This window comes from Rhodococcus sp. WY5, from assembly GCF_018588185.1.
Taxonomy (GTDB): Bacteria; Actinomycetota; Actinomycetes; order Mycobacteriales; family Mycobacteriaceae; genus Rhodococcus_F; species Rhodococcus_F qingshengii.
The window spans coordinates 114,599-170,002 of the sequence record NZ_JAAMPR010000004.1 but is presented as its reverse complement, the minus strand read 5'-3'; the positions used below and the strand labels follow the sequence as shown (position 1 = coordinate 170,002).

The window sequence follows — 55,404 nt, the reverse complement described above, 5'->3', positions numbered from 1 at the left end:
TGATCGACTCCGTTTTCGGTGACGTTATGGATCGTGACACCGCCACCCTTGCCGGCGCGCTGTCCCCGACTGATCGCGAGATGCTGGTCATCCTTCTGCGCAAGTTGCTGCTCTCGCTCGAACCTTCCGAGGCGGTCGACGAGATCTAAGTTCTGGACCCACTCTGAGAATGTCTTAGAACGAAATACTTGACTAGTAAGAGAATTCGTCTACAGTTCATGTTGTAACGCAGATCACTATTAAGCGAGGTACACATGAGCGGTCCTATGGAAGGCATTCGCATCCTGGACTTGTGCTCAATGATGTCGGGCCCGTGGGCAACGGACATCCTGGGCGATCAAGGGGCGGACGTCATCAAGATCGAGGTTCCTGGAAAGGGTGATCACGTCCGCGAGCTCTCGAACCAGTCGAATGGGATGTCGGCGATGTTCGTGAATGTCAACCGCTCCAAGCGGTCGATGACGTTGGACTTGAAGAATCCCGAAGGGGTCGAAGTTTTCCGCCGACTGGTGGCCACCGCTGACGTTGTCGTGCAAAATCAGCGTCCAGGGGTGGTCGAGCGTCTGGGGGTCGGTTACGACGACCTCGTCCAGTACAACCCGGGCTTGATCTACCTGTCCATCAGTGGTTTCGGAGAGCGGGGGCCTGCGTCGAAGCAGCGTGTCTACGATTCGCTGATCCAGGCGCTGAGCGGCCTTACCACCGTGCAGGCCGGGTCCGACAAGGAACGTCCCCGGCTCATTCGCACCATTCTCCCCGACAAGTTGACCGCTGTGGTCGGTGCACAAGCCATTTCGGCGGCGCTGTTCGCACGTACACGGAACGGCAAGGGTCAGCACATCCGTCTCTCGATGCTGGACGCGGTGCTGAACTTTCTCTGGGCATCCGACATGGGTGCGTACACGTTCGCGGACAAGGCAGTCCCCCTGGAAGAGGACGGTAGCTTTATCGACCTCATCTACAAGACCAAGGACGGCTACATCACCGTAGCGACCAACACCAACGGTGAATGGGTTGCGATGTGCAACGCGCTCGGGCACCCCGAGTGGACTGCAGACGAACGGTTCTCCACACCGTTCGGCCGCAAGGAGAACATCAACGCCCGTCTCGAACTCATCCAAAGCGTTCTGCACGACAAGACGTCCGCGGAATGGATGGAAGCGCTCAACGAACACGATGTGCCGTCTGCGCCGATCCTCACGCGCGGAGAGGTAATCGTTCACCCTCAGGTTGAGGCATCCGAAACCGTCATCGAATATCACCATGATGTCGCGGGCAAGATTCGACAGACGCGTGTTCCGGCACGATTCCTCGGAACCCCGCCCGAAACTCCCCGTGGCGCACCACGTCTGGGTGAGCACAATGCGGAGATTCTCGCCGAGGCAGGGTTTGACGCCGCGGAGATCAGTGCACTCGCCGACAAGAAAGTCATCGGATCCGAAAACGATCCGGTCCCGGCCTGACGCGCGTCCCGAAATGACAGAGCAGACAAGGAATTACACGACATGACAACCAAAGTGATCATCGGAGCCGACACAGGCATTGCACACGCGATCGCCATCGCCCTCCATGAGCGAGGGGATGAGGTTCTCGCGGCCACCCTCGGCGACGGCGCCGACCTCATAGCAAAAGGCATCGCGGTCGAACCGAACACCGACGTGACGTCCGACGACGCAGTCCATCGACTGGCGAAGCGGGCCGCGAACGACGATTTGCAGATCAGCTGGCTGGTCCACGTCGCGGGCGTGATGTTTCTCGACACCATCGACACGGTCGACTACGACGACGTACGTCGTCAGTTCGAGATCAACACGCTCGGGCCGCTGCGAACCATCCGCGCACTGCGCGACCGTCTGACGAGCGATGCCAAGGTGGGAATCTTCACCAGTCGCGTGGGATCGCTGAACGACAACACCAGCGGTGGCGACTACGCATACCGAATCTCGAAAGCGGCTGCGAACATGGTCGCACGCAACCTGTCCGTCGACCTCGGTAAACAGGGCGTTGCGGTCCAAGCACTGCACCCGGGACTGGTGAACACGAACCTCCTCGACGTCATGAACCCCGAGGACAAGGAGAAGGCCGCATCGGTGCTCGTCACCCCTGAATCCGCTGCAGCCGGCGTGATCTCGGTGCTCGACAACCTCACGGTGGAGACCGCAGGTCAGTTCCAGCATGGCAACGGCGACATCCTCCCCTGGTAACCGCCGCTTGCGTCCGAACTTCAGAGGACATCGACAACGCCGAACTGACAAGGAGCTTCAGACATGATCACTCTCTACCGCTTCATCCCGGCATGGGACCTCCCCTGCATCAGCCCGTTCGTCACAAAGATCGCCAACTACATGACGATGACGAACCAGAGTTACGAAATGGTCGAGCAGGACTTGACCACGCTGGGGCAGGACTCACCAACCGCAAAACTGCCGCGCATCATCGATTCCGATGGCACCGAGGTCAACGACTCCAGCCGTATCATCGGCTACCTGAAGGAGAAGTACGGTGACAAGCTGGACGAAAAACTGACCGCCGGCCAGCATGCCACGGGACTGGCATTCCAACGACTGGTCGAAGAGCACTTCTACTTCACCAACATCATTCAGTCCCGGTGGCGTTATAAAGAGGCGTTCCAGGAATACATCCCGATTCTCGTTCCAGGCGTCGACGTCACCCCCGAGCTTGCGGGGTTCCTCGAGAGCTACCGGCAGAAGATCGCCGCCGAGGGAGTGGGGCAGGGCATGAGCCTTTTGCCTGACGCGCAGGTTTTCGAGCGGTTCAAAGCCGACATCGACGCACTCGATGCACGCCTTGGTGAATATGACTTCATTCTCGGCGAGGAGCCGACGTCGTACGACGCCACGGTGTACGCCGCATTGAGACATACCACCGACGTCCACTGGGACTGGCAGGGCCGTAATTATGCCAGGACAAAGCAGAACATCGTCGCGTACAACGATCGCATGCGCGAGCGTTACAGCATCTGACAGCGAGAAACCAACCCATGATCGATCTCTACTATGACTTGACCCCCAACGGTCGTAAAGCACATATGGCGTTGGAGGAACTGGGTTTGCCTTACACGGTTCACTGGGTCGATGTGAAAAAGAGCCAACAGTTCACGCCGGAGTTCACCGCGATCAACCCCAATCAGAAGATTCCTGCGATCGTCGATCACGACGGTCCGGGAGGCCAGCCCGTGCGGTTGTTCGAGTCTGGCTCGATCCTGATGTACCTGGCGGAGAAGACAGGTCGGTTGCTGCCTTCAGACCCGCATGAACGATGGGAGGCGACTTGCTGGGTGTTCTGGCAAGTCGCAAACCAAGGGCCGGGCGCCGGCAACGCCGCTCACTTCGTGCAGTACGCGCCCTCGGCGGGAATCGTAGACGAATACGCAACCGCCCGATATGTCACCGAGGTCGAGCGTTGCTGTCGGGTCCTCGACACCCGACTCGAAGGCCGTGACTACCTGGTGGGGGACGATTTGTCCGTCGCGGACATCATGTGTTTTCCATGGACGCGTGTGCTACGTGGCCAGAACATCGACATTGGCCAGTTCCCCAATCTTGCGGCGTGGTCTGCTCGCATCTCGAAACGTCCCTCGGCGCAGGCCAAAGTTCCACAACCCGAACACGACACGAGTCCCCCGACAGACCTCGGTGCCACGGATTTCGCCGCGCTCTTCGGGGTCGACCCCCGCGCGGCATCTGCCGGCACCTCCGCCGAACCACTCTCAGAAGGCGAATCATGACTATCACCAGTGACAAGACCATCTCGACCCCTCAGCTGACGATCAACGGAGCCTCCCAAACCTCGGACGAAACTCTCTCGGTGATCGACCCGTCGACCGGTGCACCGTTCATCGAGGTCCCCAGCGCCAGTCTTGCGCAGCTCGATGAGGCAGTCGAAGCGGCAACTACCGCGTTCGCTACATGGAGCGCGACTCCGATCACCGAGCGCCAGGCCAAGATCCAGGAGATCGGTCAGGTGATCCGTGACAACATCGACGAGCTGGCTCTGCTGGTCATGCGTGAGCAGGGTAAGCCACTTCAGAACGCTCGCGGCGAGATCATGGCGTCATTGCGACAAGTAGAGGTCTTCGGTTCGATCGAATTCGCCCCCGAGGTTTTGAAAGATGACGAGACGGGCAAGGTGGTCCTGACGTACGACCCGATTGGAGTCGTCGGCGCCATCACGGTCTGGAATTACCCGTTCCTGGCAGCTATGTTCAAGTTGGTTCCTGGACTGGTTGCCGGTAACACCGTCATTATCAAGCCTTCGCCGTACACACCTCTGTCTACCCTGCGTCTCGGCGAACTGCTGCAAAGTGTGTTGCCAGCTGGCGTACTGCAGGTTCTTGCAGGCGGGGACGAATTGGGCCGTGCACTCGTCGAACACACTGGCATTCACAAGATCTCATTCACCGGCTCCGTCCCCACAGGTAAGGCCATCATGGCTTCCGCGGCAGCGACACTCAAGCGGGTGACCCTTGAACTCGGCGGTAACGACGCGGGGATCGTCCTCGACGACGCCGATCCCGACGTCGTCGGTGCTGACCTGTTCTGGGCGGCATTCTCGAACTCCGGTCAGGTTTGCGCGGCGCTCAAGCGCCTCTACGTCCCCGAGGACAAAGTGGATGTGTATGCCGCAGCGATCGCCCGCGAGGCCGCTAAGGTCGTCGTCGGCCCAGGTGACCAGGAGGGCGTAACCGCCGGACCGGTACAGAATGCTGCGCAACTCGCGCAGGTCAAGCGTCTGGCGCAAGCAGCCAAGGACGGTGGCGGCGAGATCGTCTTCGAAGGGGAAATCCCCGACGGGCCGGGATACTGGTTTCCCACCACGATCGTCAAGGGACTCAGCGAGGGCAACGCTCTTGTCGACGAGGAACCCTTTGGTCCCATCTTGCCGATCCTGACCTACCGCGACCTCGACGAGGCAATCGAACGAGCTAACTCGACGGTGTACGGGCTCGGCGCGTCAGTGTGGACCGCCAATCCGGACAGCACCGAGACGCTCGCCGTTGCCGAGCGGTTGGAGGCGGGATCCGTGTGGGTCAACCAGCATCCCGTGGTCACCGCCACTATTCCTTTCGGTGGCGTCAAGCAGTCCGGTATCGGGGTGGAGGGATCGATCCTGGGGCTCAGGGCCTATACCAACCCTCGTGTGCTCAACATCAAACGCTGAGCGCACGTACAGAACAGCCGGATGAGGCACCCGAACGGCTTCCGCTCAAAGCGGGTGTCTCATCCGGTATCCAGTGCTCCCGAGTCCATGAAACCGCTGGACAGTACGTCGTCCGACGGGAACGCTCAACCGACCGAGGGAACGTGCCACTGATGTCACTGTCTCTTACCGACGAGACCTTTACCGACGACCATCCCGGTATGGCCAGGCTTACGCGGCTGGCGGCTGTATCCGTACATGCTTCTGAGAACAAGGGTGATCTGTATGAGTACGTGAGCACTCACGTAGGGTCCATCGGACTCGGTGAGATCGCAGGAATTCCCGGCACCATCCTTCGTCGTGACGATTCGGGCCCGTGTTCGGGAATGGTGGAGTTGACGCTGCAAACATCAGGCCGATGCTACGTGCGCCAGGATGGACGCGAAGCCTCCCTCGTGCCGGGCGACTTCGCCGTCGTCGACACGCGACTGCCTTATCAACTGACCTTCGACACCAGATTCACGTGTCTGGTCGTTGCAGTGACCCCCCAGCTTCTACCTCTCAAACCGTGCGCACTGAAGTCAATGACCGCGCTTCGCGTCCCCGGACATGATGGGATCGGCCGGCTGGCGGCTCAGTTTCTGAAGAACATCGCTCAGCAGGCGACCGAACAAGACCTCAGGAACAACCATGAGTTGGCCAGTGCTGTCGTAAGCATCGTGACCGCGGCCTTGACGAACCAGCTCGACGAATGCTCCGGCGAGACTCCAGCCGCACACCGCGCGTCATTGCTTCCGCGAGTCAAGGCGTATGCGGAGGCGCGCCTCGACGATCCGCACCTCAATCCGGCTGACATCGCTCGCGCACAGCATATTTCGTTGAGATATTTGCAGAAATTGTTCGAAGCCGAAGGGACCACGGTCAGTGACTGGGTTCGTCGCCATCGCCTCGAACACTGCCGGGTTGATTTGGTCGACCCGAAGAACGACGCGATGTCCATCGCAGTGATCGCGGCTCGATGGGGTTTCCTCGACTCCTCGTACTTCTCTCGCATTTTCAAGTCGACGTACGGCTCGACACCGCGAGAATTCCGGATGGCGCGGTAACAGCACGTCCCACTTGGCCTCGTACTGAATAATTGACTACTGAGAAGAGCAGACCTGCATTTCGGCATGACAACGCGATACAGCTTTGCCCTGCCGCTTCGGTCCAGGGATCGCGCTTCGAGTGTTCCGGATGCCTGATCACATCACGAAAGGGACAAACCATGCGCGACCAACGCCCCCCACAGGATCAGCCAGATGCAGGTCTGGACATACTCTTGATCATTGATCCGCTCCCCACGCTGAACCCTGGACACGACACATCTGTTGCGATCATCGAGGCCGCCCAACGCCGCGGTCACGCAGTGTATGTCACTACGGCGGAATCGCTTTCGATCGACGGGGGTGTGGCTGTGTCGGTGTGTGAGCGAATTCGTGTTGAACCGGCCGTTTTGGACAAAGGACGATGGCTGAGTCGGCCGGACTGGTACAGAACGGACCCGGAAGCGAGTGTGCGCCTCGACTCGTTCGACGCTGTCTTCATGCGCACTGACCCGCCATTCGACGCCGCGTATCTCAGCGCGACCTACGTTCTGGACCTCGTTGATTCAACGAAAACTTTGATGCTCAACAACCCGGCAGGCCTGCGGAACGCAAACGAGAAACTTTTCGGGCTCCGTGTGCCGGAGGTAGGACCGCCGACGTTGGTGACCTCGGACATCGGCAGAATCGTCGACCAGGTCCGTGAGTGGGGCAAGGCAGTTCTCAAGCCCATTGACGCAATGGCCGGACGCGGCATCTTGATTCTCGAACCCAACGATGCGAATTTACGCTCGATTCTCGAGTCCTCCACCGAGCGGGGAGCGAAGCGAGTGGTCGTCCAAAAGTGGATTGACGAGGTAGTTTCGGGCGATCGCCGGGTGATCGTGATCGACGGAAAGCCCGTGGGAGCGGTACGACGCGTAGCGTGCGGTGACGACTTCCGCTGCAACATGGCTGCCGGCGCCGTCACAGTTGCCGACACCATCAACGACGATGACCGACGAATTTGCAGCGCACTCACGCCGCACCTCCGGGAACACGGGCTCATTTTCGCCGGGATCGACGTCATCGGAGGCCAGCTGACCGAAATCAATGTCACTAGTCCCACAGGAATTCGAGAGATCGACGCGCTGAGTGGCAGCGACCTCGGCGGCGAGTTACTCAGCTGGATCGAAGTTCACAGCGGCGTCGGAATTAGTTTAGGAGCGCAATGACAACCCCCGAAAAAATTCTCGTGATCGGTGCCGACGCGGCCGGAATGAGTGCAGCGCACCAGATCCTACGCGAGGCAGAAAAGCGGCAGCGTCACGTCCACGTGGCTGCTCTCGAGAAAATGCACTTCACCTCCTATTCTGCGTGCGGCATCCCATATTGGGTGGCGGGGGATGTCGACGAGGTTGACAGTCTCGTGGCCCGTACCCCAGAACGGCACAGAACCATGGGCGTAGACCTGCGGACCGGGCTCACTGCAGTCAAGCTCGATAGCGCCGCGCGAACGGTCACCGCGCGCACCTCGGGCGGTGACTACGAGGATGTGCAGTACGACCAGTTAATCATCGCGACCGGCGGCAAACCAGTGATGCCCGAGTGGGCTGGGCCCGGCGATGGGACCTTTCACGGCGGCGTGGCCGCAGTAAAGGACTTGAACGACGGACAGCAGTGGATCGACCATTTGTCCCGAGAGTTTCCGAACCGAAGCACTAGCCCTGCGAAGAGTTCGGACAGTACGGACAATCGGGGGACCGTCGTGGTGATCGGAGGCAGTTACATCGGTCTCGAAATGGCCGAAGCCGCGATGCGGCGAGGCTTTGCGGTAACCCTGCTGACGCGTTCGACAGTGATGAGTAGTCTCGACTCGGACATGAGTGCCCGAATCAGCAAAGGCCTGAATAATGCTGGGGTCCACGTCGTCGAGCAAGCCACCGTCGACGGGTTAGACATCGATGGCGACGGATGGGTAACGACGGTGCGCACTCGCGACGGTGCCGTCTTCCCCTGTGATCTGGCCGTGGTCGCCATGGGTGTGCGCCCGAGTGTCGACTTCGCCCGAGAAGCAGGATTGCCGATCGGTCGACATGGTGGTTTGATCCCCGATGCCACTGGGGCAGTCGCACCAAGGATTTGGGCGGCGGGCGATTGCTGCGAGTCGCTACACCGCATCAGTGAGCACCTCGTCTATTCCCCGCTCGGCACACATGCCAACAAGCAAGGGCGCATAGTCGGAACCAATGTCATGGGGGGACAAGCCCGTTTCGGAGGTGTCCTAGGGACATCGATAACAAGATTCGTGCACGAAAACGCCCATATCGAGGTCTCGCGAACCGGCCTCAGCACCACGGAAGCTGCTTCGGCAGGCATCGACGTGGTATCGAAAACTACCGAGGGTCGGACAGCGTCCGGTTACATGCCTGAATCCTCCCCGATCGCAGTGAAGATCCTGGCCGAGCGCGGCACCCGGAGACTCCTGGGAGGACAGATCGTCGGAGGTAGATCGTCGGCTAAACGTATCGATACGATCGCAGCTGCTTTGTGGAATACAGCGAGCGTCGATGACCTTGCAGCAGTTGACCTGTCGTATGCACCACCATTTGCCACGGTGTGGGAAATCGTTCAACTCGCCGCTCGCCGTCTTGCCGACAGTATGCCATGACCCCCAAGTGCGAAAATATCTGAATGCAACGGACCGAGATGGGTAGTCGTCTTTGTGATACTGAGGTAAAACTCTGTGTTAGAAGGCATTTCGTGCGCATTGCATGGTGAGCTCGATTCGTTGCGTCGCGCAACCGATTCGGCTTTGGCTCACAGTGTGTGTACATAGCTTGAACGCCTCATTCAATATCCACAGTCGTGATGGCGTTGTGTAATTGCGCATTCGCTTCCCTGTGTACCCGGCGAGCAACTTCACAGCTTATGGCGGGTGGTCTGGAAAATCCAAAGGTTCTGACTGCCAGCAGTTCCCGAGTGAAACATGGCGAAGTGTTTTATGTCGTGAAGGTCTCGGCACTGTGCGAAACGCAATCACTTCGCTTGTGTGAGTGGCACACCAATTCTTTCGCCGTAACAACCGGAATGTCGTCGTTGGGTCTGCTGCACGATCAGGTGACAGGTTGAGTCACGCAGCCTGAGTGGCTGGTGTGGTCATGATGGTCTCGTATTCTATGGGGGTCAATCGGCCGAGTCCGACTTGGCGGCGTCGGCGGTGGTAGGTCTTTTCGATCCAGGTGACGATCGCGATCCTGAGATCGTCACGGGTGCGCCAGGGGCGGCGGTCCAGGACGTTCTTTTGCAGTAGAGAGAAGAAGCTCTCCATGGCGGCATTGTCGCCGGCCGCAGCGACGCGGCCCATCGAGCCGACCATGTGATGGCGGCTCAGAGCGCGGACGAATTTTTTTGATTGAAATTGCGATCCTCTGTCGGTGTGGACCACGCAGCCTGCGACGAAATCTCGGCGGGCGACGGCGTTGTCGAGCGCATCGACCGCGAGCCGGGACTTCATCCGATCGCTGATGGAGTAGCCAACGATCCGGTTGGAGAATACGTCTTTGAACGCGCACATGTAGAGCTTGCCTTCGCTCGTCCAATGCTCTGTGATGTCGCCCAACCACAGCTGATTCGCAGCATCGGCGGTGAAGTTGCGTTGGACGTGGTCGTCGTGGACCGCAGGCCCCGGGCGCTTGGCTTTTCCGCGTTTCTTGCCGAACACACTCCACCAGCCGTTGTTCGAGCAGATCCGCCACGCTGTGCGCTCGGCCATCACCTGGCCGACGTCGCGAGCCTCGTAGAACAGGAACCGGTAGCCGAACTCCGGGTCGTCCTTATGGGCCCTGAACAGAGCGTTCGCCCGGTAGGCCTCCGCGAGGTCGGCATCGGTCACCGGGTCAGCCAGCCACCGGTAGTAGGGCTGGCGAGCGATCTCGAGTACCCGGCACGTCACCGTGACGGGAATGCCGTCCTCGGCCAGCTCACGAACGAGCGGGTACATCATTTTCCCGGCAGGTTCGCCTGGGAAAGATAGGCGGCAGCACGGCGCAAGACTTCGTTCTCCTGCTCGAGCAACCGGATTCGCTTGCGCAGTTCCCGGTTCTCGACCACGTCCTCACCGGTAGTTCCTGATTTGATTCCGTCCTCGATATCGGCCACTTTCAGCCAACCCGTCAGGCAGGATTCACTGATCCCGAAGTCGGCGGCGATCTGCTTCAACAGCATTCCGGGCTCGCGACTGCGGGCAACCCGAACAACGTCCTCACGGAACTCTCGGGGATAGGGCTTCGGCATGGTGCACATCCTTCCAGCGGCACCTCTCGGCACCACAGATCAGATGTCACCTATCCGTGCAGCAGACCCGTTAGGCTGTCGTGGCCGTGCAGGATATTGCGCGAGGCGCCTGACTCTTATTGTGGGTGCGGATTCGGTCAGAACCGTACTACTCTGCTTGGTAGGTGCGGAACAGCCACGGGGACAACAAATAGCGCTCGAAAACCCGCATTCACGTAGTGGATCTTTTTCAGGTGGTATGTGTCCGTAGTCTGTCGATCCAGCGAAAGCTGGCGCGTGCGTCTATTTCCCACTTTCGTGCGCGCTGGTGCATGTACTACCCCCACAAGGCGGAGTACAACTAGTGATGCGGATCACAAAAGCGTATTTGGATCTGTCTGGTCCTACCGACCCTCGGACGAGTTCCGAATATTCACGCTGTCAATACCTTTCACCTCACGACAGCGAGAGGAGAACAAACCCCATGGCTCCGACAACGGATTCGCTGCAGTTTCGCAGTTCGGTGGCACTGTTCGCCACCGGCATCGCAGTGGTCACCATGGATGACGGCAACGGCGGTGTGCACGGGGCGACGATCAACAGTTTCACCTCTATCAGCCTCGACCCGCCGACAGTAATGATTTCGTTGAAACTAGGTGCAGCTCACCGCTTGATATCCGAAAATGGATGGTTCGGCGTCAGTGTCCTGAGCGAAAGTCAGCGAAACCACTCGAGTTATTTCTCAGGTCGCCGCGAATCTGACTGGGCACCCGAATTCGTGAAAGGTGAGCGGGTTCCGACCTTGTCCGGCAGCCTGGCGCGATTCGAATGCAAGGTTTCCGAGACTGTCGAGGTACATGATCACACTCTGTTTCTCGCTCGCGTCACACGCTGTGAATCCGAGGTCGGGTCCCCGCTGATGTTCTACGCGAGCAACTATCACCAACCTGTTCTGGGCGACCACTGACGCTCGCCTTGAGCGGCCTTCCAAGCTTTCCCAGACACACATCCCGTGCATTCAGAGCGAATGCAATGTTCGGACAAAAATTGGTGCGCACGCGTGCACCGTCACCACAAGAAGGAGATCGATCATGGCGGACAATTTCAAGCTCTTTTCGCAGGAATGGTGCGACGCTGCAAAGGATGCAGCTAACTCCAATTCCGATGTGTTCAACGGTTTCAAAGACGCGAGCTCCTTCACCAACAAAATGGAGTTCGGAACCATTGGTCGTGACGATTTGGCCAGCCACATCGAGTGGGACAGCGGCCGGATCGTGTCCTGGACACCACGCAAGTTCGAGGACAACGACTTGTGGCTGATCATCAACGGCAGCCTCGAAACATGGCAGCGTGCCGCAGCCGGTGAACAGCCGGCCGGAAAGCTGCTGTTGGCAGGACAGATCAAGTTCGCCAAGGGGCCGATGACCGCTGCTATCGAGAATGCACCGGCTCTGAACGCGTTCCTGCTCTCTTGGGGGCAGGTCCCCACCGAGTGGGATCTCTGACCTCGTCAGCCACAACCCTGTGCAGGGTCCGCCCGACCCGGTAACGGCCCTGCACAGGGTGTATCCATGCATCGAAAGGCCGCACCATGGTTTCAGTCGAATCCAGCACATATCCCGTAACCTTGTACGACGGAGACGACGCAAACGGTGTCTCGAACATCGTTGCCATGCTCCTCGCGCAGAATTTCGAAAACTTTCCCGATCGAGTGAAGTTCGCTCGGAAAACCGCCCAGCCGATTGCCATTGTCAGTACCGACACCGACAGTGCGTGCACGATCATTTTCGGTGATTCCGATGCTGTGGTCTACAACGATATCGTGGGCACGCCAGTAGTGACGGTTATCGCTACGGTCGATCAGATCTTGGACGTGTCGCAATTGAAGATGAAAGCGGGAGGATTGCTTCCCGTCGGCTTCTTCACCGGCCGTGGTTTCAAGGTTCTCGGATCGATTCTTTCCCATAAACTTGTCGTCAAAGGTCTGCTGACGCACACGGTCACAGCGCTCCGCACCATCGCGCTTGTCTCGGTCGTCGAATCGTGACCTCCGTCGAGGACAACAGACGAAGCCGATTCGTAGACGACTACCCCACCGGGCCCATAATGCGTGCCTACGACGAACAGTCCTCTCATCGACGGCCGCCCGTCTCGACAGCGGTCAAGTGCACTCGTATTGCCTTGATCGTGGTGGTCGCTGTCATCGGCGCCCTCTACCTTTATCCGCGGATCTACAATTTGACCGCTACTCCCTACCGCCTGGATCAGGCGGTCGAGTCCGCGAACAACTACAACCCAGCTCTCGACCGAATCGTCGAACATGAAACCGTCACCCTGGCGGCCTTCGATGCTCTGGACAAGATGAATGCCGCACTCACCGATGTCCTGGCCACGGACACTGCTGTGTCGAGTGAACTGACAACCTTGATCGGGCAGATCAGCAACGATGTGCAGTTCACCCTGGACAGCGCCGGTGCCAACGTCACCGAGTTGATCGATTCGCTCGATGCGCTGACGACGCAGGTAGAAGCGCTTCAGCCGCCCGTCGCCGACGCCGCAGCCGCACTGACAGTAGACCGCGCGACCCTCGACAGCATTCTGGTCGATGCCAAGAACACCGCAGCTCTGGTTCACAGTGCACGGGTCTCGGCTCAGGAATCCGCCGACGACCTCTCCGGGAAGTAAGGAAAGAACGTGATCTTGTTTGGAAAACCCGGTGGCCCAGCTCGTCTAGTGTTCGCGTTAATCGCCGTCGGCGTCTTGGGGCTGTTGTCTTTTGTCGTATTCACTTTGAACGGCCGCCTCGACAATCAGCAGCAAGCGAATCTCACCAGCATCGCCGCCTCGCAGGGCATCGTCGATGTCAACGACCGACTCACAAATCAGCTCGCACGCCTCACCGAGATCACTGACACAGCGCGCACCGCACTCGACGCAACAGCGGCGTTGAACCCCCTGCTCGTGCAACTAGACGACGCCATCCGCCCTGCTGCCGACATGCTCGCGAGCAGCACATCTGGTGCCCAGGTGACCAACGAACAGTTGACCTCGATTCAGGCCGTGATGGGCGACGTGCAAGACGCGGTTATCCCGTTGGTCACCTCGGCGGAGGCTTTCGGCGGCCAGGGCGCCGATCTGTTGGCAGTCGTGCAAGGTCTCGTTGACGACCTTGCCGGCTCGGTAGAGGCTGCCATGACCATCAATCAGATGCTGCCGCTCCCTGGATAAAAGCGCGGGCAGCCCGCACACCAATTCGATCGATACGGACGTGATATGCAGCAGGACCACACATCTCCGAACCCAGGATATCGGGCGGGTGCACTGACCAGGTTTCAACGGACGAATGTCCCCGCATCGGCATTGCCCGCCATGCGAGGGCGGTTACGGCACCGCGTCGACGTGCCCGGAACGGCGTTGCCAACTACAGGCCCATTAGCGACGACAACTGAATGGCTGGGCCGGTTGGCGGCTATCTTGGCGATCGCTCTGTTCATCCTTGTCCTTATCTGCATTCACAAGGGCAAGCTCGTTCGCGACAGCGCCCATACCGTCGTGAGCAACTTCACCGTCACCAATGCGATGTTCGACCAACGAGCTGATCTCACCGCTCCCGCGACAGCACGTAAGCAACTCGACGAACTCGCAAGTATTCTCGCCAACTTGAATACGGCTACGACAGCCGACGTGGACAGCCTCGCGGGTCTGCTGCCGAATGCGCGCACATTGTTGGCGGCCGGACAGGGTGATGCAACTATTGCGGCTGCCTTGGAAGGTGTCGCCACGACTCTGCAAAGCTCCGCTGCTTCGTTGGCACGAATATCCACAGATGCTGATCAGACGGTGACCGATGTCGACAGCTCGTTGGTCACCGCAATCGATCTGGTCAACCAGCTCAACGCGGAATTGACGCGCACGACCAACAAACTCGCGCTGATTCCGGCGCAAGATGCGTTCATACCCGCACCAGGAGAGAACAAATGACGGTTACGGCGAAGTCATGGACCGCCATTGCGCTACTCATCGGGGGTGGGAGTGCAGTCGTACTGTGCGCAATCAATGGATTCGTCCCCGGTTTGCGCGATATCAGTGATCCACTCGGTCGCCCTTCCTCGCTGAGCGCGGAGCTGATCAATTCTGCAGGTCAATTCGACACGCTCACATCAGTTCTCGTTCCCAAACACGAACAGCTCGCAGGCGATATTCAAACCCTACGTCCGTTAGCTGACAACCTGGAGAGCCTCACAGACCGTGCGGGCGCTCTCACCGGCAGTGCACAGACGCTCAATGCGTCCACTGCGAACGTGAACGATATTGCAATGCCGCTGCCGAGCTTGATCACGGACGTCATCGGCCGCGCGAATAACGCGACCCCGACCGTTGCCGGTCTGTCCACTGCAGTGGGCTCCGTCGCCGGTGAACTTCAAAATATGCAGCAAGGGCTGGCCACCATCCAGACGTCGCTGGGTGCGCTGGGGCCCAAGGCGAGTGACATTGCAGCGACACTGGCCATCGTTCGTGAAGAAGCAGCGCATGTCCGTGTTTTCGGCCCACTCCTCGCGGTAATCGGTCCACCGATTAACGCCCTGAACCTTCCGCCCCTCTCAATCCCTGCTTCCATCCCATCCCCGTGACCACTTGCGGAGATTCGCACTCGTCTCGCGCAGGTGAAAGGCCCTCTACCATCATGCTACGCATTTCCTGGGCAGTAACTGTCGGTTTCACGCTCGCCGCACTCACCGGGATCCTCATTGTCACACGTGATCTCGCAACCTCGAACGACATTTTCAAGGATGGAGTCGTACAAGCACAAACTGTCGACGCCACCACAGACGAGGCACTTGCCGGAGCCGCAGAGTTGAGCCCCGCCAACGACGCCATCGATCGAGGGTTGCCCGAGGTAGTCGGGGTTCTCGATCAGTTGGTGCGCGCCAACGAAACCCTCGGGACGTTGGGCGAAAACCTCGGTGAGCTCGGAATCGCATTGTCCTCCGCCGACGCTCCACTTGCCGGCATCATCGACGCCGGCCAAGCGGCGTCCGGCCACGCCAATGCGGCAGCGGCTCCTGCTGCCAACATCGTTAACACGCTAAACAGCGCAAATGCCAAGGTTAACACCCTCGCCCCGCTGCTGGACAACACCCTTGCGCTGGGCCGAGAAGTGGATTCCAAACTTCGAATAGCGCTGCTGCTGCCGCTAATCGGGGAATGACTGCCTGCTCCCAGTCACGGACGCGACGAGGCCAAATTTGGCGGCGTCCGAATTCCGCACTGAAACCTGATCCGACGAAAGGCAAAATCGATGACCACACTGCGCGAACAGCCCTCGCAGTTATTGCCCGATGACACCGCGACTCGACTGTATATCGATGGCGAATGGCGCGATGCCTCCGACGGGGGGACGTTCACTGATGTGAATCCGACTACGGCGCAACCACTGTCCGAGATCGCATCGGCAACCGCAGCGGACGTCGATGCAGCCGTAAGCGCTGCGCGCACCCAACTCGGTGGTGAATGGGGCTCGACGCCCGGGGTCGTGCGCGGAAAGCTACTGAACCGTATCGCCGACCTCATCGAGCGAGACGGCGATCTACTTTCTCGCCTCGAAGCGCTGGATATCGGCAAACCCGTGGGTCAGCCGATCATGCTCGACATTCCCAACGCAGCAGCGACATTCCGACATTTCGCTGGTTGGGCGGACAAGATTCACGGTGCGACCATTCCGACCGCTGGGTATTTCGGGCGACCGACTCACTCCTACACCGTGCGCGAACCTGTCGGTGTCATCGGTGCGATCATCCCGTGGAACACGCCGCTAATGATCGCCGCATGGAAGTTGGCTCCCGCATTGGCCGCCGGCAATACACTTGTGGTGAAACCGCCAGAGGATGCCCCACTGTCAATTCTGCACCTCGCTCGGCTCATCGCCGAAGCCGGTGTACCCGCAGGCGTTGTCAATGTTCTTCCGGGCCTCGGCGAGGTGACCGGGGATGCCATAGTCGGACATCCCGGTATCAATAAAATTAGCTTTACCGGTAGCCCTCGCGTTGGTCGAATCATTGCAAAGAAGGCCGCCGACACCTTCAAGCGCATCACCCTCGAACTCGGTGGTAAGTCTCCCCAGATCATCCTCGCCGACGCTGACGTCGAGTCCGCGATCAATGGCACCGCGATGGGATTGTTTTTCAACCAAGGACAGGTGTGCGCGGCGGGAACCCGTGTACTCGTACATCGATCCCTGTACTCGCAGGTGGTCGACGGGTTGTCTGCCGCCGCATCTGCTCAGGTGCTCGGCGACCCGTTCGACCCACAGACCACCATGGGCGCGCTCATCAACGCGAAGCAGCGCGAGTCGGTACTGGGGTACATACAGGCGGGCCGCGACGGGGGAGCCCGCCTCACTGCAGGAGGCGGTCGGCCGGACGGAGACGGATTCTTCGTCGAACCGACGATCTTCGCCGACGCACACAACGGCATGGTCATCGCGCAGGAAGAAATTTTTGGTCCCGTAGGCACCGTGATTCCCTTCGACACTACCGACGAGGCGATCTCCATCGCCAACGGAACCGTTTACGGACTTGCGGCAAGTATCTGGACTCGGGATGTATCTCACGCACACGGACTCGCCGCGCAAGTCAGGTCTGGTGCTGTATGGGTGAATGGATGGGCCGCAATCGACCCCGCCCTTCCCTGGGGAGGGATGAAGTCCAGCGGAACCGGCCGTGAATTGGGCTGGGCCGGAATCGAAGCCAATACGGAGGAAAAAGTCGTCACGATCGTCTTGTAGGGTCGTCGGTCAATGCGACAGTCTCCAGGATCCGCTTAAAGTCGATCCGACAGGTCCTGGAGGCAGCGCAGAAAGCTTCCGAGCTCACGAAGGCAACCGCTTGTCGATCAAGCGACGGGCCTTCCCGATGGAACGTTCGAGCGCAGCAGGCTCCACGACTTCTACGTGGACGCTGACACCGATTCGATCCTTCACAAGCGCACGCAGCGTCGTAGCTGCAGTGTCACGAACATTGGACGCGACATCCGAACGGGTCTCGACAAGAACCCTCAACGAGTCCATACGGCCGGAGCGTTCAAGGACGCACTGGAACTGTGGGGCGAGGGTCGGAACGGTCAAAATCAGCTCTTCGATCTGAGTTGGGAACAGATTGACCCCACGCAGAATGATCATGTCGTCGGTGCGTCCGGTGACCTTTTGCATGCGCCGCATGGTGCGAGCCGTGCCGGGTAACAGACGCGTCAGGTCACGGGTACGGTAACGGATGATTGGCATCGCTTCCTTGGACAAGGACGTGAAGACTAACTCGCCTTCCTCGCCGTCGGGAAGAACCTCTCCGGTCACCGGATCGATGATCTCCGGGTAGAAATGATCCTCCCAGATGTGCAGTCCGTCCTTGGTTTCGACGCATTCCATCGCAACGCCCGGCCCCATGACCTCGGACAGACCGTAGATGTCGACGGCATTCATGTCGAGGGACTTCTCGATCTCCTTGCGCATCTCCTCGGTCCACGGCTCGGCGCCGAAAACTCCGGTCGTCAGTGAGGTCTTCGACGGGTCGATGCCCTTCTTGATCATGGCGTCGACGATCGTGAGCATGTACGACGGGGTGACGAGGATCGCGTCGGGTTCGAAGTCCTCGATGAGCTGGATCTGACGGTCAGTCATACCGCCTGACATGGGAATCACGGTGCAGCCCAAACGTTCTGCGCCGTAATGCGCGCCGAGGCCGCCGGTGAACAATCCGTAACCGTAGGCGACGTGGACTTTGTCCGAAGGCTTGACACCACCAGCTCTCAAACTTCGGGCGATGAGGTCGGCCCAGTTGCTGATGTCGTTCGCCGTGTACCCTACGACCGTCGGCCGACCCGTCGTTCCGGAAGACGCGTGGATTCTGGATACCTGGTCCTGCGGAACGGCGAACATGCCGAACGGGTAGTTCTCGCGTAGGTCCCGCTTTGAGGTGAACGGGAACTTGGCCAGATCGCTCAGTTCCTTCAAATCACTTGGATGCACTCCGGCGTCGTCGAATGCTTTCCGGTAATGCGGGACCTTGTCGTACGCGTGTTTTAGCGACCACTGCAGGCGTTCGAGTTGAAGAGTGGAGATGCGGTCACGCGAGGCGAACTCGATGTCGGGTGTATCGGAGGGGGCGGACAGCACACTGGTCATTGTGAAACCTTCGGTTCAGGCGTCGAAGTCGACGGTTACGGCGTCGCTGACGGGGAAGGTCTGGCAGGTGAGCACGAAGCCTGCAGCGATTTCGTTGTCCTCGAGCGCGTAGTTGCGGCGCATGTCCACATCGCCGAGGGTCACCTTGGCGCGGCAGGTTCCGCACACGCCGCCTTTGCATGCGAAGGGAAGGTCGGAGCGCAACTGCTCGGCGGAGTCGAGGATCGACTCATCCTGGGGAAGTGTTCCTGTCACGCTGCGCCCATCGAGGGTGATGGTGACCTCACTACTCGGACCGGTGACACCGGGTTCTCGGTGTTTCTCCTGAGGTGGGGGGACGTCGTCGACGTAAAAGAGTTCGTGGTGGATCTGGGAATTTTCGACGCCAAGGCCAGTGAGAACCTCCTGCGCGTCGTTCACCATTCCGAAGGGCCCGCACAACCAGAAGTGGTCGATGTCCGGTGTGGGAACCACGGTGTTGAGGATGTCTTTCAGTCGCTCGGCATCGAGCCTGCCGCTGAACAGTTCGACCTCACGAGGCTCACGTGAAAGCACGTGGATGATGTCGAACCTGGCACCGTACTGGTCTTTGAGGTCGGCGATCTCCTCGGCGAACATCACCGATCGGGTACGCCGGTTTCCGTATAGGAGAATGACTTCGGCATCGGGGTTGGCGAGCATCGACGCGGCGATCGAGAGCATCGGGGTGATGCCGGAGCCTGCAGCGATCAGCACGTGGCGACCGCCGGCTGCGGGGTCCGCGTGGAAGTTTCCACTCGGGCCCTGCACGTCGATCTTGTCGCCGGCCCTGACCTCGTGCACCAACCACGAGGAGAAGAGACCGTTTGTGACCTCACGGACGCCGACGCGTGGGCGGGTGCCCGCTGCCGCGCAGATCGAGTACGAACGACGATGTTCGACGCCATCCACTGTGCGGCTGAGCATCAACGATTGGCCTGGGAGGAAGTGGAATTCGTTCTGCAGGTCATCCGGGACGTCGAACGTGACGACGACGGCGTCGTCGCACAATGATTCGACGTCGGAGACGGTGAGCGTATGAAAAGCCCTGTTGCGATTTGATGTGACGACTGGTTGGTCGGTGACGGTCATCAGATTTCCTTCACGTGGTCGAAGGGTTCGAGGCAGTTGTCACAGCGGTACTGCGCCTTGCACAGTGTGGCGCCGAACTCCGAGGTGAGTCGTGTTCTGGTAGAACCACATTGCGGGCAGTCGATGACGCGTGGCTTGATTGACAGGGTCAGTGGTACCGGCCCGGATGTGCGGGCAGGCGCAGGTCCAGGCGTCGAGTACCCGGTCTCTCGAAGCTTGCGGAGACCGTCCTCGGAAATCCAGTCGGTGCTCCACGCCGGGCTCAGACTCGTGACGATCTCGACATCGGTATAGCCGCCGTCGAGAAGTTTGTGCTTGATATCGTCGCGCATGGTGGCCATCGCCGGGCATCCTGAGTAGGTCGGGGTGATGGTGACGCGGACGCGGCCGTTCTCGCGGACCTCGACCTCGCGCAGGACACCGAGGTCGTCGAGGGTGAGCAGGGGCATTTCGGGGTCCATGACGGTGGCTGCGATCTCGCGTGCTGACATGTGCATGGTGGTCACCAGACTCCCTCCGGGTGGGCACGGGCGACGGTTTGCATTTCGGCGATCAACGATCCGAACGCTTCCGTGTGGATACCGCGACGCCCGCCGCGTCCACCGATGGTGCCGACGGACTTGCCCTCCGGCGCAGCCAGTTCTGCAGCATGGAGAACCTGATCGATCACCGAGTCGAATTCTTCTCGCACGTCGCGGGGGTCGACGCCGACGCCGACCTTCGCGAGAGCGATCTCTTCGTCGGTGGGCAGGAACAGTTCGGAGACGTAGGGCCAGACGCGATCGAGGGCGTCCTTGACGCGTCGCTTGGATTCGTCCGTTCCGCAACCGAGAGTGACGATCCAGCGTGCCGAGTAGTCCCGGTGATAGGTGAGTTCTTTGATGCCCTTGTTGGCGACGGCGGCGAGGACCGGGTCGCGTGAAGTGCGCAAACGATCGAAGATCGCGAGGCGCCACGTCGACAGGATCAGCAGACGCACCTGCGACTTCGCGAAGTCGCCGTTATCGAGTTCGGCGAGCCTCACGTTGCGGAATTCGGAATCAGTGCGGAAGAAAGCTAAGGCATCTTCTGCAGGCGCGGGCGAGGTGTCGGAGATAACTGGCACCACCGAAGAGTCAGCTGCGGCGGCACGGGCGAGGAGCAAACGAGCCTGACCGAGTAGATCCAGTCCGACATTTGCCAGCGCGACTTCTTCTTCGAGCTCCGGTGCACGCGTGCTCCACTCGGCCAGGCGCTGTGCGCTGATCAGTGCGTCGTCACCGAGCATGAGGCAGTATGCGGCAAGGACTTCGAGGTCCACGTCGTTGGGCACGGTGGTATCGACACCGGCAAGCGGATCGTCGAAGCTGGTTCCGAAAGCCCACTGCCCATGTGTGTCTTCGTTGACCAAGCCTTCGTAAGCGCTGTCGTGATCAGTCATTTTGGAAGCCTTCACATGTGGGGAACATTGTCGGGGATCTCGTAGAACGTCGGGTGGCGGTACACCTTGTCGCCGTTGGGCGCGAAGAACGGGTCCTTCTCCGACGGCGAAGATGCGACGATCGAGTTGGACGGGACGACCCAGATGCTGATGCCCTCGTTGCGGCGGGTGTAGACGTCGCGAGCGTGCCGTAGAGCCATATGGTCGTCGGCGGCGTGGAGCGATCCGACGTGCACATGATTGAGTCCGCGCTTACCGCGCAGGAAAACCTCGTACAGGGGCCAATCAGCCTTGACGGTAGACTTTTTCGGCTCGACGGGCGCGTTTTCGGTGGGAAGGGCGCCGTGGCCGTCCTGTGCGGTGAATTCGGTCATGATGCGTTCCTCTCGGCAAAGGCGGTTGCTGCTTCGCGTACCCAGGCGCCGTCGTCATGGGCTGCGCGACGGTTGGCGATGCGCTCGATGTTCGACGCACCGTTGCCGTTGATGACCTGCATGAACTCGCTCCAGTCGGGCTCACCGAAGTCGTGGGACTTACGCTCTTCGTTCCACTTCAGGTCCGGGTCAGGGAAGGTGACTCCCAGAGCTTCGGCCTGCGGGATGGACATGTCGACGAAACGCTGGCGCAGTTCGTCGTTGGTGTGGCGCTTGATGCCCCACTTCATCGACTGCTCGGTGTTGGGGCTTTCGTCGTCCGGCGGGCCGAACATCATCAGTGCCGGCCACCACCAGCGGTTGACTGATTCCTGGACCATGGCACGCTGCTCATCGGTGCCGCGCATCATCGTCGCGAGCAGCTCGTAGCCCTGGCGCTGGTGGAAGGACTCTTCCTTGCAGACTCGGATCATCGCGCGCGCGTACGGTCCGAAGGAGCTGCGGCACAGCGGAACTTGGTTGCAGATGGCAGCGCCGTCGACAAGCCAGCCGATGGTACCGACGTCCGCGTACGTGAGGGTGGGGTAGTTGAAGATCGAGGAGTACTTCTGTTTGCCTTCGATGAGCTTGACTGTCAAGTCTTCGCGGTCGGCGCCGAGCGTCTCCGCAGCGGAGTACAGGTAGAGGCCGTGTCCGGCTTCGTCCTGAACCTTGGCCATGAGGATCGCTTTACGACGCAGCGACGGCGCGCGCGTGAGCCAGTTACCCTCGGGCTGCATGCCGATGATCTCGGAGTGCGCGTGCTGTGCGATCTGCCGGATGAGCGACTTGCGGTAGCCGTCGGGCATCCAGTCGCGGGGTTCGACACGCTGTTCGTGGGCGATAATCGCGTCGAAGTCTTCCTGCAGCGCGTCGGCGCTCAGGGCGTTTGACGAGGTCATAAGTCCTACTTTCATTACCGAATGATCGGTTGGCAACAAGTATGCACCGAAGTGACGTGGCGCACAGGCCGGGCTGTTGTTCGGGCGTCCGCCCAGTGGCACGGTCATGTCATCTACCCCAGCAGGTAGTTGTTCGTGCCACTGGGCAGAGCCTCACGACCCGCAAAAACCGGTTTCTCCTTGGCGAGGAAGGCGTCGACCGCCGCTTTGTGATCCGCGCTCTGGCCGAGGTGGGTCTGGGCAGCTGCCTCACGCACGAGGGCGTCGAACAGGCCCGACGCCGAAGCGCTGACGAGAGACTTGACCTGCCGGTACGCCTCGGTGGGCCCGGACGCGAGCCTCTGGGCCAGCTTCAACGCGGTCCCCTGAACCTCTTCGTCAGGGACCAGTCGATGGATGAGTCCCCAGTCGAGCGCCTGCTCGGCGGAGATCTTGTCGCCGAGAAGCAGAAGCGCCGATGCCCTGGAAGCTCCGAGCGATTCGACCAGCGAGTAACTCAACCCCGAATCGCTCGCCAGACCGATACCGGTAAAGGCCGTCCCGAAGGACGTGTTCGTGCCCGCAACGCGTACGTCGCCGGCCAGCGCGATGCCGAGCCCTGCGCCGACGCACGCACCGGGGATCGCCACGACGACCGGAACGGTGAGTTCCTTCAGCGATTTAATCAACGGGTTGTAGTGAATCCCGACGGTCTCCATCGCTGTCTCGGGATCGGCTTCGAGTGCGGCGACATGTTCACCGAGGTCCTGACCGACACAGAAGTTCTTGCCCTCGGCCGTCAGCAGGACCGCGCGCACGCTTGCATTGCTCGCTGCGCAATCGACCGCTTCCTTGAAGGCGACCTTGGTTTCGACGTTCAGCGAGGACCGCCCGAGGGCGATCGTGGCGAGAGCGCCCGAGATGTCGAGTCGTACCGTCATTTCTTCTCCCAATCGTAAAATCCATTGCGGGACTTGCGGCCGAGTTCTCCGCGAGCAACCTTGTCTCGGAGCAGCTGTGGCGGGGTGAATCGGTCGCCCAACGTCGACGCGAGGTGTTCGGCGATGGCCAACCTGACGTCGAGACCGACCAGATCCGTCGAGCGCAGCGGCCCCATCGGGTGCTTGTACCCGAGTTCCATGGCGCGGTCGATGGATTCGGCGTCGGCGACGCCTTCCTCGAGCATCCGGATCGCTTCGAGGCCGAGACAGACTCCGAGGCGGCTGGTGGCGAAGCCAGGGGAGTCGTTGACGAGAACTTCGCTCTTGCCGAGCAAGCCAACCCACGCGCGCACCTTCGCGACGACGTCGGACGAGGTTGCCGGTGCCCGCACGATCTCTACCAGTTCAGAGACCGGCACCGGATTGAAGAAGTGCATGCCGATGAACCGGGACGGATCGCTCAGCGCCGCGCCGAGTTCGGCGATCGAGATCGAGCTGGTGTTTGAGGCGATCACGGTCGACGCCGACACCGTCTTGTCGATCAGTGCGAGAACCTCGATCTTGAGTGACGGGATCTCCGGGACGGCCTCGATGACGAGGTCGAGGTCTGCCGGCAGCTCGTCTGGTCCTGCGACGGTGGACACCCGCGCCAGGATTTCCTCGGGCGTCCTGTCCAGCTTGCCGCGTTCATGTGCCCGCGCAAGACCGGTCGACACCCTATCTACGGCTGCCTTTTGATCGGCGGCCTCGGCGATGACCACCTGCGATCCGAGTTGGGCGAACACTTGGGCAATACCCGCGCCCATTCGCCCGCCACCGACGACACCGACATATGAGGGAACTGTCATTTCTTCTTCTCCAGAAATGCCGTCATGCGGCGTTGTTTGTCCTCGGTCTCGAACAGCACCGCTTGTGCGATGTCGTCCGCCCACGGTTGCGAGCCTGGTGCGTCGAGAATCTTCTTGGTCAGTTTCAGGGCCAGTGGAGCTTGCTTCGCGACGCGGTCGAGCAGTGAATGTGCCGCGTCTAGAGGATCTTCGACGATGTCCATGACGAGACCGGAGCACAGTGCGGTGTCCGCATCCAGTGTTCGGCCACCGAGGAGTATCTGCTTGGCCACCGAAACACCGACCAACGTCGGCAGTCGATAGCTCGCGCCCGCGGCCGCCATGATTCCGAGGCCAGGCTCGGGATTGCCGAATACTGCTGTCGGTGAGGCGATTCGGATGTCGCAGGCGTAGGACAGCTCGGCGCCGCCTCCGAGTGTGTAGCCGCGAATTGCGGCGACGGTCGGGAGCGGTAGCGCGGCGATGCGGTCGAACAGGTTTCGATTGATTCCGCGTAGAGCGTCGTCGCGGTTGCGGGCTCGGAGCTGATTTATATCCGCTCCGCCGGCGAAATGGTCGCCCTGGCCGGTGAGCAGGAGGAGCTTGGGATCCTCCTCGATCAGAGCGCAGACCTGGTGTAGCTCGGATATCATCTCGGCATCGATGGCATTGCGCTGCTTCTCCCGCGACAGCGTGACGACCACGCGATCCGAGAGATTCTCTACCACCAGCGTGTTCACGGCGCCTCGATCAACATCGACACACCCTGGCCGACGCCGACGCACAGCGTGGCGAGTCCGCGAGAGGCCTTCTCGCGTTCCATCCGGCCCAGGAGCGTCAGGAGTATTCGAGCACCGGAGGCACCGAGCGGGTGTCCCAGCGCGATGGCACCACCGTCGGCGTTGACGATTGCGTCGTCGAGTTTCAGCTGCCGGATGACGCCGAGCGACTGCGCAGCGAATGCCTCGTTGAGTTCGACCGCACCCAGATCGTCGACGCTCCAGCCTGCGCGAGTGAGTGCCTTCTGTGTCGACGGAACGGGTCCGAGTCCCATGACGTGAGGAGCGAGACCCGCGCTGGCGCTGGTCACGATCCGTCCCCGAACCTCGAGGTTGTACTTCTTCACAGCCTCTTCGCCGGCGACGACAAGGGCTGCGGCCCCGTCGGTGAACGGCGAAGAGGTTCCAGCGGTGACGATGCCGTCTTTTTTGAAGGCGGTCTTCAGTTTTCCTAGCTTCTCGAGTGTGGTGCCGCGGCGGGGGGTTTCGTCCCGGGTGACGTCGCCGTCCTTCGTTGAAACGGCGACGATCTCGTCGTTGAACCGTCCGGCGTCCTGCGCGGCGATCGCTCGATCCTGGCTTCGCAGCGCGAAGGCGTCGGACTCCTCGCGGGTGATGCCCTCCTGCGCCGCAACTTCCTCGGCGGTCTCACCCATGGAGAGCGTGTACTTGTCACCGCGGCCCGCGTCATGCTCGGTGAACTTGGGATTCGTGAACCGCCAGCCCAGCGATGTGTCGAAGATCTGGCCGGGCTTGGCCCACGGTGTACCCGGCTTCGCGATGACCCAAGGTGCCCTCGTCATCGATTCGACGCCGCCGGCAACGATCAGGTCGGCTTCGCCGCTGCGGATCGATGCGGCAGCGTTGGCTACGGCGGTCAGGCCGCTCGCGCACAGCCGGTTGACGGTGTAACCGGGGACGGATTCGGGCAAGCCTGCAAGCAATACGGCCATTCGAGCCACGTCACGATTGTCCTCGCCTGCCTGGTTCGCCGCGCCGAGAACGACCTCGTCGATCATGTCGGCCGGAACTCCTGCACGTCGAACTGCCTCGGCGACGACGATGCCTGCCAGATCGTCGGGACGAACGCTCGCGAGAGCGCCGCCATATCGGCCCTGCGGCGTTCTCGCGCCGGATACCAGAAAAACTTCGCCCACTATTCGCTCCTTCGCCGGGGTTACTCTCTATTAATAACCGAACATTCGGTCGTCGCGCAAGAGCGGCGAGCCGCCGATGCTGTGGAATCGCGACGAGCCTGGGAGAATGAACCACATGACAACCGCACGTGCCCCGCGCCGAACCGGGCTTCCCGGCCGTCCAGGTTATGATCTCGATTCGTTGCTCGCTGTCGCGGTCAAGGTCTTCAACGACAAGGGTTACGACGGCACTTCCATGGAGGTCCTCGCCGGTCGGCTCGGCATCACGAAGAGCTCGATCTATCACCACGTCTCCGGCAAAGCGGAACTTCTGGAGCTCGCGCTGTCGCGTGCGCTGAACGCGTTGTTCGCGGTCACCACAGAGGGGCAGGCCATCGAGGGGCGCTACATCGATCGGCTCGAATACTTGGTGAGGCGCAGTGTCGAGATCCTCGTCGCCGAGCTCCCCTACGTGACGCTTCTGCTTCGTGTGCGGGGAAATACCGAGGTCGAACGCCGTGCGCTCGCCCGACGCCGCGAGTTCGACGTCTTCGTCAGCGACCTCGTCGTCGAGGCAGCCAAGGAGGGGGACCTGCGGGCCGACATCGATCCCGCGTTGGCCTCGAGGTTGCTGTTCGGAACCGTAAATTCCCTGATCGAGTGGTACAAACCGCGAACCGGTGGATCGGCTAACGATCTCGCCGACGCCGTGGTCGCGCTGACGTTCGACGGGTTGCGCAGAGCTTGATGCACGGACGCGTGAACTAACCGAAGACGGTCGTCGACAGGACGATCACCGCCACTGCAAACAGGGCGGTGACAACCCACGCTTCCCTCGAGTACGGGCCGATTCCCCATCCGAATTTATTGGTGCTGAACCACTTTCGAGGTGGGTTGAAGTGCATGCGCACGAGACTTACGGGTTCAGTCGTTTGTTTGCAAGGGTAATGAAATGTAGTGCTTGACAAGCTGACGCCTCAGGGGTGATGGTAATTACCAACCGAACGTACGGGAAGACGGAGAAGCTGTGAGCAGATTGCTGGAGAGCTACGCCCAAGGACAATGGTTTGCCGCGAGCGACGAGGGAACGCCGTTGCTCAGTGCGATCGACGGAACCGAGGTCGCGCGTATCTCGTCGACCGGCCTCGACGTTGCAGGAATGATCGACTATGCCCGCAGGGTGGGCGGCCCGGCCCTCGCCGCGCTCACCTTCCACGAGCGCGCCGGACTGCTCAAGCAGCTCGGCCTGACTCTGATGGCAGGCAAGGACGAGTTCTACGAGATCTCGACCTTGACCGGCGCCACCACGCGCGATTCTGGCGTCGACATCGACGGCGGATTCGGCACCGTGCTGAGCTACGCGAGCAAGGCTCGACGTGAGCTGCCCAACGACACCGTCTACCTCGACGGGGCAATCGAGCATCTTGGTAAGAAGGGCACGTTCCTCGGCCAGCACATTTACACTTCGCGTCGCGGTGTGGCCGTGCAGATCAACGCCTTCAACTTCCCCGTCTGGGGCTTTCTGGAGAAGCTCGCGCCCGCGTTCATCGCAGGTGTCCCGTCGGTGATCAAGCCTGCGAGCCAGACTGCGTACCTTACCGAATTGGTGTTCCGACGCATCATTGAAAGCGGTCTCCTCCCCGAGGGGTCGGTTCAGCTGATCTGCGGTAGTGCACGCGGCATCATCGATCACCTCGGTGGTCAGGATTCGGTGGCCTTCACCGGATCTGCCGACACTGCAGCCTCACTGCGCTCGCACCAGAACGTCGTCGGTGAGGGCGTGCACTTCACCGCAGAGGCCGACTCGCTCAATGCATCGATCCTCGGTTCGGATGTCACGCCGGAGGATCCCGAGTTCGATCTGTTCGTCAAGGGTGTTTTCGCCGAGATGACCGTAAAGGCTGGCCAGAAGTGCACGGCTATCCGCCGCGTGCTGGTGCCGCAGCCTCTCGTCGACCCCGTCATCGACGCCCTGAAGACGCGCCTGGCTAAGGTTGTCGTCGGCGATCCTCGTACCGACGGTGTCACGATGGGAGCGCTCGCCAGCATCGAGCAGCGCGACGAGGTTCTCAAATCGATCAGGGGACTGACGAAGTCCGCCTCCGTGGTCTTCGGCGATCCCGATGCGGTAGATCAACGACCCGGTGCGTTCATGGCGCCGGTTCTGCTGAAGGCGGGTGACAAGACCGCTCCCGAGCCGCACGAGGTCGAGGCTTTCGGGCCGGTGTCGACGGTCATCGGATACGAGGACACCGCCGATCTGCTGGACCTGGTTGCCCGCGGTAAGGGTTCGCTAGTCGCCTCGCTGGTGACGAAGGATTCCTCGGTAGCACGCGAGATCGTTCTCGGATCCGCGCCGTACCACGGCCGAATCCTGGTCCTGAACAGTGAAGATGCCCGCGAGTCCACCGGCCATGGTTCGCCGCTGCCCGTTCTCGTGCACGGTGGCCCGGGCCGCGCAGGCGGTGGTGAGGAACTCGGCGGTATTCGCGGAGTGTTGCACCACATGCAGCGCACCGCAATTCAGGGAACACCGGATGTGCTGACCGCTGTCGGTAACAAATGGGTGACCGGATCCGCGCAGATCACCGGTGACGTCCACCCGTTCCGCAAGAACCTCGGTGAGCTGAAGCTCGGCGACACGATCGTGGGCGGTCCGCGTCAAGTGACGCTCGCGGACATCGATCACTTTGCCGAGTTCACCGGGGACACGTTCTACGCGCATACCGATCCCGAGGCCGCAGCAGCAAATCCACTGTTCGGTGGCATCGTCGCGCACGGTTACCTCGTGGTGTCTCTGGCTGCCGGATTGTTCGTCGACCCCGCGCCGGGCCCCGTGCTTGCGAACTTCGGCGTTGACAGTCTTCGATTCCTGACGCCGGTCAAGGCCGAGGACAGCCTGACGGTCACTCTCACCGCGAAGCTGATCACGCCGCGCCAGAGCGCCGATTACGGTGAAGTACGTTGGGATGCAGTAGTTGTCAATCAAGAGGGCGATCCCGTCGCCACATACGACGTGCTGACGCTGGTCGCCAAGCCGGAAGGTGAAAACTGATGAGCTTTCGAGTCGCTGTGTGTTACGGAAAGCCCGAGGATCCCGCCGCGTTCGACGAGCACTACACCTCAGTGCACATCCCCCTCGCGAAAATTATTCCGGGTCTTACCGAATTCACTTGGGGCAAAGTCAGTTCCATGGATAGATCGGATCCTCCGTACTACGCGGTTGCGAATCTGTACTTCGCGGACGAGGAGTCGCTGAAAGCAGCCCTCGTATCCCCAGAGATGATCGCGGCAGGCAAGGATCTTCGCAACTTCGCCTCGGGCGGGGTCACGATGTTCACGCAAGAAGAACTCAGCGTCGGCTGAAGAGACTAGGGCCATGGGACAGAACCAGATTGCGCTCGACATGTTCGAGTCTGACGCCGCATCAAGGAAACTTGGAATCGAGTTGGTCGAGCTGTCGGACGGTTCTGCAACGATGTCGATGGCCGTCACCGAGGACATGGTGAACGGTCACGGCATCACCCATGGCGGGTATGTCTTCATCCTCGCTGATACCACATTTGCGATGGCCTGCAACAGCCGCGACGATGCGGCTGTTGCAGCGCGATGCGACATTCGCTATCTGCGCCCGACGAAGGCTGGCGACGTTTTGGTTGCCCAAGCGGTCGAGCGCGCGCGATTCGGACGCAACGGAATCTACGACGTGGCAGTCTCATGCAGCAACAACGTCGTCGTTGAATTCAGAGGAGACAGCCGAACGATTCTGAACCCGAAATAGCCTCGGCCGGTGCTTGTTTTGGATTTTCGTGCCTCGGTTTTCGTGTATTCCTCAAGTAAAATATTGCTCCGAAATAGTTTTGCGAAACGGTCACTACTGGTGCGCATATTGTCTGCGGCGTCGTAAGCAGGATGGTAATCAGGGAAAGCCCTAGCTTCTCGAACATCACCAGGTGAGCCTCGTCAACTTAACTGGGCCGTCAGTCAGGGATGATTGTCGGATGAGTCGTGGAGACGAAACGCGGGTGGATTCGACGCGGTCGCCGTATAAACGGCACTGCTATCCCGCCGGAGATCATCGCGCACTGCGTGTGGTTTTACTGCAGGTTCACGTCGAGCTTGCGCGACGTCGAGGAGTTGATGCTCGCCCGCGGCATCGTTGTCTCGCACGAGACGATCCGCACGTGGTGCGCGAAGTTCGGACCCGAATATGCACGTGTCCTGCGCCGACGTGCTCCCCGAACCCGGCGACACATGGTTTCTGGACGAGGTGTTCGTCAAGATCGGCGGCATCCGGCGCTACCTATGGCGGTCGATCGGGACGGCAATGTCCTCGATGTTCTGGTCCAGTCTCGACGCAACGCTGAGGCTGCGAAACGTTTCTTCGGCAAGCTGATGCGCAAGCAGGCCCGGGTGCCGAGGGTGCTGGTGACCGACAAGCTCGCCAGTTACGTTGTGGCGCATCGAGAGTTGATGCCATCGGTCGAACATCGGCGCTCGAAGTATCTCAACAACCGGGCCGAGAGCTCCCACCAGGCAGCGCGAACGGGCGATGAGGTTCTTCCGCTTACCAGGCGTTGGGCCAGTTCCGCCCGGATCGCGTCATCGAAGTATGCGTCTTCCATGCAGCTAGGCATATCACTTGCGCTTGCGTTGGGTGGCTAGTCGGCGGCGGGCGCTCCTGAATTCGTCGATGCGTAACGTGGGTGGAGCTGGCGTGCAGCTTGTCGAAGGTGTTGCGGGCATTTCCGTCCGACGCGTGGGTCTACTGAGGCGTGTGTTTCCCAGAGGGTGAGGTGTGTCAAGGATCTTGGACAGGTCCTCGTCGGTTATGCAGCTGCTGCTGCCTGTCGGTATTCGTTGAATGCTTCGATCGGTGGTCGATAGCCGAGGGTTGAATGAAGTCGTTGCCGGTTGTAGAAGACCTCGATGTATTCGGCGACGGCGCACCGTGCCCGGCTCCGGGTCTGGAACGATTGCTGGTAGTACATTTCGTTCTTCAAAGTCGCGAACCAGGATTCCGCGGCGGCGTTGTCCCAGCACACACCGGTGCGACCGACACTGGTTCTGATCGCGTTCTTCCTCGCGAACTCGGCGAATCCTGTTGAGGTATATTGACTTCCGCGATCGGAATGGAATACTGCGTCCGGTGAGACGTAGCCGCCACGCATCGCCATCGTCAGGGCGTCGACGACCAGACTGGTGCGCATATGGTCGGCAGTCTGCCACCCGACCACCATCCGGGTAGCCAGATCGATCACGGTCGCCAGATACAACCAACCCTGCCCCGTGCGCAGGTAGGTGATGTCGCCGACGAAGCGCTGTCCGGGTTCGGGCGCGGTGAAGTCCCGCTCGATCAGGTCCGGACTGACCACAGGCCCGTCACCGGCGACGGTGGTGCGTTTGTAAGCACGGGGCTGAACCGCACGCAGGCCGAGCTCACGCATGATGTCCGCGACGGTACCGACGCTGACCTCGACATCGTCGCGGTTGAGCGCGGCGGTGATTCGCCGGCACCCATATGTCTTGCGGGAGTGAATGAATGCACGCCTGACGTGGTCGGCGAGGTCCCGACGACGCGCCGTCGCCGGTGTTTCGACCCGGCTGCGCCAGGCATAGAACGTCGAGCGTGGCACGCCCATCAACATGCACATCCAGCCGATTGCATAGGTGGCCTTCTCCACTTCGATCAACGCGCAGCGCTCGGCTACGGTTGAGTCCTCGCGAAGAAGGCCGCGGCTTTTTTCAGGAACTCGTTCTCCATCCGCAGCCGGCGGATCTCGGCTTGCATCTCTGCCACGTGGGCAGCCTCCACGGGTTCGGTTGCGGTCGCCGGGTCGGGATTCTTCTTACGCCAGGTATTGACCCAGTTCGCCAGCGTTCCGGCGTTTATCCCCAGATCACGAGCCACATCAGCGGTCGAACGATCCAGACTGACAACCATCTGCACAGCTTCAGCCTTGAACTGCGGACTGAACTGGCGGCGAGTCTCGGACACAAACAGATCCTCTCTCAAAACGAGAGTCACTGTCCAAGATTATTGGTACACCCCACCTCCACGGCTGCGCTCTACGAAGAACTTCGCACGCGTGGATATCGAGGCAGCTACAGAACGGTCCACGACTACTTGAGACCTCTGCGCATCCTCGGCGCCGCGCCGGCCAGGAGACAAATTCCGAAGGTTCGGCGAATCACCTCGTGGATGTTGCGTCATCGAAGATAAACTCACTGCCGACGAGCAGATCGGACTCAAACAGGTCCTCGCCAGCTGTCGACATCTCAAGGCCACTGCAGGGCATGTCACATCGTTCGCGGAGATGCTCACCGAACGCCTTGGGAAACAATTGAACTCGTGGATGTCAGCGGTCTCGGCAGATGACCTGCCACACTTGCGTCGCTTCGTTCGAGGGCTCGAAACCGACCACGCTGCGGTTCTTAATGGACTGACTCTGCCGTACAGTTCGGGCGCTGTCGAAGGGCATGTCAATCGGATCAAGATGCCCAAACGTCAGATGTACGGACGTGCTGGATTCGACTTGCTCCGCAAACGAATACTCCTCAGCGACTGATGCTTTCAAAATCAATCACGGAAACTGGGCCAGAACCAAAATTCAGATGCCGTTGACAGCTTGGCCGGGTCTGTCCAGAAAACGGTGTAATTGATTGGTTTCTAACTACTTTCGTCCGGCAGACAGCCGTCCGTCGAACGTTATCTCGAAGGCATTCAGTGCTGCCTTCCATCGGTTGGACCAGCGCCTGCGGGCGGTGCCTTTGGGATCGAGGCTCATGATGGCCAGATACACGCATTTCAAGGCCGCGGCCTCGGTCGGAAAGTGTCCACGGGCCTTGACAGCCCTGCGGATTCGAGCGTTGACACTCTCGATGGCGTTGGTCGTGTAAATGACCTGCCGGATGGCGTTGTCGAATTGTAGGAACGGCACGAACTCAGCCCAGGCGTTAGTCCAGAGCCTGATGATCGCGGGATAGCGTTTCTCCCATTTGTCACTGAACTCTGCGAATCGGTCGAGCGCGGCCTGCTCCGACGGAGCCGTGTAGACGGGTTTGAGGTCCTTGGCGATCTCGGACCAGTCCTTGCGGGAGGCATAGGCGTAGGTGTTACGGAGAAGATGGACCACACAAGTCTGCACGATGGTCTGTGGCCACACTTGCTCGATCGAGTCGGGTAGATGCTTGAGACCATCGCACACGACGATCAGAACATCCTGCACACCACGGTTTTTCAGCTCGGACAACACCCGAAGCCAGTACTTCGCCCCTTCCCCGTCGCCGTGCTCACCGACCCACAATCCGAGGATGTCGCGGGTGCCGTCGACAGTCACCCCCATCGCGACGTAGATCGGCCGGTTAGCGACGTTGCCCTCGCGGATCTTGACGTGGATGCAGTCGATGAACAGCACCGGGTACACAGGATCCAACGGCCGGTTCTGCCACTCGGCCATGCCTTCCATCACCCGCTCGGTGATCGTCGAGATCGTCTGCTTGGACACATCAGCTCCGTACACCTCGGCCAGGTGTGCAGCGATCTCACCGGTCGTCAAACCCTTGGCCGACAATGAGATCACCATGTCCTCCACGCCTGAGAGCCGACGCTGCCGCTTGGCCACGATCTTCGGCTCGAAGGAGGAATCCCGGTCACGGGGCACCTCGAGTTCGACCGGGCCGGCCTCGGTCAACACGTTCTTGGCTCGTCTGCCGTTGCGGGAGTTGCCGCTGCCCCTCCCTGCCGGGTCGCTCTTGCCGTATCCGAGGTGGTCGTCCATCTCGCCTTCGAGCGCGGACTCCACGACTAGCTTGGTCAGCTTCGACAGCAATCCACCATCTCCGGTCAACTGCAGCCCTTCGGCTCGCGCCTGCTCGACCAGCTCTTTGAGCCGCGCATCGCTGATACCCGGCTGAGCCGAGTTCGTCTCTGTCTCACGTTCAATCACGTCAGTCATAGTGGCGTATCTCCTTTCAGAGTTACACCGTTGTTCTTACAGTCCCACGGGATCGACGAACGGTGGATCAGTGGCACTATGACGAACTCGGAAACAGGGTTGGTGGTGTACGCGCGGCTCTGCCTGAGATTTGAGGAGCGGATCCGTGGCGCAGTTCCTGTCACCATCATTGCTCCGGAGCCAGAGACCATGACAGTAGGGGCAACTGGCGGAGTTCTGGTGAATCCGGGAGTTGACAATTGACGATGTCGATCACCGTGAACTGTGATGCGTGTGGAACTACTCGAGAAGTTCCGGCGAACTACTTGTCATCGTGCAGTGTCGTGAGATCCGCGATCGAGCCAGGGTGGACACATTCCGTCGACGAGAACTACTGCTCGAATTGCGCTGCAGTGAGGGCGCAGACGTGGCCTCGAGAATCCGAGGGAGGGACTCCATGAGCATCACTGAAATTCGGCCACTAGGTGCCGTTGATGGGGTGAAGGCTCCTGTGTCTCACTCGATTCATGCGATTCCCGGTAACACCACGCTCGACGAACTCACGGAATTCGCGTGGAAGGATCTCTCGACTCCCGACAAGGCGATTGGTGCATACCGTTTGGTGTCTCTCGCCGATGACCCTGATGTGTGGGAGCAACTCGGCTCTCTCACTTACGCGCGATTCGTCGACGTCGGTGCCTTCGCTGCCGTCTATTCCGAGGGGCGCTGGATACCGCTTTCGTGTGGGCAATGGCTGGTGCGCACACACGACGATGACCTCATCGTTGTCTCCGATGAGGACCTCAGGCTCGGGTACGAGTTACTCGGGTGAAAGAAAAAGAGCCGTCGGAGCGCTCGCCAAGGAGGGACGTTGACCTGGTCTTTTGTGCGTCGATTGCTTGCAGGCACCTGAGCTGTCCAGGTCCGTCTCTACTGTCCGGATCGCACTGAAAGTCCCCGCGGTCATCGAGACAGTTGTTCCCCTCGGCCGCACCAACATCCGGCAAAGGAAGACATCATGGACATCGCATCACTCATCGTCGGCGTCGCAGTAGCCGGCGCATCGGCAGCGCAGGGAGCTGGCGTAGAGCCAGTCATCACCGACACCATCACCTCGGTAGTCGAGGAACAGGCACCGGCTGCATCCCAGTTCATTCCAGATCCGCAGCCGTACCTGGACCAGGCAACAACCGCCCTGACGCAGCTGCAGGAGCAGATTCCTCCTGCGTGGCAGTCCGAGGTGGAAAGTGCGCTACCCCCGGAACTGAAAGACGCTGCGGCGCAGATACAAGAGATCCTCCCGCCGCAGGCACAGGCTCTGATCCCCGACGTCACCCTTCCTGCTCCCGGACCGGACTCGGTTCCGCCGGCCGGCTCGGCGCCGAACGGATCCGCTGTCGAAGACGCATCGGCGAATGACACGACACCTGCCGGAGGGCCTGCGCTTCTGCCCTCCGTGTTCAGCGCACAACCATCTAACGCTGCCGGGATACCCTCGCTCACAGGCCTGTTCGCACCGTCGGCGGTGCCGGATCTGAAGTTCGATCCCAACCTTCCTCGCAATGTTGAGTTCGCTCGCGCTGTCATCGAAGCTGCGATGCGGGAACTCGGACTTCCCTACCAGTGGGGCGGCGGTTTGTTGACCGGTCCGTCGATGGGTGATGGAACGGGCGGCCCGATCGCCGGTTACGACTGCTCCGGACTGAGCCGCTTCGCGTACTTCATCGGAAGCGGCGGAACCAAGGTGCTGCCTCGGACGTCGCAGGAGCAGTTCCGCGCCGGACACCAGATTCCGATGAGCCAGGCACAGCCGGGTGATCTGCTGTTCGGGAATTGGCAGGCTGACGGCGCCAATCATGTCGCGATCTATCTCGGCGAGGGCAAGATGATCGAGGCACCTCAGACCGGTCAATTGGTGCAGATCAGCGCAGTCCGTTCGGACATGATCCCGGCCAGGTTCCTCTGATGGCGGACCTATTTTCCACTGTGAGTAACTGCGGGGCCGAGCGGCCAGGTCGCAGTGTTTCGACGCTGAGTGGTGTCGGGGCCGCCGCCCTGATCCCGGCGGCGCTGACGACGCCTATTGATTCAGTGGGGGCCTGCAGCGGCGTCTGCGCTCACTCACAGTGGGAGGGGATGACAGTGGCGGACGGCGCACCCGACAGCACAGCCGCAGGCCATTACGATTTGCGTAGCGACAGCGGAGAACCTCAACAGAGCACCGCTGAGATGGATGCGAGCACAACCTCGAGTGAAGGAGATACCACTGCCATGACCGCGACGACGCCGTCAAGCCACAAGAAGGTGCTGGAGACAGCACGTAAGGCCGCAGAATCGTTGGCGCAGGAGGCGATTGCAACGAGGGTCGCTCTCGTCGGTGCGATAGGCGAGGCGGAAGCTGAGCTTGCTGCCATCGAAGCGGCACGGGTTGAGGCGGAGGACACGATCCGCGTCGCCCATGAACGTGCGATCGCGGGCGGGTGGACTGTCAAGGAACTCGCCGCTATGGGATACAGCGCACCGAAAAAGAAGAAGGCCGCAGCGTCGAGTAAGCGATCCTCGTCGGCGCCGGCAGAAAACACGGTCGCCGCGAATGCACCCCAGTCGTCCGAACAGAATTCCGCGCACGACAGCTCGGCCTAAAACGCAGACCACGTGCACCCCGGTCCGTCTACATCGGGACTCGTCGCTGCGCCGCAAGAGCGAAGGAAACAGTCTGCCGGCGCCCCCTTTCTGATCGATGTGTCGTAGCCCTCGGCTAATCTCGAATGTGCGACGAGCAACAGGTCGCCACACCGACCTAGACCGCAGCACCATCGGCGGTCCTGATCTTGTGAGGGAAGATTCCCCACGAGATTGGTCGAGGTGGCGACCTGCTGTGTTTTTGTCGCCGTAGTGAGAGGGCAACGCCTAGTTGCAAACTGGGGTCGCGGACGGCTGCACATGTGTGAAAGGTTGAGCGGGCAAGACGAACCCACCAATTTTTAGGAGCTCAATCGCATGGCTACAGTTAAGGATCCGACGACCTGGGCTATCAGTGCTTTGCACTATGTCGAACAATCGGTTCACGCGAATGAGGTCGACGATGACGTGGATCGCGCGAGTGTTTTTGCGGCGCAAGCATTGGTTTATGCGACGCTGGCGGCCTCCGGTGTCGAGGTCCATTTCAACGAAATCGCTGAGGGAACCGTGGAGCTTCCGTCTCGACAGGTGAAAACTGTTTGAGCACAGCCCAATAATGTTGAAGGCATGCCGGTCTTCGAGCGTATGCGGTTCGAGGTCAGACGAATTCGCGGATGCGGGGGAGGACTCGGGCGAGTTCTTCGAAGAGTGCAGGCCATCCGCGTCTGAGTCTGGTGATGCGGCCGCGTTCGAGGAACGCTCCGTCGAGGATGTGTGAGACCCGTAGATGCTGCTCGGGCGTGCCGAGACGGCGGAGCTTGTCGTAGACGGGATTGACGGGAAGGTCGTGCGCGGCGATGTGCGTCCAGATGTCTTCGCTGCTCCAGTTCCAGACCGGCCCGAAAACGTGTGTGCCGTCGGCTCGGTCGAGGGCACCGCCATGTGTTTGGCGCTGCTGCGCTGCTGTGGTGCAGCAGTCGACGCAATCTTCGGTGACTCGGCTGCTGAGAGCGTTGTAGTACATCGACCAGCGTCCGGTTCCCTTCGCTGATTCGTCGGCACGTACACCCCAGATCTCTCCGGGTCCGTGAGTCTGATGTGCCGCGCGTGAGGGTGCTCCGATGAGAATGTCGCGGAGCGCTCGCGTTGTCGCCCGCGTGGGCAGGTGGTGATCCCATTCGCCGGAGTCCGCGAGGACGGTCAGAAGGGGCGGGTCGGCTCGGTGTACTTCGAGATTGAGGTTCCATGCGTCGGCGAGGTCGGCGATGTACTCGTAGGTCTGTGGGTATTCGAGCCCTGAATCGAAGAAGACGACAGGGATGTTCGGCTCGACCGCTGTGGTCAGGTGCAGGGCGACGAGTGAATCTTTGCCGCCGGAGAAGGCGAGATATCCGTCGTGGTTGTCGAGGTGTTCCTCGATGCGCTCTTTGATCGCGGCCAGGTTGGGACGTGGGCGACGAAGTGCGCGCAGTGTGGTCAGATCGAGGCCGTCCGCGCGAGGGGTGCCACTCATATCTCTGCCGCTTCCTGGGTGCTCGATGGGTATTTCTGGCGTAGTTGTCACACGCGACCCTTGGGGCGGATCTTCCTGTGTATGTAAGGCCTCGAAGCCGATCCAATTCGGGGCACCTGCACAGGAGGAGGAGCGTGATGAAAGAAAAACTACAGGAGGTGACCTCGTGCGTAGAGGTCGTAGAGGCGGCGTTCGCATCGACGAGTGCATCGACGAATCGTTCATCTGAGAAGGGTTCTGTGCAGCTGGGGCGGTGTGCGCGCTGCGCGAAGGCCGACACACCGATCGAGCCCGCGCATTCGGCGATCTCGCGAACCTTCACCGCATTCGACTCGTGGAAGGCTCCGACCGAGAAGGGGCTCTGCGCACCGTGCCGGTGGGCGTATCAGACGCCGGAGCTGCGAACCCGAATGCATCTGATCACCAACGCGCCGGCGATGACCGAACTGACGCAGTCGCGCCTCGCCCGGACCTTGTCGGCGCCGTTGACGTCGGAGATCGCGCTGGTGGTGCCGTTGCGTCGCCCGGCCCGCAAACACATCCTGGCGCACGCCCGGTGGGGTGCCGTTGCCGTCGAAGACACCTGCTTGCCGTGGTCGGATCGCGATGTCGCAGCAGCTGCCGCGATGCGCCGGCTGCGCTCTCATGGCTTCGGCGAACGCATGCTCGGCGAGAGTGCAGCCCCGTATGCAGTGCTTCGCACAGTGCCGGCGCGTCGGTGGCCGGCGATCTTCGAGGACTGGGATCACCTGTCCCCGTACCGCCACGTCGACCGATGGTGGGCGTTGGCGCTGTTGGCCACCAAACCGCCTCGCAATAAGGCGCACGCATGACGACGCCGACAGACCGCTGGCTCGCTGCCGCCCCCGCAGGCCTCCCACAACTGCAGGGTGCGGAGAGTGTGGCCGAGCGGCTGCTGTTGCTGTTGCACTACGGCGTGGACTGGGATTCGTGGGTGGGCCGGCGCCGGGCGACGTACTGGACGCAGCATTTGCCGAACCGAGTCCGCGTCGCGACGTATGTCGGAGGAGCCGACCTCGATCGTTGGTGGTCAGTGGTCTCACGCTCGCTCGAATCCGAGCCGCGAACTACCGACGAACGGCTGGAGTTGGCCGCTCTTCTGCGGACTGACTCGGAGGCGGTCCTGACACTGTTGCGGGAGCGTCCCACGGCGTATGTCCTGCGCACCCGCATCGTGGCCGAATCAGTTGCCGCTGCCCGCGCCGCGAGGAAGGTCAGCTGATGCGTTCGACCGTGAGATGGGATGTCGAACTGACTGCCCTGTCGTCGATCTCGCAGAAAGGCGAGGAGTCGGAAACGACGACGACACTGTTTCGCCGTGAACCGATCCTGCAGCCGGACGGGAGGAAAGTGTTGGTACCGGTCGTGTCGGGGAACTCGCTGCGGGGAGCATTGCGACGCACCGCCGAGGAGTTGTTCCGCGATGTGATCGGTTACGAAGGACAGATACCTCTCTCCGCGGCGCACGCACTGCGCAATGGCGGCAACCTGAGCAAAGTCGCCGGCGACTCACTGACCGGCCGCCGGCGTCAGCGGCTGCGCGAGTTGGTCCCGCCGATCAGTTTGTTCGGGGGAAACGGAGGTGGTGCGCCGCCGATCGACGGATGTCTCAAAGTCGGCAAAGTCGTTCCCCGAGTGAAGGAAACAGAATCGATCATGAGCAGGCCTTACCCCGGAGTGCTGATGTCGCAATTCGAGCTCATGTCCCTGGAAAGTTACAGCCGCTTCGACGACGCCGGCACCAAGTCCTTCCCTGCGCCCTTCGATGCCGACACCGTGCCCGGTTCGGGGACTTCGGCGCACCAGACGTCGATGTTGATGCGCTTCGAGGTCGAGACATTGCCCGCAGGAACACATTTCGAAACATTCCTGAGGCTGGACCGGGCAACCGACCGCGACATCGCCTTCTTCAGTGACGTGTGGGAACGATTCTCGCGAGACGGCTTCCTGGGTGGGCGTAGCGCGATCGGGCACGGGCGAGTTCGCGCCGAGTCGGAGCTGACCGTGTTGACGGGCCCGGGACCGCAGGTGGCGGACTGGCGAGCGGAACTGGAACCGCTACGAGAAGACGTGATCGAGGCGTTGGGGTGGCTGACATGAACGCAGGAACCGCCTTCGCTCCCTTCCTGGTCAGGGCGCATCTCTCGTCCGGGTTGGCACATGCGAGCCCCTGGGGGATCGCGTTGGACGGCATCCTCGCTGCGGAGCTGTGGGCCGATCACAAAGCGGGCGCCCTCGACCGCGGTGAATACGTGCCGGCGCTCTCGCCGGAGGAGACCCCGCCGGATCTCGAATTGCCTCTTGCGCGTTGCACTCTGGCGGGTGCGGACTGGCATTGGTGCGCGACGTGTTCGTTCCCCGAAGACCCGGCGGGGGATCCGGTGGTGCGGCACTGGGCGAGCAGAACTGATCACCGAGGGCTCGAGGAACTCGCGGCGAGCGTGCCGGCAGTGATCTCGGATCGGCAGGGCCGCTACCGGGCGAGGTACATGCCGTTGATGATCACCAATTCACGAACTGTCACTTGGCGCGGTGTGGGTGACCTGACGGCTGTCGCGGCGATATTGTCCGGTCTCGATGTGATCGGGAAGAAGCGCGCACACGGTGAGGGTCGCGTTCTGCGGTGGGAGTTCGAGAACCGCACAGGGGAGGATCCGTGGGAGTTTTCGCACGAGCACGCCGACGGGACGCTGGGACGCACGACACCGGCCGCATGTGTGGCCTCGCGAGATACGCCGGTCACCTCGGGGTTCGGGTTGGCGGGTGTTCGCCCGCCCTACATGCACCCGACGCGGATGTGCGAACTCCACCTGCCGCTATGACGCGCAGGTGACACCCCACCAAAACGCGGGATCAGGGACTGGTCTGGTGTGATATCCCCATGACATTTCTCCGAGAACTGATCGCAGCAGCTTCAGGAGCTACCCCTGTGCCCGAGCTGCTACGAAAGGTGAAGGTGCTCGGCTCCTTCACTGGCGCGGTTGAACTCGAGAAGTGGGCAAATTTGGAGACTTACGGATACAAGCCGGTGGATGATCTGCCGACCTATCGTGGCCCATTCCCAGCAATGGCCCTTGGCGACTTCATAACCAACCGGGGAGATCAGGCCAAGAATGTTGCAATTCCCGAGATCACCTTTCCGAAGGAAAACCGCGGCGGTCCGTTGTTCACGCTCACTTTCGATCAAGGCGCTGCCCAGATTCAAAACTGGGCAGCAAAGCCGGATGGCATTTCATTTCGGTGGCATCAGGATGCGGTTGTCGCCTACAACATGATGGTGCGAGAAAAGACCGTCAACGCAATCATGGAGCCAGGTTGGGGCCTTCTGGCAGTCAAGTTACACGCTGGTCAGAGCCAGTTCGAGGGAATTCTTGACGCAATCCGGAACACTGCACTCGACCTCGCCCTCGAGCTGCAGAAGCAAGCTCCAGATGCCGGAGAACCAGATGCGGATCCGAGCACGAATGAGCGCGCCGTAAGTGTGGTCAACAATTTCTACCTGGAACACGCGAATCTCTCGGGCTCGAACAACGTCCTCGGAGGCTCGGAATTCAGTCAGAAGATTGCCCAGGACCCCGAGCCCGCCGGGGAGTGAATGGCCCGCGGAGTTGTCTAGGGCTCAGCTCACTGGCAGCCCGTGATACAGCAAGATGGCATTGGTGATAGCGGTCGCGATAGCCGGCAGCACGCCGGCGGTTTGCTCGTCCAACCACTGCTTGACGCGAGATCCGTATCCTTGCCCCGGCTCGGTGGCGTCATCGTCTGCGATGGCCTGAAAAAGCTCTTCCAAGCTCTCGGCTGATACGCCGGCACCGATCAGCGCTTGTTTGAGGGTTTCGCGATCGCCCTTCGCGGGGGTTCCGATGCTTTGAGTGAAGTCCGAACTGCCGATGGCGTTGTTCGATCCGGACAGATCGGCGTTGGAAAGATCGAATTTCTTGGAAATGACAGTCTCCTTTGAGAGCCACATCTGAGTGGTTGTGCCTGAATATGCACCTCGGGAATCGTACGACTTTCGCTTCAATGACGACGTCGACTCAGGCTGTCCAGGTCCGCGGCTACCGTTCGCCCATCAATCCGAGAGGCCGATGTGTAGAGGAGTCGTGGTTGCTATGACCATCACCGAGATTCACCCGGGCGATACTGCTGGGAATGTCGAGTGGCAGGAGCGGGCAGTGTGCCAACGCACTGATCCCGAAGCATTCTTTCCTGAACCGGGAGAAGCTGTCCGGCCGGCGAAGCGGGTCTGCGCAGGATGCGAGGTTCGTGTCGACTGCTTGGCATTCGCATTGGCGAACGACGAGCGTTTCGGTGTCTGGGGTGGGTTGACCGCCTCGGAGCGGCGTCGTCGCTATCCGCGGGTGCAACAGTGACCACCCACGTGGACTTCACCCATACCTCGTACGAGGAGGCCGCGAGGTATGCCGATTCCATCAAACTCGCTCGGTATATCTGGGATCGAGGGATTTGCGGCACAGAGCTCCTCAGTCTCAGTGGAGCTACCTGCCGAGCGCTCGCCAAAGCGGCTGTTGTGAATCCGCCTTGTACCTCGGAAACGTGGGCGACGGTGGCGGATCTTGTGGCCGAACAATCAGCGTGGGCGGACGCTCACCCGGATGATCCGGGTTCTGTTCCGCTGCACGCAGACGAGCATGAGGCGTGGATTTCGTGGATCCGTCCGGCAAGCGAAATCGGTACCTCGCGTGGGTGATCTTCTGTTCATGGCAGGTGCCTCGATGACATGCCTGTTGGGCGTTGCCGGCCTCATGGTTGCCCTTCGAGGGGCAAAGGATGCGACTGACGAAGACGAAGTGCTCGGGCCTGGAGCAGAGTTGATCCAGGAAATGCGATGAACGACTCGCAGCTCACGCTTTTCGACATTGAACTGGGCGATGTTGTTGCTGTTCGCGAGTGGACAGAGCGCATGATCCCGGCGATGTGGACTGCACCGTGGGATTGCGCAGGCGGGATACAGAAGGGCGCAGTACTGAGCGGATGGCAGTGTCCGGCCTGCCGAGTCGTCGAGCCCAACGCGTATCTGCTTGACAACAATCACGGGATAGACCCTGAGCGGCCGGGACGAGAAGATCGGCTGACTCGGTGCCTGCGTATGGAGCTACGTGAAAGTACGGCTGATGATCGGAGGGCTCAGTAAATGTCGAGCGGTCTCTCCCGCAAACCGCGCGAAATCAGAACGATCGCACGCAGAGTGGAGACATAAGTCCCGCTATGGGAGAGCGGTAGCGACTGGCCAACCCGCTGAGACAAATGGTGTGATCTACCGCAGGCTCGCCGCCTCGCCGAAACCGAGGTGGTCACCAGAGCCGGTCCAAGACAACGGCGGCCCGCTACCCAGCCTGTCCAAGGCAAAAGGGGTCCGGTGCGGGCCCACTGCACACGCCTACGTGGAGGCTGGACGCTCCGGCATCTTCATCATGATCAGCTCCGCACCGTCCTTGTAGCGGTACGCCCACTGACCGTCCTTCGTCATCACCGTGCCGGCCTGGCCCTCGTCCGGGGCCGGGCTCCACCCCTGAGTCTCATCCGGTTCTGCAGTCTCGCTCATTTCACTATTGTCTCAACCTCCGAAAACCGGCCGAAACCAGTACAAACCAGCGCACAGTGGACGGTATGAGCGCCACCGCCGGAAAGCCAGCGCCGCCGATGCTCGCCACTCTCGGGCAGCCCCCGACAGGGGAGCGCTGGCGTATTAACTGAACTAAAGAATTGCATCATTGCAGGTCAGGGGCTGTGCTGATACTTTCCTCAGTATGTGCAGCGAGATGCGCCGGGCTGATCTTGCAGGGCTGGTCGTTCCCGACGTGGGGCGGCTGATTTCGACAGGTTCCGAAGCAGAGCCCTACAGGTTGCTCGATGCGTCGGGTGAGGTAATCGGCACTGCGACACTATTTTTCGAGGAACTTCACGCGTGTGACCGATCGTCGGCGACGATCCGATCGTACGGGCATGACTTGTTGCGGTGGTGGAGATTTCTCGCAGCGGTCGACGTGGGATGGGAGAGAGCCACTCCCGCGGAGGGCCGTGATTTTGCGCGTTGGATGAAGATTGCGGATAAACCCAGGCGTGAACATTGGCGGAGGCGGGGCGAAAAAGTCTCCGGCACAACACCTGTAGGGGGCAATGCGGCCAAGAGTGGTCATTGGGTGGTCAACGAGGTCACCGGCAAGCCGCGGCAGGGACAGAAATTCTCCCCGGCCACTCGAGCGCACGCGGAAACGGTGTTGCGGGCGTTCTACGATTTTCAGATGAGCATCGGTGCCGGGCCGGTCGTCAATCCGTTCCCGGTGGATCGCTCGCCCCGCGCTTTTCGGTCGAACGCGCATCACGATCCGCAGGATCCGTTTCGTAACGAGCGGAAGGGGCGATACAGACCCAAGGTTCCGAAACGGATACCCAAGCGCATTCCCGACGACCGTTTCAACGAACTATTCGCGGCGTTGTCGTCTAACCGAGATCGGGCAATGTTGGCCTTCTGGGTTTCGACCGGCGCCCGCGCCGACGAGCTCCTGTCGATGTCCCAGAAGAGTGCGGACCCGGGCCAGCAATTGATCACCGTAATAAGGAAGGGGACCCGGGAGGTCCAACAGTTGCCGGCGTCGCCAGATGCATTCGTGTGGTTGCGGATCTATCAAGAAGAGGCCTGGGGAAAGGATGCCCCTCACGGCTGCGATCATCCCTTGTGGATGACGTTGCGCAGGCCGTGGCGGCAGCTGTCGTATTCGGGAGCGCGCGCGATGTTCTCACGGGCGCAGTCGATGTTGGGATCCAATTGGACCATTCACGACCTGCGCCACACCGCAGCCTTTCGGATGACGAGCGATCCTGACATGCCGTTGTCCGATGTGCAATGGATCCTGGGCCACGCGCACCTGACAACCACTCAGCTGTATCTGACCCCGAGCCGCGACGAAGTTTTCGCGCACGTACGAGCCCACCATGCTCGATACACCGGCAACACCCAATCGCTGCACGCACCGCCAGCGCCGGGCTACAACCCGGCAGTGTTGGACGTACTTTTCGGAGGTCGACGCTGATGGTTTCTGCACGTGTCTCCAAAGCGCCTGCCAGTTGGAGCCTGAACGTCGATGCCCGCGAAGGTGCGAATCGCAGTGTCATCGACACACTCCTCGATCGGTATCCACCGCGTGTGGTGCCATCGTCGTGGAAGACGACTGAACTCGGCCGAGCGGCCGCACTGAAGCGGGTGGAAGCACTCATGATCCGGGCTCCGGGTAGCGAGAACTTTCAGCGCGATGCTGTCCGAGGTGCGGGGATGCTTCTGCGGTGGCTGAATTCGTTTCCAGGAAAGAGCTGGCAAGACCGCTGGAACGGCAGTTGCGTCGCCGAACACGGTCTCGGATGGGTTTCGATACCGGAAACGTGGATGGACGAACAGGGAGTGCAATCGGTTCGGCCCACAGTCCTGACGCATGCCCTGATCGGATTGTTCGTCGCGGATCTGATTCGCCCCGATTTACGTTTCGTGGTCCAACTGCACCGGTCGCACTACTGGCGCGACTGGGCGGCAATCAGCCGAGATCCGAAAGGATTCGAACGACTGGAGGCCGCGGCAGGTGCGGAGACTGCCCAAGCAATGCAAGGTCGAACTGCACGATGGCAGATCTCCATGTTGATCCTGTCCAAAGGCGGCGGCCTATCCGACATCACCGTCGGCGACTGCGTCGAACTTCGCCAGGCGGAGCTCGCCGTATGTTCGAGAGGTAAAACGCGCTACCTCTTCTACAAACTTCTCCACGACATCGGGATCTTCCCACCAGACGCGCCACCGACTTTACGATTCGTCACGGTGTATCGAGGACAGAGCACCGTCGCAGAACTCGTCGATCGCTTCGACATCGCAAACGCCGACGTCCGGAATCTCCTCGTGGACTATCTGTCCGAACGTCACCCTTCGCTGGATTACACGACGCTCGACAATCTCTCACGACATTTGGCGCTGCATTTCTGGAAAAACCTGGAGACCACCCATCCCGGAATCAACTCGCTGCAACTCGACCGCGGCGTAGCCCAGGCATGGAAAGAACGCATGCATTGGAAGGTCAGCCGCCGCCGACTCCCCGACGGAACGTACGCCGAGACCCGTAGTCCACGAATGAACTACACCGACATGCTGACAGCTGTGCGCGCGTTCTATCTCGACCTGGCGGCGTGGGCAGCACTGGACCCCGCACGGTGGGCGAGGTGGGTAGTGCCGTGTCCGATCGGCCCAGGAGAGACGAGCGCGAAGAAGATCGGACGCCGACGCAAAGCACGCATGGATCAGCGCACACGAGAGCGACTACCTCGACTGCCTGAACTGGTGCGTATCGCAGAACAACGAGCCCATGACGCCAAGATGCTCCTCGAGGCCGCTGTCGCGGCATCGCCGGGCTCCAAATTCACCGTCCTCGGCAAGACCTACACCAAGTCGGACCCATGGTTGAAAGCAAGCGCTGACGGCGTTCCGGTGATCTACGACTTCGAGGGACGAGCTATCCGGCTTCGGGAAGCCGAGAACCGGGCATTCTGGGCTCTGGCAACTGTGGAAGTCCTGCGACACACAGGCGTTCGGATAGAAGAGATGCTTGAAATCAGCCATCACAGCATTACCCAATATCGATTACCCTCCACCGGAGAGCTCATCCCGCTACTGCAGATAGCACCCTCGAAGACAGACGAGGAACGCCTACTTGTGGTCAGCCCGGACCTCGCCGACATGCTGTCGACAATCGTGTCCCGAATACGCGGCGCGGACGGAGGGGTTCCTCTTGTGCCTCTCTACGACCGGAACGAACGCATCTGGGTGGCACCCGCCCCACTCTTGTTCCAATGGAAATGCGGTGGTCACCACCGTGCGGTATCCGCAGGTTTGATCCGCAATGCACTGACCGAACTCATTGATGCGGCAGGAGTGAAGGACGCAGCAGGCGAACCACTGTACTTCCAGCCCCACGATCTGCGCCGAATTTTCGCCACCGACGCCATCATGAACGGCATGCCTCCGCATATCGCTCAAGTTCTGTTGGGGCACAAGGACATCAACACGACCATGGGATACAAAGCCATCTACCCGGAGGAAGCGATCACCGGTCACCGCGCCTTCATCTCGCGCCGACGTGCCCTCCGCCCGAGCGAGGAGTACCGCACCCCGACAGATGCCGAATGGGATGAGTTTCTCGGACACTTCGAGCGCCGCAAACTCGCCCTCGGCGAATGCGGCCGCGCCTACGGCACCAGCTGCCAGCATGAACACAGTTGCATCCGGTGCCCCGTATTGCGTGTGGATCCCGCACAGCGTTTCCGGCTCATTGAGATACGCGACAACCTTGCTGCCCGAATTGCCGAGGCGGACAGCGAAGGCTGGATCGGTGAAGCAGAAGGTCTCCGCGTAAGCCTCGTGGCTACCGAGGAAAAGCTCGATCAGATCGATCGACGGGCCCGTCGTGCCGTTCAACTCAACATGCCCAGCTTCCCGGACATCGTCGCGCACATCGTCCAACCTCCTGCATGACGAGCATGAACCTGATTGGGATGAGCGTGCCGGATCGGGAACCTTCCGTGCCGGGTGCAGCAGCCGGTAGACGGATGGCAGGTGGTAGCGACCGAGAATTTCCAGTAGGCACTCTACTCTCTTGTGAGGGTAGAGTGCCTCTGTGTTTGTGCGCTGCCGAGCGCGGTGGTGTGCACAGGTAAATCCGATTCGTAGGCGCTTGCAGCCTCGAAAATTACGTATTGATTCCGCGCTCGAACGTGGGCGGAATCGGATGGAGCAATGTGATGGCCCAGAACACGGGCGGTACGGCCCCGCAGGTGCGAGAGGCGGGGGAGGCTGGTACGTCTGTGCGTGCGGCGTTGCGTTCACCTCGCCGGCTCAAGATCGAGGTCCTTGCCGGACTGGTCGTCGCGCTCGCGTTGATCCCCGAGGCAATTTCTTTTTCCATCATCGCCGGGGTCGATCCGCGGATCGGGCTGTTCGCCTCGTTCACGATGGCGGTCACCATCTCGATCGTCGGGGGCCGCCCGGCGATGATTTCCGCTGCTACCGGTGCGATAGCGCTTGTCATAGCGCCGGTCGCACGTGAGTACGGGATGGATTACTTCATAGCCACTGTCATCCTGGCCGGCATTTTCCAAGTGGTGCTCAGCGTTCTCGGCGTCGCCAAGTTGATGCGTTTCATCCCGCGCAGCGTGATGGTCGGGTTCGTCAACGCGCTCGCGATCTTGATCTTCACTTCGCAGCTGCCGCATCTGATCGGTGTTCCGGCTTTGGTGTATCCGATGGTCGGAGTCGGCTTGTTGGTGATGATCTTCCTGCCGCGGTTGACCTCGGTGGTGCCGGCGCCGCTGGTGGCGATCGTGCTGCTGACTGCGGCGACGGTGGTGTTCGCGTTGAACGTTCCCGACGTCGGGGACGAGGGCGAATTGCCGTCGAGCTTGCCGTCGCTGTTCTTTCCTGATGTGCCGTGGAACATGGAGACGCTGACGATCATTGCGCCGTATGCGCTGGCGATGGCGCTGGTCGGCCTCCTCGAATCGTTGATGACGGCGAAGTTGGTCGACGACATCACCGACACGCACTCGAACAAGACCCGCGAAGGGTGGGGGCAGGGTGTGGCGAACCTGGTCACCGGGTTCTTCGGTGGCATGGGCGGTTGCGCGATGATCGGGCAGACGATGATCAACGTGAAGGTCTCCGGTGCCCGCACGCGCATCTCGACATTCCTGGCCGGTGTGTTCTTGTTGATTCTCGTCGTCGGGCTCGGTGACGTCGTCGCGTTGATCCCGATGGGCGCTCTGGTTGCGGTGATGATCATGGTGTCCGTCGGAACCATGGATTGGCACAGTATCGATCCGCGCACTCTGAAGCTGATGCCCAAGAGTGAGACGTTGGTGATGGTGGTGACGGTCGCTGCGACTGTGGGTACTCACAATTTGGCGATCGGCGTGATCTTGGGTGTGTTGACGGCGATGGTGATGTTCGCCCGCCGCGTCGCGCATCTGACGAATGTGGAGAAGGTGTCCGAAGCGGACACCAACGAGGACGGCCTGGTCGATACCCGCGTCTATCGGGTGACCGGGGAGCTGTTCTTCGCTTCGAGCAACGATCTGGTCTATCAGTTCGACTACGTCGACGATCCGGCGAACGTGATCATCGATCTCACCGGTGCCGACATCTGGGATGCCTCGACGGTCGCCACTCTCGATGCCATTCAGCACAAGTACGAAGCGAAGGGAAAGCACGTCGAGATCATCGGCCTCGACGGCGCCAGCCTCGAGCGGTTGGATCGGCTCTCCGGCAAGCTCGGCGGCGGTCACTGACGCCAGCCCATCCTCACCGAAGGGGCCGTTTCTTCACCTGCTCACACGGGAGAAGGAACGGCTTCTTCCACATCCTGACGGGATACGGATGCGGGAGCAGGGGCTGCATCGGAGCCGGTGCGGTCCCGGGTCGCAGCGACACGCACCGCGCACACGAAGAGGACGAGCGCAGTCAGGAGTTGGGCGTTTCCGATCACCTGCTGCACAAGTTCACCAGCCCATCCCCCCGGGAACGTCCATCTCAGGACGAAATAGGGGCCGATGGCGAAAATTGTGACGGCAACGGCGATGAGGGGCCTCCACGATCGGTACTGCGGTGCCACCCCGAGGGGGATCAGCATGATGACGTACACCCAGTGGTGAGTGACCGCGATCGGTGCCGCGAGCAGCGACGCCAGCGCGACGACCCCGAGGGCGAGGACAGGTTCCCCGCTGCGCGTGAAGCGGTGCCCTGCGTAGGCTGCGGCGGCGATGATCATGGCGACGATCAGCAGCCAGATAGCATCTTTGAGCATGCCCTGGGCGCCGAGTCGGGCCAACAGTCCGGTGACGGCTTGGTTGCGGAAGAACTCGTGCGCACCGCCGCGGTCACTGCGGAAGAATTCCGTCGCCCAGAACCACACTGAATCCTTGGGCAGACACACGAAACCGATACCGACGGTGACCAAGAACGCGCCGAGGGCGCGGGCGATCGAGGGTAGGTCTCGCCGCACGAGCAGGACGAGCCCGAAGGCAGCGGGAGTGATCTTGATGGCCGCGGCAATTCCGATGCCGATTCCTCTGAATCTGCGGGGCAGAGCGCCGCAGCAATCGGCGACGACCAACGCCATCAACGCGATGTTGACCTGCCCGAACCCGAGGTTCGAGCGCACCGGCTCGAGGACCAGCGCCACACCAGTCAGCGCCGCAGCCACAAGAGATGGCCGCGGTATCGACAATTGGCGCAGGACGACTTTCAGGATCCACCACACCAGCGCGATATTGATCGATGTCCATATCACCTGCAGGACAACGGGATCACTCCACGCCATCGGCGCGAAAATTATCGCCGCGAACGGCGAGTAGATGAACCGGAACCCGGACGAGCTCGGAAAATCTTCCGAATACAGCGGCAACCCTGATGTGAAAGCCAGTCCTGCGTCACGGAAAACGGACAGATCCATCAAATATCCGTTGACTGCGATGATCGAGTACGCGGCGACCACCGCAATCGAGAATGCGGTACCCATGGCAATGGTGACAGGTGCCCAGCGGGGTGACGTCAGCGATGGAACAGGCAACGAACTATCTCCTCGGGTTTTCGCCGATCAACTCAGGACGGCAACTCTACCCGTACGTTACAGTAGAGTTTGGTGGCTCGCACCTCGCGTTCCGTCCGGCAGGTCTGGTCCGATGCGGGTGCTCGCTAGAGTGGTCACCGAGCGCGGGCGCAAACATCTGCCCGTCATTCAGGGCCGGGTAGATGGATGTGGAGGTGCACCGATGGGTGACGACGACGGCATGCATATGCAGATCGGACAGGTCGCGCACCGCACCGAGTTGTCCATCCGCACCGTGCGGCATTACGACGACGTCGGATTGGTCGTTCCCTCGGAGAGAAGCGTCGGCGGTTTCCGTCTCTACACCGAAGCCGATGTCGAACGCCTACTGGTTATTCGGCGTATGAAGCCACTCGGATTCACCCTCGCCGAAATGAAAGGCCTACTCGATGCGCTCGACGTCGTCAACGACGACTCGGCTACCGAGAAAGAGCGCTCCGAGGCGGAGGACTTCATCAACGAATGCCACGGCAAGGCCTCGGAGAGCTGCACCACGCTTCGGCGGCAATTGGCGTACGCCGAGGAACTGACCGAACTTCTCGCAGCGCGAAGCACGACCTCGGGTTCATCGTCGCCGGCATCTCTCTGATCCGGGAGCGCGCCGACGGAGTAGGCCCCGCACCAGGGCGGGTCGAGACTCTCCGCCCAGATATCCGGATGGCCTCCGGTCTGTGAACTATTATTGCGCACTTGATATTCCGGCGATTCGACACGGCTGAATTGCGGTGACAGGCGAGCGCTAGGCGCCGGTAGCTCCTGCCGAACCGTGGGGAACGCTCCAGAATCTCGCCTCGTCGATGGTGACCTCGATCAGCGCCGCCCCGGTGGTTCCGCGGGGGAGCCACGGGGCAAGCATGCTGTGCCAGTGCTCGGCCACACTGTTGTAATGGGTGGTGAAATCCGCAGTACCAGTGAGGGATACGGAACTGTTCGCCGATGTGAACGATATGTTGACCGCCGATCTCGCGGCGATGTGGGAGATGATGCGCGAGTTCGTCGGAGCAAGGAAGAACAAAGTTCCGCCGAAATCGCCCACCCGCAAGGCCATCGGCCTGCTGATCAACCGGTTCTGATCGTCGACCGTCGTGACCATCACCGTCTCCAGCGCACGTAGCAGTGCATGAAGCTTCTCCACATTCTCCGCCGCCATCGTTGTCCCCTTCGGTCACGGTCATGCGCAGCAGCTGCGCCCAGTACTGCGAGAACGTGGATGCGGGTTACTCACATGCCCCGATCTTCTTCACGGCACGGTGGGGCGGGTCACACTATTTTGCCTATCCGGCAACGAAACTCTACCATTCCGTAAGAGTAGGGTTCGCCGTTCTCGGTCAACCCCGTCGCCTGTCCAGGCGGCCGCGGCCAGGTGATTCCCAGGTTTGCCGCACGCATCCCCGGCGCACGGACGCGCCACCCCAGCCGAGTAGGAACTCTCCTGCTCACACGTGAACGGAGCATCGTGGCAGCACATGCCTCACCACCCTCGACCATTCGGGACGCACAGATGACCGCACCGACGGTCATGAGCGCCTTGCGATCACCGCGACTACTCAAAACCGAGGTCCTCGCCGGATTGGTCGTTGCCCTCGCCTTGATTCCCGAGGCGATCGCGTTCTCCATCATCGCCGGCGTAGACCCCCGTGTGGGGCTGTTCGCATCCTTCGTCATGGCCGTCTCCATCGCATTCCTCGGAGGCCGCCCGGCGATGATCTCCGCCGCTACCGGTGCGATAGCCCTGGTCATTGCGCCGGTCGCACGTGAATACGGACTGGATTACTTCATCGCCACCGTCATCCTGGCCGGCATCTTTCAGATCGCCTTCGGTGTCCTCGGTGTTGCCAAGTTGATGCGTTTCATCCCGCGCAGCGTGATGATCGGGTTCGTCAACGCACTGGCGATCTTGATCTTCACCTCCCAATTTCCACACCTGATCGGTGTCCCCGCCATGGTGTATCCGATGGTCGGAGTCGGATTGCTGGTGATGATCCTGCTCCCCAAACTCACCACCGCAGTACCGGCACCACTGGTGGCGATCGTGCTGTTGACCGCGGCGACGGTGGTCTTCGCGTTGAACGTCCCCGACGTCGGGGACGAGGGCGAATTGCCGTCGAGCCTGCCGTCGCTGTTCTTTCCTGATGTGCCGCTCACCGTCGACACCTTCACCATCATCGCTCCCTACGCGCTGGCGATGGCGCTGGTCGGCCTCCTCGAATCGCTGATGACGGCGAAGTTGGTCGACGACATCACCGACACGCACTCGAACAAGACCCGCGAAGGGTGGGCGCAGGGAGTATCGAACGTCCTGACCGGATTCTTCGGCGGCATGGGCGGCTGCGCGATGGTCGGCCAGACCATGATCAACGTCAAAGCATCCGGCGCCCGCACCCGCATCTCGACGTTCCTGGCCGGAGTGTTCTTGCTGATCCTCGTCGTCGGACTCGGTGACGTTGTCGCCTTGATCCCGATGGCCGCACTCGCAGCGGTGATGATCATGGTCTCCGTCGGAACCATGGACTGGCACAGTGTGCACCCGAAGACCCTGCGCCGCATGCCGCGTAGCGAAACCCTCGTCATGGCCGCCACCGTGATCGTCACCGTCACCACACACAACCTCGCCTACGGCGTGATCGTCGGTGTGTTGACGGCGATGGTGATGTTCGCCCGCCGCGTCGCGCATCTGACGAATGTGGAGAAGGTGTCCGAAGCGGACACCAACGAGGACGGCCTGGTCGATACCCGCGTCTATCGGGTGACCGGGGAGCTGTTCTTCGCTTCGAGCAACGATCTGGTCTATCAGTTCGACTACGTCGACGATCCGGCGAACGTGATCATCGATCTCACCGGTGCCGATATCTGGGATGCCTCGACGGTCGCCACTCTCGATGCCATTCAGCACAAGTACGAAGCGAAGGGAAAGCACGTCGAGATCATCGGCCTCGACGGCGCCAGCCTCGAGCGTCACCGAGGGCTCAGCGGAACCCTCACTTCATCGCATTGAGATGGGTGGACGCCGTCTGCGCTCGGTTACCGCCTAATTGTGCTGTAGCGCAACGAATATGGCGGTACTTCACGTCCGGGGCTCGCCGTGTGGTCGAGAAACCGGAACTCGCCACCCGGCGGCCCCCGTTCTCGGCGGTCGGCGAAATGGCACCAGGACGCTCCGGACGCTCGGTAAACCTACTATAACGTAAGAGTAAAGTTGTGGCGGGTGTTCGACCGCCGCCAAGTACATGAGAGTCACGTCCGCACAACACCATCGAGGAGAAAGATCCGGTGCACCGAATCAACGACGGAACCATCGAACCGAAATCGGGCGATACGGCAGCGCACACAGGGCGGGTGGACTGGGTCGACCTGGCGAAAGGGATCAGCATCGCGTTGGTCGTCCTCCTGCACAGCACCAACTTTCTCGTCACCCGCGGGTTGGCCGCAGGGATCTGGAACGACATCAACGCTGTTGCGGAACCGATTCGGATGCCCTTGTTCTTCCTCACCGCCGGACTCTTCGCACACAAAGTGACATCACTGCCGTGGGCAACGGTGATCCGGCGGCGAGTCCTGCCTCTGGCATACCTCTACCTCATGTGGACGGTTCTGCGCTTCGTGTTCTTCAGCGCCTTTCCGGCCACCGCAGGAACCGACGAAACCTCGAGCCCACTGAACTTGATCACTGCGCTGGTCGTACCGACCAGCGGGTTGTGGTTCCTCTACGCACTCGCGGTGTACACGGTGCTCACGAAAGCACTCGGCGGAATCGACTATCGAGTCCAACTGCTCGGTGCGATCGTGTTGGCCTTCACCGCTCCCAGCATCGGAGGCGTCGACTGGACCTGGGGAAACATGATGGAACTCTTCCTCTTCTTCCTCGCCGGTACGCACCTGCAACAGATGATCCGCGCCGCCGCCGCATCGACGACGGTGACACGTCTCGCGCTCTCCGGCACCGCTTTCGCGCTCGCGTACGCCCTGCACATCAATGGGTACATCACCTCGGTCGGCGCCGCGACGATCACCCTGAGCGCCTTGGGTCTGCTCGTAGGCATCACTCTCACATCGCAACTGCAGGCACTGCGGATATTCGCCCCCTTCAGAAAGCTCGGAACACTCACCTTGCCGGTGTACCTCATGCACGAAGTACTTCTCGGCATCATCGTGGTCGCCGCTGTTCACGCCGGCTTCGATTTCACCCGTAACGCGCTGTTGGTGTTCGGCCCCCTCCTGGTAGCCGGCGTTGCAGTCGGTGGATCCCTGGCGATTCACGCAGCGCTGACCTCCGCCGGACAACGATGGCTCTTCGTCATGCCGCGCCGGGGCACCTCATGACACCTTCGTCGTACATGTTCCCCCAGCCCCCACGCCGGAAAGCGCAAGCGTGAACTCGGCACTGACCATCCTCTCTCAGGCCCTCGTGTGCGCCCTGCCGCAGCGCCGGATCGCGAGGCTTCTGCGTTACCCCGAAGCCGTGAAATTCCT

61 protein-coding genes and 1 pseudogene (2 of these 62 only partly in view) are annotated in these 55,404 nt (G+C 60.9%); 43 read left to right on the top strand and 19 right to left on the bottom strand.

Features of this window, described 5'->3' with window-relative positions; genetic code table 11:
• The 9 genes from G4D79_RS32615 to G4D79_RS32575 all read left to right on the top strand — a co-directional run.
• Positions 1 to 149, top strand: partial view of a MarR family winged helix-turn-helix transcriptional regulator gene (locus G4D79_RS32615; protein ID WP_214514875.1) — the 3' end only. Its footprint begins 418 nt before the window's first position; 149 of the gene's 567 nt are visible here — the last part of the coding sequence; its start codon lies off the left edge, out of view; its stop codon occupies positions 147 to 149.
• A gap of 105 nt (positions 150 to 254) precedes the next feature.
• A complete protein-coding gene (locus tag G4D79_RS32610; protein WP_250888128.1) occupies positions 255 to 1,463 on the top strand; it encodes a CaiB/BaiF CoA-transferase family protein in 1,209 nt (402 codons plus the stop codon).
• 42 nt (positions 1,464 to 1,505) lie between these two features.
• The gene (locus G4D79_RS32605; protein WP_214514874.1) at positions 1,506 to 2,204 is read left to right on the top strand and encodes an SDR family oxidoreductase; all 699 of its coding nucleotides are present in this window, start codon (positions 1,506 to 1,508) and stop codon (positions 2,202 to 2,204) included.
• A 63-nt stretch (positions 2,205 to 2,267) separates the two neighbouring features.
• On the top strand, positions 2,268 to 2,984 hold the full coding sequence (locus G4D79_RS32600) for a glutathione S-transferase family protein (RefSeq protein WP_095973211.1): 717 nt from the start codon (positions 2,268 to 2,270) through the stop codon (positions 2,982 to 2,984).
• Positions 2,985 to 3,001: 17 nt separating this feature from the next.
• Positions 3,002 to 3,748: a glutathione S-transferase family protein gene (locus G4D79_RS32595; RefSeq protein ID WP_214514873.1), complete on the top strand. Its 747-nt coding sequence runs from the start codon at positions 3,002 to 3,004 to the stop codon at positions 3,746 to 3,748.
• On the top strand, positions 3,745 to 5,181 hold the full coding sequence (locus G4D79_RS32590; protein ID WP_214514872.1) for an aldehyde dehydrogenase family protein: 1,437 nt from the start codon (positions 3,745 to 3,747) through the stop codon (positions 5,179 to 5,181). The genes G4D79_RS32595 and G4D79_RS32590 overlap by 4 nt, the downstream gene beginning before the upstream one ends.
• Positions 5,182 to 5,333: 152 nt before the next feature.
• Positions 5,334 to 6,266, top strand: coding sequence for a helix-turn-helix domain-containing protein (locus tag G4D79_RS32585; protein ID WP_214514871.1), 933 nt, complete (start codon positions 5,334 to 5,336; stop codon positions 6,264 to 6,266).
• Positions 6,267 to 6,427: 161 nt separating this feature from the next.
• Positions 6,428 to 7,459, top strand: coding sequence for a glutathione synthase (gshB, locus tag G4D79_RS32580; protein WP_214514870.1), 1,032 nt, complete (start codon positions 6,428 to 6,430; stop codon positions 7,457 to 7,459).
• Positions 7,456 to 8,895, top strand: a complete 1,440-nt coding sequence (locus G4D79_RS32575; protein WP_214514869.1) for an FAD-dependent oxidoreductase — start codon at positions 7,456 to 7,458, stop codon at positions 8,893 to 8,895. The genes gshB and G4D79_RS32575 overlap by 4 nt, the downstream gene beginning before the upstream one ends.
• A 462-nt stretch (positions 8,896 to 9,357) precedes the next feature.
• On the opposite strand, the gene G4D79_RS32570 is transcribed toward G4D79_RS32575, so the two are convergent.
• Positions 9,358 to 10,520 (bottom strand): IS3 family transposase gene (locus tag G4D79_RS32570; protein ID WP_154100266.1). Its coding sequence is split into 2 segments (ribosomal slippage): positions 9,358 to 10,233 and positions 10,236 to 10,520, totalling 1,161 coding nucleotides; the frame shifts between segments, so codons are not numbered across the junction.
• Between the two features lie 463 nt (positions 10,521 to 10,983).
• On the opposite strand from G4D79_RS32570, the gene styB reads away from it, so the two are divergent.
• The 9 genes from styB (at position 10,984) to styD (ending at position 17,283) form a co-directional block, all read left to right on the top strand.
• Positions 10,984 to 11,466 (top strand): styrene monooxygenase NADH-dependent flavin reductase subunit StyB, encoded by a 483-nt coding sequence (gene styB / locus G4D79_RS32565; protein WP_214514868.1) that lies wholly within the window; start codon positions 10,984 to 10,986, stop codon positions 11,464 to 11,466.
• Positions 11,467 to 11,590: 124 nt separating this feature from the next.
• On the top strand, positions 11,591 to 12,004 hold the full coding sequence (locus tag G4D79_RS32560) for a hypothetical protein (protein WP_214514867.1): 414 nt from the start codon (positions 11,591 to 11,593) through the stop codon (positions 12,002 to 12,004).
• Positions 12,005 to 12,090: 86 nt separating this feature from the next.
• Positions 12,091 to 12,546: a hypothetical protein gene (locus tag G4D79_RS32555; RefSeq protein ID WP_214514866.1), complete on the top strand. Its 456-nt coding sequence runs from the start codon at positions 12,091 to 12,093 to the stop codon at positions 12,544 to 12,546.
• On the top strand, positions 12,543 to 13,184 hold the full coding sequence (locus tag G4D79_RS32550) for a hypothetical protein (protein ID WP_308252628.1): 642 nt from the start codon (positions 12,543 to 12,545) through the stop codon (positions 13,182 to 13,184). Before G4D79_RS32555 ends, G4D79_RS32550 begins: the two co-directional genes overlap by 4 nt.
• Positions 13,185 to 13,193: 9 nt before the next feature.
• Positions 13,194 to 13,727 (top strand): hypothetical protein, encoded by a 534-nt coding sequence (locus G4D79_RS32545; RefSeq protein WP_214514865.1) that lies wholly within the window; start codon positions 13,194 to 13,196, stop codon positions 13,725 to 13,727.
• 246 nt (positions 13,728 to 13,973) lie between these two features.
• Positions 13,974 to 14,480 carry a hypothetical protein gene (locus G4D79_RS32540; RefSeq protein WP_308252627.1) on the top strand — a complete coding sequence of 169 codons (507 nt, stop codon included), beginning with the start codon at positions 13,974 to 13,976 and terminating at the stop codon, positions 14,478 to 14,480.
• Positions 14,477 to 15,130 carry a hypothetical protein gene (locus G4D79_RS32535; RefSeq protein WP_214514863.1) on the top strand — a complete coding sequence of 218 codons (654 nt, stop codon included), beginning with the start codon at positions 14,477 to 14,479 and terminating at the stop codon, positions 15,128 to 15,130. The genes G4D79_RS32540 and G4D79_RS32535 overlap by 4 nt, the downstream gene beginning before the upstream one ends.
• A 53-nt stretch (positions 15,131 to 15,183) precedes the next feature.
• Positions 15,184 to 15,708, top strand: a complete 525-nt coding sequence (locus tag G4D79_RS32530; RefSeq protein ID WP_214514862.1) for a hypothetical protein — start codon at positions 15,184 to 15,186, stop codon at positions 15,706 to 15,708.
• 90 nt (positions 15,709 to 15,798) lie between these two features.
• Complete coding sequence (gene styD / locus G4D79_RS32525; RefSeq protein WP_214514861.1) at positions 15,799 to 17,283, top strand: phenylacetaldehyde dehydrogenase StyD; 1,485 nt, start codon at positions 15,799 to 15,801, stop codon at positions 17,281 to 17,283.
• Between the two features lie 84 nt (positions 17,284 to 17,367).
• Here the strand turns inward: styD and paaK are convergent, their stop codons facing one another.
• The 10 genes from paaK to G4D79_RS32475 form a co-directional block, all read right to left on the bottom strand.
• On the bottom strand, positions 17,368 to 18,675 hold the full coding sequence (gene paaK, locus G4D79_RS32520; protein WP_214514860.1) for a phenylacetate--CoA ligase PaaK: 1,308 nt from the start codon (positions 18,673 to 18,675) through the stop codon (positions 17,368 to 17,370).
• A gap of 15 nt (positions 18,676 to 18,690) precedes the next feature.
• Positions 18,691 to 19,785, bottom strand: a complete 1,095-nt coding sequence (paaE, locus tag G4D79_RS32515) for a 1,2-phenylacetyl-CoA epoxidase subunit PaaE (RefSeq protein ID WP_214514859.1) — start codon at positions 19,783 to 19,785, stop codon at positions 18,691 to 18,693.
• Entirely contained in the window at positions 19,785 to 20,294 is a 510-nt protein-coding gene (gene paaD, locus G4D79_RS32510) for a 1,2-phenylacetyl-CoA epoxidase subunit PaaD (protein ID WP_374223459.1), read from the bottom strand. Before paaD ends, paaE begins: the two co-directional genes overlap by 1 nt.
• Positions 20,288 to 21,205, bottom strand: a complete 918-nt coding sequence (gene paaC / locus G4D79_RS32505; RefSeq protein ID WP_214514858.1) for a 1,2-phenylacetyl-CoA epoxidase subunit PaaC — start codon at positions 21,203 to 21,205, stop codon at positions 20,288 to 20,290. Before paaC ends, paaD begins: the two co-directional genes overlap by 7 nt.
• Before the next feature lie 11 nt (positions 21,206 to 21,216).
• Positions 21,217 to 21,579, bottom strand: coding sequence for a 1,2-phenylacetyl-CoA epoxidase subunit PaaB (gene paaB, locus G4D79_RS32500; protein ID WP_250888127.1), 363 nt, complete (start codon positions 21,577 to 21,579; stop codon positions 21,217 to 21,219).
• Positions 21,576 to 22,520, bottom strand: a complete 945-nt coding sequence (gene paaA, locus G4D79_RS32495; RefSeq protein WP_214514857.1) for a 1,2-phenylacetyl-CoA epoxidase subunit PaaA — start codon at positions 22,518 to 22,520, stop codon at positions 21,576 to 21,578. The genes paaB and paaA overlap by 4 nt, the downstream gene beginning before the upstream one ends.
• Before the next feature lie 113 nt (positions 22,521 to 22,633).
• The gene (locus tag G4D79_RS32490; protein ID WP_214514856.1) at positions 22,634 to 23,440 is read right to left on the bottom strand and encodes an enoyl-CoA hydratase-related protein; all 807 of its coding nucleotides are present in this window, start codon (positions 23,438 to 23,440) and stop codon (positions 22,634 to 22,636) included.
• Positions 23,437 to 24,288, bottom strand: a complete 852-nt coding sequence (locus G4D79_RS32485; protein WP_214514855.1) for a 3-hydroxyacyl-CoA dehydrogenase family protein — start codon at positions 24,286 to 24,288, stop codon at positions 23,437 to 23,439. The genes G4D79_RS32490 and G4D79_RS32485 overlap by 4 nt, the downstream gene beginning before the upstream one ends.
• Positions 24,285 to 25,007: an enoyl-CoA hydratase/isomerase family protein gene (locus tag G4D79_RS32480; RefSeq protein ID WP_214514854.1), complete on the bottom strand. Its 723-nt coding sequence runs from the start codon at positions 25,005 to 25,007 to the stop codon at positions 24,285 to 24,287. Before G4D79_RS32480 ends, G4D79_RS32485 begins: the two co-directional genes overlap by 4 nt.
• Positions 25,004 to 26,203, bottom strand: coding sequence for a thiolase family protein (locus tag G4D79_RS32475; protein WP_214514853.1), 1,200 nt, complete (start codon positions 26,201 to 26,203; stop codon positions 25,004 to 25,006). The genes G4D79_RS32480 and G4D79_RS32475 overlap by 4 nt, the downstream gene beginning before the upstream one ends.
• A gap of 115 nt (positions 26,204 to 26,318) precedes the next feature.
• Here G4D79_RS32475 and G4D79_RS32470 point away from each other — a divergent pair, with 115 nt between their 5' ends.
• Positions 26,319 to 26,930 (top strand): TetR/AcrR family transcriptional regulator, encoded by a 612-nt coding sequence (locus tag G4D79_RS32470; protein WP_095973232.1) that lies wholly within the window; start codon positions 26,319 to 26,321, stop codon positions 26,928 to 26,930.
• 16 nt (positions 26,931 to 26,946) lie between these two features.
• Here G4D79_RS32470 and G4D79_RS32465 read toward each other — a convergent pair whose 3' ends face one another.
• Complete coding sequence (locus G4D79_RS32465) at positions 26,947 to 27,087, bottom strand: hypothetical protein (protein ID WP_172436762.1); 141 nt, start codon at positions 27,085 to 27,087, stop codon at positions 26,947 to 26,949.
• Positions 27,088 to 27,209: 122 nt separating this feature from the next.
• On the opposite strand from G4D79_RS32465, the gene paaZ reads away from it, so the two are divergent.
• The 4 genes from paaZ (at position 27,210) to G4D79_RS32445 (ending at position 30,847) form a co-directional block, all read left to right on the top strand.
• Entirely contained in the window at positions 27,210 to 29,237 is a 2,028-nt protein-coding gene (gene paaZ / locus G4D79_RS32460; protein ID WP_214514852.1) for a phenylacetic acid degradation bifunctional protein PaaZ, read from the top strand.
• Positions 29,237 to 29,548 carry an EthD family reductase gene (locus G4D79_RS32455; RefSeq protein ID WP_214514851.1) on the top strand — a complete coding sequence of 104 codons (312 nt, stop codon included), beginning with the start codon at positions 29,237 to 29,239 and terminating at the stop codon, positions 29,546 to 29,548. The genes paaZ and G4D79_RS32455 overlap by 1 nt, the downstream gene beginning before the upstream one ends.
• Before the next feature lie 13 nt (positions 29,549 to 29,561).
• Complete coding sequence (gene paaI, locus G4D79_RS32450) at positions 29,562 to 29,963, top strand: hydroxyphenylacetyl-CoA thioesterase PaaI (RefSeq protein WP_214514850.1); 402 nt, start codon at positions 29,562 to 29,564, stop codon at positions 29,961 to 29,963.
• Between the two features lie 227 nt (positions 29,964 to 30,190).
• Positions 30,191 to 30,847 carry an IS6 family transposase gene (locus G4D79_RS32445; protein ID WP_308252626.1) on the top strand — a complete coding sequence of 219 codons (657 nt, stop codon included), beginning with the start codon at positions 30,191 to 30,193 and terminating at the stop codon, positions 30,845 to 30,847.
• Between the two features lie 164 nt (positions 30,848 to 31,011).
• Here G4D79_RS32445 and G4D79_RS32440 read toward each other — a convergent pair.
• A protein-coding gene (locus tag G4D79_RS32440; RefSeq protein WP_214514849.1) for an IS3 family transposase occupies positions 31,012 to 32,180 on the bottom strand; the annotation gives its coding sequence in 2 pieces (ribosomal slippage) (positions 31,012 to 31,922 and positions 31,922 to 32,180; 1,170 coding nt in all).
• Positions 32,181 to 32,394: 214 nt separating this feature from the next.
• Here G4D79_RS32440 and G4D79_RS32435 point away from each other — a divergent pair.
• Positions 32,395 to 32,751, top strand: a complete 357-nt coding sequence (locus G4D79_RS32435; protein ID WP_308252629.1) for a transposase — start codon at positions 32,395 to 32,397, stop codon at positions 32,749 to 32,751.
• Between the two features lie 105 nt (positions 32,752 to 32,856).
• Here the strand turns inward: G4D79_RS32435 and G4D79_RS32430 are convergent, their stop codons facing one another.
• The gene (locus G4D79_RS32430; protein WP_075832375.1) at positions 32,857 to 34,140 is read right to left on the bottom strand and encodes an IS256 family transposase; all 1,284 of its coding nucleotides are present in this window, start codon (positions 34,138 to 34,140) and stop codon (positions 32,857 to 32,859) included.
• Between the two features lie 436 nt (positions 34,141 to 34,576).
• Between G4D79_RS32430 and G4D79_RS32425 the strand changes: the two genes are divergently transcribed.
• The 4 genes from G4D79_RS32425 (at position 34,577) to G4D79_RS32410 (ending at position 37,344) form a co-directional block, all read left to right on the top strand.
• Complete coding sequence (locus G4D79_RS32425) at positions 34,577 to 34,951, top strand: hypothetical protein (protein WP_064445104.1); 375 nt, start codon at positions 34,577 to 34,579, stop codon at positions 34,949 to 34,951.
• Positions 34,952 to 35,137: 186 nt separating this feature from the next.
• A complete protein-coding gene (locus G4D79_RS32420; protein ID WP_214514848.1) occupies positions 35,138 to 36,085 on the top strand; it encodes a C40 family peptidase in 948 nt (315 codons plus the stop codon).
• The gene (locus G4D79_RS32415) at positions 36,085 to 36,762 is read left to right on the top strand and encodes a hypothetical protein (protein WP_250888126.1); all 678 of its coding nucleotides are present in this window, start codon (positions 36,085 to 36,087) and stop codon (positions 36,760 to 36,762) included. The genes G4D79_RS32420 and G4D79_RS32415 overlap by 1 nt, the downstream gene beginning before the upstream one ends.
• Before the next feature lie 357 nt (positions 36,763 to 37,119).
• A complete protein-coding gene (locus tag G4D79_RS32410; protein WP_214514847.1) occupies positions 37,120 to 37,344 on the top strand; it encodes a hypothetical protein in 225 nt (74 codons plus the stop codon).
• Positions 37,345 to 37,399: 55 nt separating this feature from the next.
• Here the strand turns inward: G4D79_RS32410 and G4D79_RS32405 are convergent, their stop codons facing one another.
• Positions 37,400 to 38,254, bottom strand: a complete 855-nt coding sequence (locus tag G4D79_RS32405) for a phosphoadenosine phosphosulfate reductase family protein (protein ID WP_214514846.1) — start codon at positions 38,252 to 38,254, stop codon at positions 37,400 to 37,402.
• A gap of 137 nt (positions 38,255 to 38,391) precedes the next feature.
• Here G4D79_RS32405 and G4D79_RS32400 point away from each other — a divergent pair, with 137 nt between their 5' ends.
• From G4D79_RS32400 to G4D79_RS32380, 5 genes are read left to right on the top strand one after another with little or no spacing between them, the layout of a single operon-like run.
• Positions 38,392 to 39,087 (top strand): hypothetical protein, encoded by a 696-nt coding sequence (locus G4D79_RS32400; protein WP_250888125.1) that lies wholly within the window; start codon positions 38,392 to 38,394, stop codon positions 39,085 to 39,087.
• Entirely contained in the window at positions 39,084 to 39,497 is a 414-nt protein-coding gene (locus G4D79_RS32395; RefSeq protein ID WP_214514844.1) for a hypothetical protein, read from the top strand. Before G4D79_RS32400 ends, G4D79_RS32395 begins: the two co-directional genes overlap by 4 nt.
• Complete coding sequence (locus tag G4D79_RS32390; RefSeq protein WP_214514843.1) at positions 39,497 to 40,375, top strand: RAMP superfamily CRISPR-associated protein; 879 nt, start codon at positions 39,497 to 39,499, stop codon at positions 40,373 to 40,375. The genes G4D79_RS32395 and G4D79_RS32390 overlap by 1 nt, the downstream gene beginning before the upstream one ends.
• Positions 40,372 to 41,097, top strand: a complete 726-nt coding sequence (locus tag G4D79_RS32385; protein WP_214514842.1) for a hypothetical protein — start codon at positions 40,372 to 40,374, stop codon at positions 41,095 to 41,097. The genes G4D79_RS32390 and G4D79_RS32385 overlap by 4 nt, the downstream gene beginning before the upstream one ends.
• Before the next feature lie 59 nt (positions 41,098 to 41,156).
• Positions 41,157 to 41,870, top strand: coding sequence for a hypothetical protein (locus tag G4D79_RS32380; protein ID WP_284731227.1), 714 nt, complete (start codon positions 41,157 to 41,159; stop codon positions 41,868 to 41,870).
• Between the two features lie 24 nt (positions 41,871 to 41,894).
• Here G4D79_RS32380 and G4D79_RS32375 read toward each other — a convergent pair whose 3' ends face one another.
• Positions 41,895 to 42,245 (bottom strand): hypothetical protein, encoded by a 351-nt coding sequence (locus G4D79_RS32375; RefSeq protein ID WP_214514840.1) that lies wholly within the window; start codon positions 42,243 to 42,245, stop codon positions 41,895 to 41,897.
• A 142-nt stretch (positions 42,246 to 42,387) separates the two neighbouring features.
• Between G4D79_RS32375 and G4D79_RS32370 the strand changes: the two genes are divergently transcribed.
• Positions 42,388 to 42,648, top strand: coding sequence for a WhiB family transcriptional regulator (locus tag G4D79_RS32370; RefSeq protein WP_064445093.1), 261 nt, complete (start codon positions 42,388 to 42,390; stop codon positions 42,646 to 42,648).
• Entirely contained in the window at positions 42,645 to 42,986 is a 342-nt protein-coding gene (locus G4D79_RS32365) for a hypothetical protein (protein ID WP_064445094.1), read from the top strand. Before G4D79_RS32370 ends, G4D79_RS32365 begins: the two co-directional genes overlap by 4 nt.
• 690 nt (positions 42,987 to 43,676) lie before the next feature.
• Here G4D79_RS32365 and G4D79_RS32360 read toward each other — a convergent pair.
• Positions 43,677 to 43,841, bottom strand: a complete 165-nt coding sequence (locus tag G4D79_RS32360) for a hypothetical protein (RefSeq protein ID WP_176450590.1) — start codon at positions 43,839 to 43,841, stop codon at positions 43,677 to 43,679.
• Between the two features lie 205 nt (positions 43,842 to 44,046).
• Here G4D79_RS32360 and G4D79_RS34870 point away from each other — a divergent pair.
• The 4 genes and pseudogenes from G4D79_RS34870 to G4D79_RS32345 form a co-directional block, all read left to right on the top strand.
• A pseudogene (locus tag G4D79_RS34870) lies at positions 44,047 to 44,337 on the top strand (site-specific integrase); the annotation flags it as partial.
• Between the two features lie 204 nt (positions 44,338 to 44,541).
• On the top strand, positions 44,542 to 45,330 hold the full coding sequence (locus G4D79_RS34865; RefSeq protein ID WP_197491354.1) for a tyrosine-type recombinase/integrase: 789 nt from the start codon (positions 44,542 to 44,544) through the stop codon (positions 45,328 to 45,330).
• The gene (locus tag G4D79_RS32350; protein ID WP_214514839.1) at positions 45,330 to 47,807 is read left to right on the top strand and encodes a site-specific integrase; all 2,478 of its coding nucleotides are present in this window, start codon (positions 45,330 to 45,332) and stop codon (positions 47,805 to 47,807) included. The genes G4D79_RS34865 and G4D79_RS32350 overlap by 1 nt, the downstream gene beginning before the upstream one ends.
• 266 nt (positions 47,808 to 48,073) lie before the next feature.
• The gene (locus tag G4D79_RS32345; protein WP_064073728.1) at positions 48,074 to 49,615 is read left to right on the top strand and encodes a SulP family inorganic anion transporter; all 1,542 of its coding nucleotides are present in this window, start codon (positions 48,074 to 48,076) and stop codon (positions 49,613 to 49,615) included.
• Positions 49,616 to 49,656: 41 nt separating this feature from the next.
• Here the strand turns inward: G4D79_RS32345 and G4D79_RS32340 are convergent, their stop codons facing one another.
• Positions 49,657 to 50,844, bottom strand: coding sequence for a glycosyltransferase 87 family protein (locus G4D79_RS32340; protein ID WP_102999574.1), 1,188 nt, complete (start codon positions 50,842 to 50,844; stop codon positions 49,657 to 49,659).
• Positions 50,845 to 51,097: 253 nt separating this feature from the next.
• On the opposite strand from G4D79_RS32340, the gene G4D79_RS32335 reads away from it, so the two are divergent.
• Positions 51,098 to 51,523: a MerR family transcriptional regulator gene (locus G4D79_RS32335; RefSeq protein ID WP_214514838.1), complete on the top strand. Its 426-nt coding sequence runs from the start codon at positions 51,098 to 51,100 to the stop codon at positions 51,521 to 51,523.
• Positions 51,524 to 51,673: 150 nt separating this feature from the next.
• On the opposite strand, the gene G4D79_RS32330 is transcribed toward G4D79_RS32335, so the two are convergent.
• Positions 51,674 to 52,084 (bottom strand): pyridoxamine 5'-phosphate oxidase family protein, encoded by a 411-nt coding sequence (locus tag G4D79_RS32330; RefSeq protein ID WP_214514837.1) that lies wholly within the window; start codon positions 52,082 to 52,084, stop codon positions 51,674 to 51,676.
• 351 nt (positions 52,085 to 52,435) lie between these two features.
• Between G4D79_RS32330 and G4D79_RS32325 the strand changes: the two genes are divergently transcribed.
• From G4D79_RS32325 to G4D79_RS32315, 3 genes are all read left to right on the top strand, one after another.
• Positions 52,436 to 53,929, top strand: a complete 1,494-nt coding sequence (locus G4D79_RS32325; RefSeq protein WP_011331654.1) for a SulP family inorganic anion transporter — start codon at positions 52,436 to 52,438, stop codon at positions 53,927 to 53,929.
• A gap of 275 nt (positions 53,930 to 54,204) precedes the next feature.
• Positions 54,205 to 55,254 carry an acyltransferase family protein gene (locus G4D79_RS32320; RefSeq protein ID WP_214514836.1) on the top strand — a complete coding sequence of 350 codons (1,050 nt, stop codon included), beginning with the start codon at positions 54,205 to 54,207 and terminating at the stop codon, positions 55,252 to 55,254.
• A 49-nt stretch (positions 55,255 to 55,303) separates the two neighbouring features.
• A protein-coding gene (locus G4D79_RS32315; RefSeq protein ID WP_214514835.1) for a GtrA family protein crosses the window boundary here: on the top strand, positions 55,304 to 55,404 show its 5' end (the start). Its footprint extends 451 nt past the window's final position; the window shows 101 of its 552 coding nt (coding positions 1-101); it begins with the start codon at positions 55,304 to 55,306; its stop codon lies off the right edge, out of view.

Bases quoted from the DNA above. Each gene is read 5' to 3' on its own strand.
- paaC (WP_214514858.1), bottom strand. From the start codon at position 21,205: ATGACTGATCACGACAGCGCTTACGAAGGCTTGGTCAACGAAGACACA.
- G4D79_RS32590 (WP_214514872.1), top strand. From the start codon at position 3,745: ATGACTATCACCAGTGACAAGACCATCTCGACCCCTCAGCTGACGATC.
- paaB (WP_250888127.1), bottom strand. From the start codon at position 21,579: ATGACCGAATTCACCGCACAGGACGGCCACGGCGCCCTTCCCACCGAA.
- G4D79_RS34865 (WP_197491354.1), top strand. From the start codon at position 44,542: ATGAGCATCGGTGCCGGGCCGGTCGTCAATCCGTTCCCGGTGGATCGC.
- G4D79_RS32420 (WP_214514848.1), top strand. From the start codon at position 35,138: ATGGACATCGCATCACTCATCGTCGGCGTCGCAGTAGCCGGCGCATCG.
- G4D79_RS32395 (WP_214514844.1), top strand. From the start codon at position 39,084: ATGACGACGCCGACAGACCGCTGGCTCGCTGCCGCCCCCGCAGGCCTC.
- G4D79_RS32380 (WP_284731227.1), top strand. From the start codon at position 41,157: ATGACATTTCTCCGAGAACTGATCGCAGCAGCTTCAGGAGCTACCCCT.
- G4D79_RS32345 (WP_064073728.1), top strand. From the start codon at position 48,074: ATGGCCCAGAACACGGGCGGTACGGCCCCGCAGGTGCGAGAGGCGGGG.
- G4D79_RS32555 (WP_214514866.1), top strand. From the start codon at position 12,091: ATGGTTTCAGTCGAATCCAGCACATATCCCGTAACCTTGTACGACGGA.
- G4D79_RS32430 (WP_075832375.1), bottom strand. From the start codon at position 34,140: ATGACTGACGTGATTGAACGTGAGACAGAGACGAACTCGGCTCAGCCG.
- G4D79_RS32390 (WP_214514843.1), top strand. From the start codon at position 39,497: ATGCGTTCGACCGTGAGATGGGATGTCGAACTGACTGCCCTGTCGTCG.
- G4D79_RS32415 (WP_250888126.1), top strand. From the start codon at position 36,085: ATGGCGGACCTATTTTCCACTGTGAGTAACTGCGGGGCCGAGCGGCCA.
- G4D79_RS32425 (WP_064445104.1), top strand. From the start codon at position 34,577: ATGAGCATCACTGAAATTCGGCCACTAGGTGCCGTTGATGGGGTGAAG.
- G4D79_RS32335 (WP_214514838.1), top strand. From the start codon at position 51,098: ATGGGTGACGACGACGGCATGCATATGCAGATCGGACAGGTCGCGCAC.
- G4D79_RS32360 (WP_176450590.1), bottom strand. From the start codon at position 43,841: ATGAGCGAGACTGCAGAACCGGATGAGACTCAGGGGTGGAGCCCGGCC.
- paaI (WP_214514850.1), top strand. From the start codon at position 29,562: ATGGGACAGAACCAGATTGCGCTCGACATGTTCGAGTCTGACGCCGCA.
- G4D79_RS32530 (WP_214514862.1), top strand. From the start codon at position 15,184: ATGCTACGCATTTCCTGGGCAGTAACTGTCGGTTTCACGCTCGCCGCA.
- paaK (WP_214514860.1), bottom strand. From the start codon at position 18,675: ATGACCAGTGTGCTGTCCGCCCCCTCCGATACACCCGACATCGAGTTC.
- G4D79_RS32610 (WP_250888128.1), top strand. From the start codon at position 255: ATGAGCGGTCCTATGGAAGGCATTCGCATCCTGGACTTGTGCTCAATG.
- styB (WP_214514868.1), top strand. From the start codon at position 10,984: ATGGCTCCGACAACGGATTCGCTGCAGTTTCGCAGTTCGGTGGCACTG.
- G4D79_RS32575 (WP_214514869.1), top strand. From the start codon at position 7,456: ATGACAACCCCCGAAAAAATTCTCGTGATCGGTGCCGACGCGGCCGGA.
- G4D79_RS32595 (WP_214514873.1), top strand. From the start codon at position 3,002: ATGATCGATCTCTACTATGACTTGACCCCCAACGGTCGTAAAGCACAT.
- G4D79_RS32485 (WP_214514855.1), bottom strand. From the start codon at position 24,288: ATGACAGTTCCCTCATATGTCGGTGTCGTCGGTGGCGGGCGAATGGGC.
- G4D79_RS32350 (WP_214514839.1), top strand. From the start codon at position 45,330: ATGGTTTCTGCACGTGTCTCCAAAGCGCCTGCCAGTTGGAGCCTGAAC.
- G4D79_RS32410 (WP_214514847.1), top strand. From the start codon at position 37,120: ATGGCTACAGTTAAGGATCCGACGACCTGGGCTATCAGTGCTTTGCAC.
- G4D79_RS32330 (WP_214514837.1), bottom strand. From the start codon at position 52,084: ATGGCGGCGGAGAATGTGGAGAAGCTTCATGCACTGCTACGTGCGCTG.
- G4D79_RS32585 (WP_214514871.1), top strand. From the start codon at position 5,334: ATGTCACTGTCTCTTACCGACGAGACCTTTACCGACGACCATCCCGGT.
- styD (WP_214514861.1), top strand. From the start codon at position 15,799: ATGACCACACTGCGCGAACAGCCCTCGCAGTTATTGCCCGATGACACC.
- G4D79_RS32385 (WP_214514842.1), top strand. From the start codon at position 40,372: ATGAACGCAGGAACCGCCTTCGCTCCCTTCCTGGTCAGGGCGCATCTC.
- G4D79_RS32560 (WP_214514867.1), top strand. From the start codon at position 11,591: ATGGCGGACAATTTCAAGCTCTTTTCGCAGGAATGGTGCGACGCTGCA.
- paaA (WP_214514857.1), bottom strand. From the start codon at position 22,520: ATGACCTCGTCAAACGCCCTGAGCGCCGACGCGCTGCAGGAAGACTTC.
- G4D79_RS32340 (WP_102999574.1), bottom strand. From the start codon at position 50,844: ATGGGTACCGCATTCTCGATTGCGGTGGTCGCCGCGTACTCGATCATC.
- gshB (WP_214514870.1), top strand. From the start codon at position 6,428: ATGCGCGACCAACGCCCCCCACAGGATCAGCCAGATGCAGGTCTGGAC.
- G4D79_RS32325 (WP_011331654.1), top strand. From the start codon at position 52,436: ATGACCGCACCGACGGTCATGAGCGCCTTGCGATCACCGCGACTACTC.
- G4D79_RS32455 (WP_214514851.1), top strand. From the start codon at position 29,237: ATGAGCTTTCGAGTCGCTGTGTGTTACGGAAAGCCCGAGGATCCCGCC.
- G4D79_RS32490 (WP_214514856.1), bottom strand. From the start codon at position 23,440: ATGACGGTACGACTCGACATCTCGGGCGCTCTCGCCACGATCGCCCTC.
- G4D79_RS32400 (WP_250888125.1), top strand. From the start codon at position 38,392: ATGAAAGAAAAACTACAGGAGGTGACCTCGTGCGTAGAGGTCGTAGAG.
- G4D79_RS32465 (WP_172436762.1), bottom strand. From the start codon at position 27,087: ATGCACTTCAACCCACCTCGAAAGTGGTTCAGCACCAATAAATTCGGA.
- G4D79_RS32470 (WP_095973232.1), top strand. From the start codon at position 26,319: ATGACAACCGCACGTGCCCCGCGCCGAACCGGGCTTCCCGGCCGTCCA.
- paaE (WP_214514859.1), bottom strand. From the start codon at position 19,785: ATGACCGTCACCGACCAACCAGTCGTCACATCAAATCGCAACAGGGCT.
- G4D79_RS32605 (WP_214514874.1), top strand. From the start codon at position 1,506: ATGACAACCAAAGTGATCATCGGAGCCGACACAGGCATTGCACACGCG.
- G4D79_RS32405 (WP_214514846.1), bottom strand. From the start codon at position 38,254: ATGAGTGGCACCCCTCGCGCGGACGGCCTCGATCTGACCACACTGCGC.
- G4D79_RS32535 (WP_214514863.1), top strand. From the start codon at position 14,477: ATGACGGTTACGGCGAAGTCATGGACCGCCATTGCGCTACTCATCGGG.
- G4D79_RS32370 (WP_064445093.1), top strand. From the start codon at position 42,388: ATGACCATCACCGAGATTCACCCGGGCGATACTGCTGGGAATGTCGAG.
- G4D79_RS32600 (WP_095973211.1), top strand. From the start codon at position 2,268: ATGATCACTCTCTACCGCTTCATCCCGGCATGGGACCTCCCCTGCATC.
- G4D79_RS32375 (WP_214514840.1), bottom strand. From the start codon at position 42,245: ATGTGGCTCTCAAAGGAGACTGTCATTTCCAAGAAATTCGATCTTTCC.